A 57,671-nucleotide genomic window follows, 5' to 3' on the forward strand; every position below is an offset into this window, starting at 1 on the left:
CAGCAGCAGCGTGTGCGACACCCCGGCGAACAGATCGAACAACCGGAAGGAGAACGCGACGATGTCCCGACGCAACTCCCGAGCATCCGGAGCGCGTTCTCCCGGTTGCACCGCGGTCGACGCGTCGTCGACTGCCGACACGAGAGGACCCGGCGGGTAGGAGATCAACAACTGCGCTTGCCGACGCATCGCCGTCTCGAAGGAGTTCTCACCGGCGCCGATGCCCTCGCGGGCGCTGCGGACGGTCATCCCGACGACGTCCTCACCGACAGGCCTGCGCTCCGCGTCGTAGGTGTCCGTCAGGCCGTCCGCGGCGATGCCCCGCACCGAGAGGGCCACCTTCCACGCCAGATTGTGCGCGTCCTGAATGCCGGTGTTCATGCCCTGAGCGCCGGTCGGAGGGTGAATGTGCGCAGCGTCCCCGGCGACGAAGACGCGTCCCCTGCCGTACGCGTCGACGATGCGGTGGCTGATCTTGAACACGGAAGACCACCGCAGATTCCGTGCCGTCGTCGGTTCTGGTGACAACCGGTCCAACACCGCCTGGATGTGGTGGAGTTCGGGCGCCGGCCCACCGGTGAAGCCGTGCACGATGCCGTCGCCGGCACTGGGCGCGGCCGTGAGCTCCTCCGGCACGAACATCGACATCCGGTAACGACCGTGGCCGGGAAGTGGGATCGCCACCAGCAGATCGTCGACGGTTCCGTCCTCGGTCCGGTGTGAGCTCCTGACCCCGTAACCCGGTGGTAGCGACCAGTCGACCTCGATGTCGCCCAGCATGTAGCCCTCCGCGAACGCCCCACCCTCGAACGTCAGTCCCAGCTGCTTGCGCACCGCGCTGTGGGCCCCGTCGCAGCCGATCAAGTACTGCACGTCCGCCGTCGATCCGTCGGTCAGGATCGCAGCGACGCGCTGCCCGTCCTGCTCGAACGACGCCAGCCCGACGCCCCGCTCGACCACAGTCCCCAGCCCGGCGAGATGCTCGGCGAGAATGCGTTCGGTCTCGTACTGGGGGAGTCCGGCGAACCAGTACGGAACATCCGGCGGCAACGTCAGCTCGATTCGGCCGACCTCGACACCTCCGTCGAACGCGATCTGACCCCGCATCGGCACCGAAGCATCGAGGATCGCACCGGAGACGCCCATGTTCTCGAACACCTCCAGCGTGCGCGGCTGAATACCAACGGCTTTCGCGTACTGCGGCGGAGTCGACGCGGAATCGACGATGCGGCAGTCGATACCTCGCCTACGCAGCTCTATCGCCGCGGTCAGCCCGATGGGTCCCGCTCCGGCAATCAGCACATCTGCGCTCACGTGTACGCCACCTCCGTCGCATGATCGAACGAGGACGAGTATGGGCCGCAGCGACATGCTGCGGCCCATACTCGGATCGATCTCATGCTTGGCGGATGACTGCGACGATCATCCCTTCAGCTCGCGGGTGATTCGGTGGTAGATCCCGCCGGACGTCAAGCCACCGTCGACGACTATCTCGGTCCCGGTGATGTAACGAGCGGCGTCGGACAACAGGAATGCGACGGACTCGGCGATCTCCTCCGAGTCGGCGACACGACCTGCTGGAACGGACTTCAGGCTGGTGTCGACGAACTCCGAAGAGCCCGAGTGCAGCAGTGGGGTGTCGACAAGGCCGGGATGGATCGAATTGACGCGGACATCGTGCTCGGCGAATTCGAGTGCACCGACCTTCGACAGACCACGTACTCCCCACTTGCTGGCGCCGTATCCGGCCGCGAAGTAGCCGAGCATGCCGGCGATGGACGAGACGTTGACGATGGACCCACCTCCTCGCACGAGCAAGGACGCGCAGAACTTCATGCCGTAGAACACCGAACTCAGATTGATGTCCATGACGCGGTGCCAATCTTCGACGGTCGTCTCGACGATCCCCGCTCGGTGGCTGACGCCTGCATTGTTGACGAGTCCGTCCAAGCCGCCGTCCACGTCTTCGATGCGTTCCACGAGTTGCTGCCAGGAGTCCGGCGACGTCACATCGAGAGCGTGAAACTCTGCGAGGCCACCGTCGGCGACGATCTCTCCCGCCACCTGTTGGGCCGAGGTGGACGAGATGTCGGTGACCCACACCTTCGCGCCGCGCTGCGCGAGCAACTGCGATTCGACTTTGCCCATACCGCTGCCCGCGCCGGTCACGAGAACGACTTTTCCTTGAAAACTCATGTCTGCGCTCCCTATCCGGTCTTCAGCTCGGTGCCCTTGGTCTCGGCGACGAAGAAGACCGTGACGAACGTGAGGATGGCGCAGAACACGAAGTAACCGGCCGGAGCCAGTGCGTTGCCGGTCATCGAGATCAGCCACGTCGCGATGAACGGCGCGGTACCACCGAGGAGCATGTTGGTGGTGTTGTTTCCGAGTGCGAGACCGCTGTAGCGCACCGATGTCTTGAGCATCTCGACGTAGGTGACGTACGAAGCGCCGTTGACCACCGAGACCGCGATGAACAGGACGGACTGGCCGACGACGGCCTGCCACAAACTGCCGCCCGCCATCATCATGAACATCGGCACTCCGAGGACGATGGATGCGAAGCTGCCGCCGAACAGCACCGGCTTGCGACCGTACTTGTCGGCCATGAAGCCCGCGATCGGAAGGGTGATGACGCCCAGGACCAGGGCCAGGGAGGTGGAGAGGAATGCTGCCTGGGCAGTCTGGCCGCCTTCGGTCCTGAGGTACGTCGCCGCGTAGACCGAAGCGATGTAGTAGCCGCCGGTGATGAGTGCGCCGAGAAAAATGATCTTGACGACGCTTCCGCGGGAGGTGCTCAGGAGCTCCGAGATGGGTAGCTTCTTGGTCTCGCCCTTGTCCTCGAGCTCCTTGAACTCCGGTGTGTCGTCGAGCTTGCTACGGATCCAGATGCCGACTCCGCCGATGACGAGGCTGAGCAGGAATGGGATTCGCCACGCCCACGACAGGACCTGGTCCTCGGTGAAGACGGTGTTCAACGCCAGTGCGCACAGTGACGCCAACAACGAACCGATGTAGGTGCCGGTGTTGACCATCGAGGTCTGAGTCGCACGCCACCGAGTCGGTGCGGATTCCGAGACGAAGGCGTTCGCTCCGCCGAGTTCGCCGCCTGCGGCGAATCCTTGAAGGCATCGACACAGCACCAGGACCGAGGTCGCCCACACTCCGAGGGTGACGTACGTCGGCAGCAGTCCGATTCCGGCTGTCGCGATGACCATCAGCAGGATGGTCCAGGACAGCGCGTTCTTTCGTCCGTACTTGTCACCGATGTGTCCGAAGAAGATTCCACCGGGAACGCGAAGGAAGAAGGCAACAGCGAATGCCGCGAAGGTTCCGAGCAACGCGGCGGTGGGATCTTCCGATACGAAGAACAGGGCTGCAATGGTCGTGGCCATGTAGCCGTAGATGCCGAAATCGTAGTACTCGACGACGGTTCCGACGACGGCGGCGCGTATCACCGTCAAGGGGGATTGCTTCACCGTGGTCGACTCATCGGCCTCGCGGCCGGGCTCGGAGTGCACGGCGCTCTCGTTGGTAGTCATCATTGTTCCTCAGTGGTCAAGGGTAGGGGAGTGGAGAGGTCAGATCGCCAGCGCCTCGGCGCTCGCTGTTGCGTGCGCGGCGTTTCGGCCGGCGATGCGACCCATCGTCAACGCGTTGGCTACTGCGTTACCGCCGCCCACGTAGCGCAGGCCGAGAACACCGGCACCTGCCTCACCGGCGGCATAGAGTCCGGGAATCGGAACGCCGTCGGTGTTCAGTACGGCCGAGTTCCGGTCGATCTGCAGTCCTGCGTGTGTGCAGACCAGTTCCGCGGGGAGGATGCGTGCTGCGTAGAACGGGCCCTGGTCGACCGGGTCGGGATTCTCGGTGCTCCCCTTGTTCGACAACGTCCGATGACGCAGGAAGTCGGGGTCCTCGCCGCGCGGCAGGTTAGCATTCCATCGCGCGACGGTAGCGTTCAAGGCCGTCACGGGGACCTGCATCAGGTCGGCAAGCTGATCGAGGGTGTCGGCCCGCAGGGTGCGGCCGGCGTCGGCCTCCTCGGTGACACGATCGGCTGCCCAATCCGCATACCCCACGGGCAGATTCACCCGTGCGTTCTCGTCGAAGACGATCCACGCCGAACCGCCCTGGTGATCGATGATGCCGGTAGAGACGGCGTAGGAAGCGTCCTCGTCCATGAATCGTCGTCCTGCGGCGTTGACGTAGATGCGTGACTTCGGCGGGAATCCGGACTGCCAGTGGTGGTACCGCTGGAAGTAGACAGTGGGAAGCATCAGGCCCCATCCGTCACCGGCGATCGACGCGTCCACCGCCTCGGCGAAGCGAAGATGGTCACCGCGACTGCCTTCGGCGGCAACGACGAACAGCGAGTCGCCTGCCTTGTTCGCGACGGGATAGTGGCGATCGACGAACGTCGGGTCCTGAGCGAAGCCTCCCGACGCGACGACGACAGCGCCTGCACTGAGCTCGACGTCGTCGGCGACGACACCGACGACGCGTCCGTTCTCGGAGAGCAGGGACTGAACGCGGGTATCGAGGACGACGTCGATGCCGTGCTTACGGCGAGCGGCGTCGAGAACCTGCACCAGTCCGTATCCCTGATCCTTCGGTACGTGTCCGCGCCATACGTCTTCGACTCCCGCCTGACTCAGCCCCGGCTGATGAGCGTTGCCGGAGACCCTGACGGGAATCTCGACACCGAGCTCGATGAGCCATTCGAGTGTCGGTCCGGCGTTCTCGCAGAACGCGCGAACGAGTCCGGGCTCCAGCATCCACTGGTTCAGGTCCATGTAGTGCTGGAAGTACTTCTCGGCGCTGTCCTCGATACCGAGACCGCGCTGGACGGACGTCCCCGCCGCAGTGAACAGGCCGGCGGACAGAGCCGTCGAACCGCCGAGTTCCTTCAACGCCTCGAACAGAATCACCGAAGCGCCGTTCTCGGCTGCGGTTACAGCTGCCGCGAGTCCTGCACCGCCACCACCGATCACCACGACGTCGTAATCGTTGTCAGACATGGCGCGAGCCACCGTCGACGGCGATGCTGTGCCCGGTCACGTAGCGTGCGCTGTCCGACAACAGGAACAGGAGTGGACCGAAGACCTCCTCGGGTGCGCCGAGGCGGTGCAGCGGTACGGCGTCGAGCGCCTTTGCGAGGGCTTCGGGGTCTTCTTGGACCCAACGGGTCATCTCGGTGTCGATGTAGCCGGGTGCGATGGAGTTGACGCGAATGCCGATGTCGCCGAATTCCACAGCGAGGGACTCCGTCAGATGTGCGACGGCCGCCTTCGAGGTGCAGTAGGCGCCACGGCCCTTGCGGACACGCAGTGCGGACACCGAGGACATGTTGACGATGGCGCCGCCCTCGCTCATGTGCCTGCCTGCCGCCTGAGAACCGAACAGGACTCCCTCTACGTTGACGCTCAGCGTCGCATTGATCTGCTCCGGCGTGATGTCGGCAGCAAGGGCGAACGGGAAGATGCCCGCGTTGTTGATCCAGAAGTCGATTCGGCCGAACTCTGAAAGAGCGGTCTGCGCCAGGGCTTCGTGATCGTCGGCGACGGTGACGTCGATGCGCGCGCCGACGACCTTTCCGGGCTGGGCGACGAGCTTGTCGGTGGCCAGCTCGCGGTTCAGCTGCTCGGCTGTTTCCTTCATCTGCGCGTCGTTGATGTCGGCGCCTATGACGTTCACACCGCGAGCCGCAAGACCTTTGGCGAACACCGAGCCCATTCCGCGCGCGGCACCGGTGATGACGGCGACCTTGCCCGCGAGTTCCGGGTAGACCGCGGTCATCGTGCGGTCTACGACGCGTCCAGGATTGGTGGTGGTCATGAAATCTCTCCTTGCGAAAAAGTCTCTCGATCGGGCTGACCGGAGCAGAGCTTGCGGTGGCCCGGGAGATGTGCGATAATCGCACGCAGTGTGCGATACATATCGAACTGTAGGTGGTCCACCTCACAAACGTCAACAGGGGCGACAAGTGACTCATGGTTTCTCGGGTAAAGATGCTGTTCAGCTCGATTCGGGCATGTCGAAAACCCTTCATCACGGCCTGGTGGTTCTGGAGCTTCTGGCCGAGTATCCGAACGGACTGTCCATAACCGAGATCGCCGAAGGCATCGGCGTGCATCGCACTGTCGCGCACCGACTGGTGCGGACCCTGGAGGCGCATCACCTGTGCCGTCGGGACGACTTCAAACGAATTGCACTCGGGGCAGGACTCGTAGCGCTTGCCGAGCCCGTCGAGCAAGATCTCCGAACCGTGGCGCGTCCGGTGTTGGAGGAGCTCGCTGATCAGCTGGGTGCGACGGTGCATCTCGTCGTACGCGAGAACGACCGCGAGGTGCGAGCTTTGATGGTCGTCGAACCCCGCGGCGCGAAGGTACACGTCGCCTTTCGCGGCGGACAGGTGGATCCTATCGACCGCGGATCCGCCGGACTTGCAATGCTCGCCGCTCTGCCCGAGGTGGAAGGCGAGCGCGCAGAAGTGACCCGGGCCCGCGCCGTCGGCTATGCGGTCACCCAGGGTGAGGTCATTCCGTCTGTAGGTGGTGTGTCAGCGGTGATTCCAGGCCGCCGCGGTGATGCGCTGGCAAGTCTCGGCGCGTCCGTCTTCGAGATCGACGACGAAAAGCGCCTCGGCACAGCGGTGGTCGCCGCGGCGGCACAATTGGGTCGGCTGTTGCATTAGTCGTTCTTTGCCGGGACGATGCGGCCGCGGACGTCGCCGAAACCGATGCGGGTGCCGTTCGGTCCTGGTGCGTTGGCAGCGATGACTACCTCATCGCCGTCTTCGAGGAAAGTTCGAGTCTCGTCGCCCAGTATCGCGGGTTCCGCTCCGCCCCAGGTCAGTTCGATGAACGCCCCGCGCTGGTGCTTCTCCGGCCCGGAGATCGTTCCCGACGCGAACAGATCACCGGTGCGCGAGGTGGCTCCGTTGATGGTCTGGTGAGCGAGCATCTGAGCGGGTGACCAGTACATCTCGCGGTACGGCGGGTACGAGACGTCGTGGCCGTTCCAGGAGACGGTCAGGTCGATATCGAGTGCCCAGGACTGAGTTTCACGCAGATATTCGAGGGGTTGCGGCTCTTGGATCGGGGTGATGGTTCGCGCTGACTCGAGGGCGAGCAGCGGCACTACCCACGGCGAGATCGACGTCGCGAAGCTCTTGCCGAGATTGGGGCCGAGGGGCACGTATTCCCAGGCTTGGATGTCGCGGGCCGACCAGTCGTTGACGACTACGGCACCGAAAACGTGTTCTGCGAATCGGTCCGGTGTGATCGGGCCGTTCGACGGGATTCCGACGACGAAGCCCATCTCTGCCTCGATGTCGAGTCGAGTGCTCGGCCCGAAGGACGGCATCGCCTGATCGGGCGCCTTGCGTTGACCGTTCGGTCGCGCGATGTCCGTTCCGGAGACGACGACGGTACCTGAGCGACCGTGGTATCCGACCGGAAGGTGTTTCCAGTTGGGCAGCAACGGTTCTGCGTCGGGACGAAACAGGCGACCGAGATTGGTGGCGTGATGTTCCGAGGCGTAGAAGTCCACGTAATCGGCCACGTCGAACGGCATGTGCATCGTGACGGTGTCGAGCGGGTGAATTGCGTCGGTTGGGACGGAGTCTGTCGTGACGGCCTCGGTGAGCGTGGTGCGGACCTCGATCCAGCGCGCGCGGCCCTGAGCCATGAAGGGGTTGAGAGACGCGTGGTCGAACACGTCGTCGTGCAAAGCTTGCACGAGGTCGACGACGTTGTTGCCGAGCCGGACTCCGACGCGCTTGTCGGTCGTACCGGTCGAAAAGATGCCGTACGGGAGGTTGTCGATCCCGAACTCGGAGTTGAAAGGGACGTCGATATGTGTCACGTGGGGCTCCTTCGGAGCTGTGAGCAGAAATGTGCACCCTGGTGCACATTTCTACTCACAAGGGGTTGATGAGTCCTAGCGAAATCAGGTCGTCGAGCGGTTCACTGATACTGCAGGTCCCGAACGACAGGAATGCGCGGTCGGTGTCGATCGCGGCGACTTCTTTCGCCACGACATCGGGATCCCGGATCGCGAGGATGCGTTCGAGATCACGAACTGAACTACCGTCGGCCGCGGCCTGAGCTGCAAGCAGCACATTCAGATAGCCGTGCTGCTCGAAACCGTTGTCCGCGGCGGTGTTCCGGATCGCGTGATGAAGCCCTGCGGTGGCTTTGAACCGAACACCACGACGGGAGGCCTCGGCAATGCCCGCCGCCAGTTCCGCCTCGTCCGGATACAGGTCCGCTGTGACGCCTCCCGTGCGGAACTTCGCCCGGTAACCGCGCCGCTCGACGGCGTCGAAGATGTCGTGTCGGCGATCGTCGCGGGGGATCTCGACGTAGACGTCGACGTTGTCGGCGACGGCGCGCAGTGCAGTCAGGTCGGTGCCGTCCGGAATTGCGACCTCGACGGCTACGACCGAAACGCCTGGGATCGACTGCGCTGCTTCGAGTCCTGCAGCGACGCTCGACGGGCCTCCAGGAGCGGTCAACGACAGGTCGATCTTCGTGGGCGTCAGCTCATGTAGTCGCGGGATCGGGAAGACGAACGGCCCGACGAGATGTGCGTAGGCTGCGTCGCGGTAGCCGAGGTGCTGCGGCACCGCGTGGCCCAGAGGTGCGTTGCCGGGCGGGAACAGGGCTGCGTCGTCGCACAGTCCGTGGAAGAGCTCCGGTATCGAGGATGCGGTCACGACGCAGGTCCTCGCCCAGCCCAGCTCCAGGCATAAGCCGGGTCTTCGCAGGCGAGCGCGCCCTCGCCGAGTTCGAGGGGGCGGAACGTGTCGACCATGACGGCGAGTTCGTCGAAGAACTCGGCGCCGATACTACGTTCGTACGCGCCGGGCTGGGGACCATGAGCATGTCCGCCAGGATGGATGGAGATCGAGCCCTGCTCGATGCCCGAGCCCTTACGGGCTTCGTAGTCGCCGCCGACGTAGAACATGATCTCGTCGGAGTCGACATTGGAGTGGTAGTACGGCACCGGAATCGACAGCGGGTGGTAGTCGACCTTGCGCGGCACGAAGTTGCAGATGACGAAATTGTCGCCCTCGAACGCCTGATGCGCAGGCGGGGGCTGGTGCACACGACCGGTGATGGGTTCGTAGTCGGAGATGTTGAACGTGTACGGATACAGGCATCCGTCCCAGCCGACGACGTCGAACGGGTGGTTCGGATACACGTAGCGGGTGCCGACGATTCCAGTGGATCCACGGTGTTTGACGAGGACCTCGACATCTGTGCCCTCGGCAAGCAAAGGGGCGGCCGGACCGTGAAGGTCACGCTCGCAGAACGGTGCGTTCTCCAGGAGCTGGCCGAACTTCGACAGGTACCGCTTGGGCGGGACGATGTGGCTGTTCGCCTCCATCGCGTAAGCGCGTATCTCGCCGTCGGGGACCCAGCGATGCGTCGTCGCGCGGGGGATCAGTACGTAGTCGCCTTGGCGTGCCTGCAGTGCGCCGAACACGGTTTCGACTGTAGCGCTGCCGGATTCGACATAGACCATCTCGTCGCCGGTCGAATTACGGTACAGCGGCGACGGCTTCGTGGCGACGACGTACGAGATTCGGACGTCACCGTTTCCGAGGATCAGTCGGCGGCCGTCGACCACGTCGGTCTCTGCGACGACGTCCGGCGGGAACAGATCGTGCAGCTTCAGGTGTCGTGGTTTTAGTGGGTGATTCGGCGTCGTCGACTGGTCGGGTAACTCCCAGACGGTCGCGTCGACGATCGCCGATGGGATGTGGCGGTGATAGAGCAGCGACGAATCCGAGGAGAAGCCCTCCTCGCCCATCAACTCTTCGTAGTACAAGCCTCCGTCGGGTGTCCGGTGCTGAGTGTGACGCTTCGGCGGTACCGAGCCGAGTTGCCGGTAGTAGGCCACGAGATCTCCTAGATGTGTCCTGAGCTGATAGTAAACACATTAACTAGTTTGGAGTGATCTGTGCAACCCTGGCCGTCAATTGCGCCCGCGAACGTCGAACTGGCTGCGGTTGGTGATCAGCTTGTTCAGCAGCATGACGAGAATCCGCTGCTCGGGTTCGGTGAGGACGCTTGCCCACGCCTGTTCGCGCTCGTTCTGTTCGGCGAAGGACTCGACCATGCGGGTGTGTCCGTCGTCGGTGAGGGCGAGTCGGACCGATCGGCCGTCGACCTGGTCGGGTGTCCTGACGAGCAACCCGTCGGCAATGAGTGTCTTGGACAGGTTGGATACCGCGGCTCGGCTCATTCCGCTCAGTTCGGCCGCGCGCTTCGGTTCGATCGGTCCGGCGAGCCAGGTCACGAAGAGCAGGCGGAACGAGGACCACGACCAGCCGCGCGGCCGATGGATCGAGGATTCGAGGTCGTAGGTGACGATGTTCGACGCGCGGTTGAGCGTCAGGAGTACTTCGGTTGCCAGTTGATGTTCGAAGCCGTACTCGCCCGCGAGCTTGGAGTTGGCTGCGGCGATGAACGACCAGAAGTCGGGTTCGTCGGAATCGGTCACGTCAGTAACCCTAACGACCGTGCTAGAAAATAAATGTATGTATCAAATATCGTCGCGGGACACCGTTCGGCAGGCGACACGCCAACTGCCGTTCTCGTGGACTACTCGGTCGTGGACCACGGTGAAGCGTACGAGTCGAGTGGCGCCACCTCGAGGAGTCGCCATGATCTGCAGATAGCAGTCCACGTCCAGTGAGCCGTCCTGGCGATCGTCGACGGAGAGATTCGTGATCACATGGCGGCGCTTTTCCCGTGCGGCAGTGGCATCGGCGAAGAACTGCTCCGCAAACGCCGTCAGCGCGGCCGTGCCGACTGCGGGCTGCGGGTAGCTCGGTGAATCGAATACCCCGTCCTGGGTGAACGTGCGCGCCCATTCGTCCGCGCGTCCCGAGTCGATCGCATGACTTTGGCGGCCGTAGAGAAGTTGTATCGCAGTAGCAGTCTCCGCGTCGATCATGAAGCTCCCTCAGCCGTGCGATAAACGCACATAATGTGCGATTCGTAGTCGCGAGAGTATGTCGGTCGCTCGAGTAGGGTCAAGTCAGATTTCCGCCGCCGGCGACGAGCAAGGGGAGTGACGTTGACGCTGCTGATCCATCGTGCGACACGCACGAGTGTTCTCGCGTCCGCTCTGGCCGATGTTCTGGCCACGCCGTTGTCGGATCCGTTCGCGGCCGAGGTCGTCTCCGTCCCCGCACGTGGTGTCGAGCGGTGGTTGACGCAGCGGCTGTCGGTTTCCCTCGGCGGTGACGGGGGCGACGGCGTTGCCGCCAACATCGAGTTCCCCTCTCCGGCAAAGCTTGTCGACGAAGCCCTGGCAGATGCTGCGGGCTTCGACCCGGTGGACGACGCGTGGTCGACGGATCGAGTTCTCTGGGCGACCCTCGCGGTCCTCGACGAGTCGATGGACCAGCCGTGGTGCGCGGTGGTGGCGCACCACCTCGGGCACGGTGCCGACGACCATCGCGCCGGACGTCGGTGGTCCACGGCGGCCCATCTGGCGGGTCTGTTTCGCACCTACGGAGCGGACCGGCCGCTCATGCTCGTCGACTGGCAGCGCGGCGTCGACAGTGACGGACTCGGTGGCGACCTGCCGGAGGATCTGCGATGGCAAGCCGAGCTGTGGCGCGCGGTCCGTGAACGTATCGGCACGCCGAGTCCGGCGGAACGGCTCTCGGAAAGCTGTGACGTCGTGCGGAGCCGTCCCGATCTTCTCCGGCTTCCGGACCGATTGTCGATCTTCGGCGCTACTCGTCTGACGACCGATCAACTGCAGGTGGTCGCAGCCATTTCAGCGCATCGAGACGTGCACTTCTGGCTTCCGCATCCCAGTCGTGCGCTGTGGGACGAGAGGGCGCGGTCGAATTCCATCGTCAAGCGTGCGGACGACCGATCGATCCTGACGATCGATCACCCGCTGCTCGCCAGCCTGTCCCGGGACGTCCGAGAGCTCCAGTCGAGACTCCTTGCTCTGGACGCCAGGATCGTCGATCGCGCCGAGGAAGAATCCTTCGAAGTACCCACCCTGCTCGGACGTGTCCAAGCCGATATCGAAGCTGCACGCGCGCCGGTGCATTCGGCGACACCCGACGGAACCATCGCCGTGCACGCGTGCCATGGCGCGGCCAGGCAGGTGGAGGTCCTCCGCGAGGTGTTGCTCCACGCCTTCGAGGAGGATCCGACACTCGAACCGCGTGACGTGGTGGTGATGTGTCCGGACGTCGAGACCTACGCACCGTTGATCAGAGCGACGTTCGGACTGGGTTCGCTGGATCATCCCGGGCACTCGCTCAGGGTGCGCCTCGCCGACCGCAGTCTCCGTCAGACCAACCCGATGCTGTCCGTCGTGGCGACAGTGCTCGATCTCGCCGTCGGGCGGATCACCGCGAGCGAAGTTCTCGACTTGCTTGCCGCCGAACCCGTTCGACGGCAGTTCTCGCTCACCGACGACGATCTGGAACGACTCCGCGAGTGGACGCAGGTGGCTGGCGCACGTTGGGGCCTGAACTCCCGGCAGCGACGCGATGTCGGCTTGGACGACTTCACCGAGAACACGTTCTTCGCCGCCGTCGATCGACTGCTTCTGGGAGTATCGGCCGACGAAACCGCGCACCACTGGCTCGGACGTGCCCTGCCCGTCGACGACGTCGACGGCAGCGACATCGATCTGACCGGGCGTCTGGCGGAATTCATCGACCGCCTTGCCAGCGTCGTACGCGACATGCAGGGAACCTCCACCACGTCCGAGTGGCGTCGTGCCCTGGTTCGAGCACTCGACCTCCTCGCCGACGTGGCACCGGCCGACGCGTGGCAGCGAGCGCAGGCACTGCGTGAGATCGCGGCCGCCACACGTCACGGCGATGCGGCACCGCTCCGGCTCGCCGACGTCCGGGCCATGCTCGCCCGAGCGCTCGCAGGCCGCCCGTCTCGAACGAATTTCAGGACGGGCGAGCTGACGGTGTGCACCATGGTTCCGATGCGTTCGGTTCCGCATCGGGTGGTAGTACTTCTCGGCCTCGACGACGAAGTGTTCCCCCGCACGGGCGGCATGGACGGGGACGACGTGCTCGCCAGGGATCCAGCACCTGGTGAACGGGACGTCCGCAGCGAGGACCGTCAGTTGCTGCTCGACGCGGTGATGTCCGCCGGGCAGAAATTGTTGCTGTTCTACACCGGCGCCGACCCCGTGAACGGATCCACCAAACCTCCGGCGATACCGCTGAGCGAGCTGCTCGACGTCGTACGCACCACCGCAGGCGCCGACGTGGTCCGCCGACATCCGTTGCAGCCGTTCGATGCGCGAAACTTCGATGCCGAGAATCCGTTCAGCTTCGACGCCGTGTCGTTGAAGGGTGCGCTCGCCGCCCAGAAGGACAGCGTCCCCGCCGACGAGTTCCTGCCGAGTCGCCTGCCGGCCCGCACGCCGACCGATGTCGCGCTCGCCGACCTGGTGTCGTTCTTCGAGAACCCGATTGCGGGTTTCCTGAAGCAACGCCTCGGTGTGCGGATTCCCGAGACCGACGACGACATCGCCGATTCGCTCGACATCACCCTCGACGGCCTTCAGCGGTGGGAAGTCGGGGACCGGATGTTGAACGAGATGCTCTCCGGTACCGAGCTGGACGACTTCCGTGCGGCGGAAATGCGTCGTGGAACGTTGCCGCCCTTCGAATTCGGAGCCCGGTCCCTGAGAGACATCGTCACCGGCGTCGACACTCTCTACGAGGCCTCGCGAGAGATACACCTCGTTCCTCCCCGCGTGGTGGACATCTCGGTGGACCTCGGCGGTGGACGCAGGCTCACCGGGACGGTCACCGGAATTCACGGTGACGTCATCGCGCGCACGTCGTACTCCAAGCTCGCTCCCAAGCACCGGATCGCTGCGTGGATCAGACTTCTGGCCGTTGCTGCGCAGGACGGTTCGCGTCCCTGGCTGGCCGTGACGACAGGCCGCGGGATGGGATATCACCCGATGCGATCGACGATGAACGCGCCGACCGACGCTCTCGCGGTGTTGGCGGAGTTGGTTGCGCTGCGCGACACGGGCCTCGACGCACCACTGGCGATCGGGCCCATCGCGTCGTCGGTCTATGCGGAGAGGAGAACGGCGGGACTGCCTGCCGAGGACGCGTGGAAGGACGCGAGCGACAAATGGTCCGACAGGTTCGGTGACCACTCCGACCGCAGTATCGCGTACGTACTGGGCCCCTCCGCGCCCCTCGCGGCTCTGACCCGAGGCCACTGGAACGAGTTCCCCTCCGGAGCAGGTGCCGAGAAGACGGTGTTCGAATCGCTCGCCGGGGTGGTCTGGCGCCCACTGCTGGCGAACGAGGAGGTACGGCGACCATGACGGACTTCGACCTCTACGGTCCGCTCCCCACCGGCACCACAGTGCTGGAAGCCAGTGCGGGCACCGGAAAGACCTACGCGATAGTCGGATTGGCCACGCGCTACGTCGCCGAGGGCTTGTGCGACATCTCGCAACTGCTACTCGTCACGTTCTCCCGAGCCGCCACGCGGGAACTGCGTGATCGAACCCGCGCGCGGTTCGCCTCGGTGGCAGCACAACTCGCGTTGCCCGGTCCGCACGACGACGGCCTGGTGGCCTTTCTGGCCGAGACCACCGACGAGGAAGTTCTGGCGAGACGGCAGCGTCTGCTGCAGGCACTGTCCGAGTTCGACTCCGGCACCATTGCGACGACGCACAGCTTCTGCCAGCGGATGCTCGACAGTCTGGGCATCGCGGGGGAGAACGAGCCGGACGCCGTGCTGGTGGAGAACGTCGAGGACCTGACGATGGAGGTCGTCGACGACACCTTTCTTCGTCGCTACGCCAAGGTCGCGGACCGGGATCCGCCGATGACGCTCACGGAGGCACGCGAGCTTGCGCGAAAGGCCATCGCCGACAGGCAGTCTGTCCTGGCACCCGAGATGGATGTCGATCCTGCCGTCGGACATCGAGTGTCGTTCGCCGAGGAGGTACGCACCGAGGTCGGCCGACGCAAGCGGATCGCAGGAATCCGAGACTTCGACGATCTGCTGGAGCTACTGCACGGGGTCTTGGCGGATCCTGAGCTCGGTGAATTCGCGTGCGCACGTGTTCGTGAACAATTTCAGGTCGTCCTCGTGGACGAATTCCAGGACACCGACCCGTGGCAGTGGGGAATCCTGGCCCGCGCCTTCCACGGAAACTCGACGCTGCTTCTCGTCGGAGACCCGAAACAAGCGATCTACGCGTTCCGCGGCGCCGAGGTGTTCAGTTACCTGGACGCGGTGTCCGTTGCCGATCACCGGCTCGAGCTCACCACCAACTGGCGAAGCGACGCGGGCCTGCTCGCGGGACTGGAACACGTGTACGGCGGCGCTGCGCTGGGCCACGAGGGCATCGTCGCTCACCGGGTCGGCGCCACGCACGAGTACTCCAGGCTCAGCCACGGCGAGCCGCTCCAGGTGAGGTACCTCCCACGCACGGGTGCGGGCCCGTTGAACCGGTCCGGATTCCCTGCTGTCGACAGAGTGCGAGGCATCGTCGCCGCCGATCTCGCCGCGGACATCGCCGAGTTGATCGCCGGCGGCACGACCATTCGACTGAACGGCGTGGAACGGCAGGTCGAACCAGGAGACATCGCGGTCCTCGTCCGATACAACGCGCAAGTTCCGCTCGTTCGTGACGCTCTCGATCGGGTAGGCGTTCCGTCGGTGCTGACCGGGGGATCCTCGGTGTTCGAAACGCCCGCGGCAACGCAGTGGCTGTGGCTGCTTCAAGCGATGGAACAACCTCACCGAGCCGATCGCGTCCGGATGGCTGCGCTCACACCGTTGCTGGGTCGTACGGCAGAGCAGCTCGACGCCGGTGCCGACGACATCGTCGCCGGGCTGAGCAGCAGCTTGCGAGAATACGGAAACCTCTTCGGTCGAGCGGGATTCGCGGCCATGTTCGAGAAGCTGAGCGGAGACACGGCATTGGAGGCGCGCCTCCTGGCACTCGATTCGGGGGAGCGCGCGCTGACCGACATTCGCCACGTCGCACAGCTGTTGAACAAGGCGGCCGTCGAAGACCTGCTCGGCGCAACCGAACTCGTCCGGTGGCTGACCGAGCGCATCAGCCATCCGCATGCGGTGAACACCGGAGAACGCAGCCGCCGACTGGACAGCGAGGCTGCAGCAGTGCAGATCGCAACGATCCACGCGACCAAGGGACTGGAGTTTCCGGTCGTGTACCTGCCGTTCGCGTGGCACGCGACATCGCCGCAGAAGCCCGCGACGCTGGTCTACCACGACGACGAACACCGACGAATCCTCGACGTCGGTGGTGGGCGCGGTCAGGGGTGGGGTGCGAGAAAAGCACTGTCCGACAAGGAACAGGCAGGCGAGGAGCTACGCCTGCTGTACGTGGCGCTCACGAGAGCCCAGTGCCGAGTCGTCCTGTGGTGGGCGCCTGCGATCACGACGGCCGGGTCACCGCTGCACCGAGTGCTGTTCGGCCGGATGCCGGGTACGGCGGAACTGGAGCCGAGACCGAAGGTGCTCGACGACGCTGCCTCCGTGAACAGGCTGGAATCATGGGCAGGGGCCGCGAACGGGACAGTCGCGGTCGAACCGGCCGAACGCCGCGATGCGCGTGCGCCGGTCGACTCGACGCCCCGTGTGCAGCCGGCGCTCGGCGCGGCGGTCTTCGGACGCTCGCTCGACATGCTCTGGCGTCGTACGTCCTACTCCGCCATGACCGCGGCGGCCCACGAGGGGCCAGGAGTGCGCAGCGAGCCCGAGCAACCGGGGATCGAAGACGAACCCGACGAGCCTGCGTCGGGTCCGGTGGTCGGACCCGACGACGACATGCAGAGCATCCCGTCCCCGATGAACGGTTTGCCCGCCGGAGCGGCGTTCGGAACCCTGGTGCACGAGATTCTCGAGCACCTGGACACGTCCGCCGACGACGTGGAGGCCGAGCTGCTGAGCCGATGCACCGACGCGATCGAGGAGAACGTTGCGGACATCGAGCCGCAGGCGCTGGCCGGCGCGTTGCTACCGGTGCTGCGCACGCCCCTGGGGTTCGGAACGCTGGAGGACATCGCACCGTCGGATCACTTGGCGGAGCTGAACTTCGAACTTCCTCTCGCGGGCGGTGACAACCCGACCGCGCAGGTCGTGACCATCCGGGGCATCGCTCGGCTCCTTCGCAGCCATCTGCCCGCGGACGAAGTCCTGGCCTCGTATGCCGACCGTCTCGAAGCCCTCGAATCACCGCCGCTGCGGGGGTATCTGACCGGAAGCATCGACTCGGTCCTGCGTGTTCACGAAGCAGGCCGGACGCGCTACGTCGTCGTCGACTACAAGACAAACAGAATCACCAGTGGTGACCTCACCGTCGAACACTTCACTCGCGAGCGCATGGCCCAGGAGATGATGCGCTCGCACTACCCGCTGCAGGCATTGTTGTATGCCGTTGCGCTGCACCGGTATTTGCGCTGGCGTCAACCGAACTACGACCCCCGCACCCACCTCGGCGGTGTGCAGTATCTTTTCGTGCGCGGCATGGCAGGCCCCCACACACCGGCCGGCTGCGGAGTCTTCGACTGGTACCCGCCACCGGCACTGGTCACCGACGTGTCCGATCTTCTCGCGGGACACGATCCGAGATCCGGTCGACCAGGTGGGGCAGGAGCGGAGCCGGCGGAGCGACCAGGTGGGGCAGGAGCGGAGCCGGCGGAGCGACCAGGTGGGGCAGGAGCGGAGCCGGCGGAGCGACCAGGTCGAACAGGAGGTTCGTCGTGACCGATGCGTCGTTGGTGAAGCGAGCGGACGGGCTGCTGAAGACGTTCAACGAGGTCGGCGTTCTGGCTCCGGCCGATGTTCACGTCGCCCTCCGGCTCGGTGCGCTCGGCGGAGAATCCGATCCGAATGTTCTGTTCGCCGCTGCTCTTGCGGTCCGGGCTGTGCGTTCGGGGTCGGTGTGTCTGGATCTGCGGAGGTTGAGGGACGTGACCGTCGACGAGGAGTCCGACGTCGACCTCGGTTCGTTGCCGTGGCCGGAGCTCGGGGATGTGTTGGCTGCGTTGCGGGCCAGTCCGTTGGTGACGGGAGGAGATCGCGGGCCGTTGGTCCCACTGCGTCTCGTCGACACCGACGACGGTGAACTGCTGTACCTGGATCGGTATCACCTGCAGGAGCGCACGATTCGGACGGTTCTGGAGACACGCGAATCGTCGAGGCCCGATGTGGACGTCGACGAGGTGAGGTCGCTGCTGCACGAGCTGTTCCTCGACGAGAACGGGCAGCCGACGATGGCCCCGGATCGGCAGAGGATCGCGGCGGCACTGGCTGCCACACAGTGGACAACAGTCATCGCGGGTGGCCCCGGCACGGGCAAGACGCACACGGTGGCCCGGGTGCTGGCGATGTTCTCTCGACAGTTCGGTCCGGGGATTCGGATCGGCCTCGCTGCTCCCACCGGCAAAGCGGCGGCGCGGCTCCAGGAATCGGTGACCGAACAGTCTGCAGCCCTCGGGCTTCCGCCGGGAATCACTGCCATGACGGTGCACCGGTTGCTGGGTTGGCAGCGGGGGAGCAAGAGCAGGTTTCGTCACAACGCAACCAATCGCCTGCCGTACGACGTCATCGTCGTCGACGAGACGTCGATGGTGTCGCTGACCATGATGTGCAGGCTGCTCGAAGCCGTTCGTCCGGAGACCCGGCTCGTGCTCGTCGGTGACCCGGATCAGCTGACGTCCGTCGACGCCGGTGCCGTCCTCGCGGACCTGGTGGCGCGTCCGATCCGAAGCATTGCTGCTGACGACGGCGGACATTCGGACGGACGACACGCCTCGCCGCTGACCGCGTTGATCGAGGACGACCTCGACGCCGTCAGCGATCCGCACGAGGCCGCGTTGTCGGCGAAGGAACGGGCCCGTCTGGCAGGCGGGGTCGTGCGGTTGAGCCGAGGCCGACGGTTCGGCGGTGCCATCGCGGAACTTGCCGTCGCTGTGCGCGACGGGCGAGCGGACGACGCAATCGCATTGCTGAAGGACAGACCGGACGAGCTCTCCTTTCATTCACCGTCGGAGCTGGACGAACTTCAGGCGGATGTTCTGTCCACCGCCGCGTCGGTGACGGACGCAGCCCGCGCCGGTGACGCATCCACGGCCTTGGCGGAGCTGGAATCGCACCGACTTCTGTGCGCACACCGTCAGGGCCCGTACGGGGTGCAGACGTGGGCGCGCCGAGCAATGGACTGGGTGGGCGAGTCGTCCGGCACCTTTCTCGATCCTTCGCGCTGGTACCCGGGCCAGCCGTTGCTCGTCACCGCGAACGACCACGACGCACGCATCTACAACGGCGACACAGGAGTGGTGATCGATACCGGAGGGGGCGCGTTGATGGCCGCGTTCCAGCGGGGACGCACGCCTCTGTTGGTGCATCCGAATGTGCTGTCGTCGGTGCAGACGGTGTACGCGATGACCATTCACCGCAGCCAGGGCAGCCAGTACGACACCGTGTCCGTGCTGTTGCCCGCGGAAGCCTCGTCACTGCTGACGCGTGAACTGCTGTACACGGCCATCACGCGAGCACGGAAACATGTGCGGATCATCGGTACCGAGGACGCATTGCGCGCCGGCGTGGAACGTCAGGTGCTACGAGCCAGCGGACTTCGCCGGACGATCGTCGAGTGACGACGCGGAGCCGAGGTGGCGACGCAGACTGACTGCGGTGTCCGACCACGACCGCGCCTGTTGTTCCCAGACGCGCGCCCGAGCCGGCGTACCCCGGCGACGGAGCTCGAACGCCCGAGCGGTTGCCCGGTCGGCGTGCACGCCCGCAGTGGCAGCCAGTTCGTCCAACCGGTCGGCGCCGCAGAGGGACGCCACCGTCACGCTGTCCAACGGACCGCCGGCGAGCTCGCAGAACGTGTGCAGTGATCGGAGGCCCTCTGGCACTTCGGCGGACGCCTGCCGTTCGGTGGATGCTGCCGCGACGGGGTGTGGCTCGTGAGCAAGCGCTACCGGTCCGCCGGCGCCGTCGGCCAGACCGACCGTCCACGCACTGAGGAACGACGGATGGGGCACGTCCCACACTTCGCGGAACGTGGCAACCGCGACCGTGGCGAGCAGATCCGCCTCGTCCCGCGGTCCGTCGACGGTGAAGTCCATCACCGTGCCGTCGAGCATCGGCTTCCCGGCCTCCGACCAGCCGAGACCGTGCAGGCGCCGATCGGCGGCCGTCATGTCGACGTCGTCGGGGTACAGGTAGGACGGCAACGACGCGACGCCGACGATGACGTCTCCGTCGATCGCCACGAGATCCACATACGGCCGCTGGCCTCGTTGTCCATGAGATGCCTGGGCCGAGGTGATGGTGACGTAGCTTCCCGTGGGCATCGCCGCGACATGAGCGGTGAGGTTCTTCTCGAACCGCTGCCACGCACCCGCGACATCGGCATCGAACACCCCGGCATCGAACGGACCGTGCTCGATACCACCCTGCTCGGTAGACACATGCGCTCCTTCGTCGAACCGGATTCTCGAAGTTTCACCCGGCTGTAGCCGCCGCCCTCGAAAGATATCGGCTGGGTCCGACAAAGTTGGTGAGGCACGAGTCAGAGAGAGTGAACGATCTCCTCCCACACGCCTGCTACCACGGAGTCCGTCGCGCCGGTCTGGGTGAACAGCACGGGGCAGTGGCCTCGTCGGTCGTAGAGTTCGATGGACGCTGTCGGGCCGCGTACGCCGGAGGTGACGGTGGCCCAGCATTCGGTGACGTGGGTCAGGTCCACCATCATCCGGCACAGTCCGGACGCAAGTGTCAGATTGCCGCCGGTCATGCGTGCGGCGATGAGATGATCGTGATGTATCTGCATGCATCCCGCGCCCGCGGTGACCATCGTCATGGGAAGTTCGAGGTAGGCGAGGTGCTCGAGCGCGCCCGCGATTGCCGTCGGATCGATCTGCCGCGTGCCGAGCGAGGCCAACGCCGGAAGCGCAGCCTGCCGGGCCACGCCGCCGTCGGCGAGGATCGAGTCGAACTGTTGAATCTGGTCGGCGCCCTCCCACTCGGTGAGAGCCTCCGCGTCGGAGACGGGGGTGCGGGGTCGTGGCACCACCGCGTACGACGGCCGCGTGCGCACCGATCTCAGTGCCTCGAACGCCAACCTGTCCGATCGGGGCGTCAGATAGCTTGCGTGCGCCGCGAACCCGGTGGTGTCGAACATCCTCAAGGTCGGAGGGAGGTACTGATCGGGGTCGGTGGCAACCGCGGCGTGGAGGCGAGACATGTTCATACGCAGCGAGATTCGATTTTTCGCAGTACGGATCGGTCCGCCGATCTCGGTGGGGACGTCGTAATGACCGACGTCGTTCATCACCGCCGGTCCCGAGACCGTGATGGCCACGGTCTCGTCGAGCAGGGGCAAGAACTCGGCAACTCCTGCGGCGCCGCCGCCGATCTGCTCGCCCGAGAAGTCCGGCTTGGTCAGCAGTGCGTCAAGGTCACTGATGGCGGCCGAGTCGCCCGCGTCGGTGGGTGCTGCAGCCGCGCAACGGCATTCACTGTGGCGGCCGCAGGGTCTGCGTGAGCCGCTGGGCAGAGCCGGCGGGCCGGGGGTGGATGTGGGATCGTCGGACCGATCCCCATCCGAACTGGATGGAGCGGACATGGTGATACTCCTGAGGAAGTACTGCTGTGACGATTTTTTCGGCCCGCGAGGGGTCAGTAGACGTCGCGCAGGTAGCGCTTGGCGCGCTTGAGCTCGGACACGTAGTCCTCGGCCTGATCCGCGGAGCGTCCCCCGTGTTCGGCAATGACGTCGTGCAGCGCGGCGTCGACGTCCTTGGCCATACGAGTGGCGTCACCGCACACGTAGAAGTGACCGCCCTCCTCCAGCCACGCGTACAGCTCCTTGCCGTTCTCTCGCATGCGGTTCTGCACGTAGACCTTCTCGGCCTGATCGCGCGAGAAAGCCAGGTCGAGACGGGACAACACGCCGTCGCGAGACAGCGCGTTCAATTCGTCCTCGTAGATGAAATCCGACGCGCGGTGCTGATCACCGAAGAAGAGCCAGTTGCGGCCCGATGCGTTGCGCGCGCGCCGTTCGTGAAGGAACGCACGGAACGGCGCGATACCGGTACCGGGTCCGACCATGATGACCGGCGCGTCGTCGTCCGACGGCAGCCGGAACGATTTGTTCGCGGAGAGAAACACCCCCGCGCCGTCGCCCTCTCCGACACGGTCCGCGAGGAACGTCGAGCACACACCGCCGCGGTCACGTTCTGCGGAGCGATACCGAACGCTGGCGACCGTCAGGTGGACGGTGCCCTCGTGGGCCAGCGGCGACGACGAGATCGAGTAGACACGATGCTGCAACGGGCGGAGCAGTTCGAGCAGCTCGGCGGGCTCGATCGTCAGCGCCGGATCGAGCGCGAGAACGTCGAGGACGTCCTTGCCCCAGGTCCAGGCGTCGAGAGACTCGCGGTCACCCGTCTGGAGGACGTGCTGGAGTTCGTCGTCGCCCGATCGTTCGGCGATGGCCTCGATAAGGTCCATCGACGGCACGCCGATCTCGTAGGAATGCGTCAAGAGTTCGTCGAGACGCTGCTCGGAGCCCTTGACCGTGACCGTCGTGTCCGGGTCCACGCTGAGCCGCCCGATCAGTGCGTCGACGAGTTCCGGGTGGTTGACCGGCTTGACGCCCAGTCCGTCGCCTGCCTCGTACGTCAGGCCGCTGTCACCCAACGAGAACGCGTAGTGACGGACTTCCTTCGACGACTGCGGCCCGGAGAGAACGCGATTGGCGAGGACGGTGGCGCGGTACGGGTTCTTCCGGTTCCACGGTGACCGCTTGGAGGCACTTTTCGCGGGCTTCGCTGCAGGTGCTTCGGGCTGTGCAGACGCAGGACCCCCGCCGTCGACCGATGCGATGGAGGGGACTGCGCCGGCCAGCCATGCTGCGGCCGCGTCCTCGTAGTCGACGTCGCAATCCAGACGGTCGGCCGTCCGGGTCGCCCCGAGTGCTTCCAGTCGTGAGTCGATGTCTCGTCCCGCCTTACAGTATCCGTCGTAGCTCGTGTCGCCCAGTGCGAGGACCGCGAAGTACAGCCCTTCCAGTCTAGGTGCACTGTCGGCGGCAACAGCATCCCAGAATAGCTGGGCGTTGTCCGGCATCTCGCCTTCGCCGTATGTAGATGTCACAACGATCAGGCGACGCATGGCCGCCAACGCGTTCATGTCCACCGCGTCCAGTGACGCGACATGAGGGTCGAGCCCGTGCTGTCGGGCCAGGTCGGCGGTGTCCTGAGCAAGCGCTTCGGCGTTTCCGGTCTGGCTGCCGTACAGAATCTGCAGCGGGACCGCAGCGGCTACCGAGGCAGTGTCCGGCTGCGCGGCGGAACCGGTGGGGATCGCCAGCCGTGAATGGAGTCCCGCCAGGAAACCGGACAACCAGGCGCGCTGATCTCCGGTGAACGGCGCGTCCTCGGGAATGTAGGGAATGAGCACTGAACTTTCCGTCTCTCTCGTCAGGACACCAGGTCGGGGACGGATCGCACGGCGAACAATTCGTCGAAGTTCGGTAGCGATCCGAGCTTGGCGCGGTTCTTGGCGTCCTGGTAGATGATCCAGCCGTAGGTGGCCGGGCTGTCGGAACCGCGCACGTTTCTCGCGGTCAGGGCCTGCTTGTAGTCGTCGACGCGCTTGTGACCGACGAGGGCAGCCAACTGCTCGTCCTCGTACCCACCCAGCACGTCCTTCGCGTAGGCGGTCAGCCGGTGAACGAGCGCGAAGTCCTCGGTCAGCACGAGGTTTCGTGCTGCCTTGTGCACGGCCGGGTCGTCGATCGCGCTGGAACCGGGCACTCGGGTGAGCGCGACCTCGTGCGCGTAGTGCATCACCGTGTACTGGTTCAACAGCGCGTACACGGTGTCGGTATCGGTTTCGCCGTATCCCGGCACCGATCCGCCGAGCACCGGAGTGCCCTCTCGCAGGCTGAGCTTGTAGGACCGGACCTGCTGGGTTGCCAGCGAGCCCGCGAGCTCGTCGAGCAGCTCCTTCCGGGTTTTCGCGGCAAGGATCGCGTCGCTGTCCTGGTAGAGCAACAGCGCCCGCGGCATCGCGTAAACGAAGCGATGCTGCTCCACCTCCCAGTTCTGCAGCAACCGTGTCGCGGAAGCCGACCCGGTGGCCTCGACGTGCCACTCGAGCAGCATTCGAACGGCGACGGTGTGAATGGCTGCCTGCTCGTCGTCCGCCGTGATGGATCCGAGGATCACCGAGTCGGCACTCGCACGGAGAGGCAACAGACGGTTCGGGTCGTACTGATAGAAGAATCCGCCGCTCATGCCGTTGCAGACACCCTTGCCGAACCCGCCGAGATTCAGAATGGCGCCGCCGGTCATGTACTCGGCCGCGAAGTCACCCACGCCTTCGACGACGGCGGTGGCTCCGGAGTTCCGCACGCCGAAGCGGTCGCCCGATTCACCTTCCACGAATGCGCGTCCACCGGTCGCGCCGAAGAGCGCGAAGTTTCCGATGAGAACGTTGCCGCCCGCTTCGGGTGATCCGCCGCCGGGCGAGCGGACGATCACCGTGCCGCCGTTCATGGACTTGCCGACTCCGTCGTTGCAGGTGCCGGTGTGATCCATGACGACTCCGTCGTTGCAGAAGGCGGCGAACGAGAGGCCCGCCGCGCCGTACGTGGACACCAGGGCCGTGCCCGGCGCCAGGTATCGCCGGCCGCGGTCGTCGACGAGCACCGAGGGCATGGCGTCGGTCACCGACGTCGGGAGTTCGTGGTTGAGAAGGCGTTCGATGTCGATGGACAGTTGCCCGCCGACGCTCTTGTTCAGGTTGCCCAGGTGCGTTCGGCCGCCGGGCGCGACCGTGCGTGCGCGGTCGTCGATCAGGGCGGTGCGGACTTCGGCCATCAGCATGTCGTCGATGCCGTATTCGCGTTCGAGGTAGACGGGGTCGGTGACGACGGATTCGGGAACGACGGTCAGCATCGAGTGCAGGTCCAGCGCACCCACCGTTGCCGCATGGTCGACGAGGTGCAGAAGATCGGTGCGGCCGCGGGCGTGCCGCAACGACGGCATACCCAGCTCGGCGAGCAACTCTCGGACTTCGTGCGCGATGTTGAGCAGGTACTGCGCCATCGATCGAGGGTCACCGTCGAACACCTCGGGATTGGTCGTCAATCCTGCTGGGCACTTGACGTTGCAATTCTTCGCCATGACGCAGCCCATCATCATCAGCGCCGTGGTGCCGAACTCGAAGCTGTCGCCACCGAGCAGCGCCGAGGTGACGACGTCACGACCGGTCTGGTGGGCTCCCGAACATCGGAGGATCACTTTCTGGCGAAGTCCGTTGGCGCACAGAGCCTGGTGCACTTCCGCGAGGCCGATCTCCGCGGCGCGTCCGGCGTACTTCAGGCTCGTGACGGACGCCGCCCCGGTTCCGCCGGTGTTGCCGGCGATGTTGATGACGTCCGCACCTGCTTTCGCCACGCCGACGGCGATGGTGCCGATCCCCTCGGACGAGACGAGCTTCACGATCACGCGTACGCGCGCGGCCTTGCAGTCGTGGATCAACTGCGCGAGGTCCTCGATCGAATACGTGTCGTGATGCGGTGGGGGAGACACAAGTTCGACGCCGGGTGTGCCGCTGCGGGCCGCGGCGATGTCGACGGTGACCTTGGGGGCAGGCAGCTGTCCGCCCTCGCCGGGTTTGGCGCCCTGACCGATCTTGATCTCGATTTCCTCGAGCATCGGATCGGCCAGATAGCCGGCCCAGATGCCGAAGCGTCCCGAGGCGAATTGTTTGATGCGAGAGGCGCGGACGGTCCCGTAGCGCGACAGATGCTCTCCGCCTTCGCCGCTGTTGGACATCGCGCCGACCATGTTGGTTCCGTGCGCGACGGCTTCGTGCGCATTGGCGTTGAGAGCCCCGTGACTCATCGCGCCCGACGCGAGCAACGGTGTGATCGCACTTGCCTTCTGCACCTCGGACAAGGGGATCGACGCAGGCGCCGCACCCAGTTTTCCGAGGAACAGCGACGCTCGGCCGCGGGAGGTCACGATCACCGTGTCCCCGTCGATGCGACTCGTGGCCTCGTCGCCGAAGAGAAGACCGAGACCATCACCGAGCAGATGCGCACGCGCCGGGTTGGTACGCGCAGGGTCGGTACGCAGCGTCAGTGCGAACTCGGTGTCCGACACGGCGTCGACCTGCAGGCCGCGGACGACAATGCCCGTGTTGCCCTCGATGTCGAAGCGGCCGAGCTCGAGCGCGAACTCCTGCGCCGACGAACAGTCCGACACGTCGGCCGGCGTGGCCAACACGTCGCGCAGTGCTGCCGGTCGACGCGAGCGCTCGTCGTGCATCGACCGTACGAACGACCGGTAGTCGCCCGTCACCTCGAACGCGTCGATCTGTTCGTCGGTCAACCGGTCGAAACTCGTCGACGCGTACGCCTCGGCGCCGAGACCGAACGCGTCACCCAGCCTGGTGATGGTCAGCAGCCGCAGTGCATCGGTCTGCGTCGCATCGGCTTCGGTACCGGCGAAGGCGATCTTCTCCTTGGTCATGTCGACGAATCCACGAACCGACGTGGCCCCGAACGAATGGCCTGCGCCGTCGGCGCGTTCCTTGAACAACCCCAGGTTCGGCAGGTCGCTCTCGCTCGCCGCGCTACGGGCGTGGGCATGCCAGTGCGCGACACCCGCGGCGATCGCGCGGAACCCGACGCCGCCCACCGGGGACTTCATGTTCGGGAACCACTGCGACAGAACGGGATCCGATGTGTCGAGGAAGTTCGGTTCGAAGAACTCACCGCCGATGTAGCTCTCCACGGTGCACAGTCCGACGCGTCCCATCGTCTTCATCAACGACTTCTCGGCCGCCTTCACGAACTTGGCGAACGCCACGTCCGGGTCGGCACCGAACTTGTCCTCGGCTCGCAACCGCACCGTCAGTGGATGAACCGCGGCAGCGCCGAACCCCAGCACGAGTGCGACATGGTGAGACGAGGAGATCTGGCCGCTCTCCACCACCAGCGACACCCGTAATCGGACACCCGCTGCGATCAACCGTTCGTTGACGAACGCCACGACGGCAATCACCGGGAGTGCAGCGTTGTCCCGAGTGATGTCTCGGTCGCTGAGCACGGCGATACCGCCGTCACGGGCGAACCGAACGACCGAATCGGCCAGCGAATTCACGGCCTCCACGAGCGCGCGTTCGTTGGCCTCGCTGTCGGTGTCGATCGACCGGTACGTCATGTCGAACCGTGCGACCGGGGTATGCGGCTGTTCGGTGATCCGGCGCAGATCCGTGTGCGAGAGCAGGGGACTGGGCACGACGACCTGGCGGGAAACGGGGCCGCCGACATTGGGTTTCGGCCCCAGCGACACCCGAAGCGTCATTCCGTCGGCCTCGCGAATGCTGTCGAGCGGAGGGTTGGTCACCTGCGCGAATCGCTGCGAGAAGTACTTCGCCATCCCGCCTTCGCGGTCGGTGAGAGCGTTGATCGCGTTGCCGTATCCCATCGCCGAGACGCGTTCGACGCCGCTCGCCAGCATCGGATCCATCAGGAACTTGAAGCTCTCCTGATCCAGCGAATACGCGACGTAACGCTGATGACGTTCCAGATCGCCCGCATAGGCGTCGGCGACGGAGTCGGCGGCGTCCAGATCGTCGATGCCGACGCGCGCGGCTGCGAGCAGAGCGGTGTAATCGCGATCGGCAGCGAGCTTTTCGAAGGCTTCGCGGGTGTAGTAGGTGTGCTTGTCGCGGTGATCGAAGTAGATCATTCCGCCGGCTTCGACGCGACCACGATGCGTGATGGTCTCGGGTGGGAACCGAACCTGGCCGGCTTCGGAGAAGGCGCACAGGTAGTCGTTCGTTTCCACCGTCCGGAGGGGACGAAGTCCCAAGCGGTCCAGACGTGCGCCGATCACCGTGCCGTCGCCGAACACCACCGCAGCCGGTCCGTCGTTCTTCTCCTCGTACAGCGAGAAGTACTCGAACATCGCTCGGACCCGAGGCGAGAGCGTGTAGTCGTTCTCCCACGCCGGAGGCATCATCGACACGACGGCCGTGACCAGTTCCACGTTGTCCTCGACGACGCGGGCCTGCACGGTCTGGTCCAGGCGGCAACTGTCGGACTGGCCGGGCGGGCGCACGATGGCGCGACGCTTGGCGCTTGCCACCGCTGCTTCCGCGAGGCGATTCTTCTTGTCGGTGTTCAACTCTCCGTTGTGCGCCATGAACCGGAACGGCTGCGCCATGGTCGGATGTGGATCGGTGTTGGTGGAGAACCGGGTGTGGAAGAAGATCGTGTGGACCGAATGCTCCGGGTCGACGAGGTCGCAGAAATAAGGAATGACCTCGTCGGAGTTCAGCCGACCTTTGAGTACCTGCGTCCGGGCGCTGAGCGACAGCGGATACAGCCCGGCCAGTGTCGGGGTGGTGTACGCGATCGATTCGATGTGCAGCAGTGCCTCGTGAATCAGCCGATCGATGGCTGCGGGTTCGGGCCGGGGCCGAGATACCTCCCAGATCCACTGACGAACGGGGCGTTGATATTTCACGGCCGCGGGACGAATGGCGTCGTTGTTCACCGGAACATCGCGGACAGTGAGCGGGGTGAATCCGCGATCGATCATGGCGCGGTGGATCAGTTCGACCGCTCGTGCATGCTGCGACTCGTCGTCGGGGAGAAAGAAGTTGCCCACAGCGAATCGGCCGAGTTCGAGAGTCGGACGGTCGGTGACGCGTCGAAAGAAGTCGACGGACAAGTCGAGGGACACACCGCCACCGTCGCCGACACCCTCGGCGGACATGCCACCTCGGTGCGGCACCGAGCACAGCGCCTCACGGGCCTTGATCAGCACGTCGTGGGACTGAACGCCGTCCTTGCGCGTGATGAAGCCGACCCCGCAGCTGTCGGAATCCAGCGACGGATCGTACAGACCGATGGACTTCTCGTGCATCTATCGACCCTCTCCCTGTCCGGGCGCAGGCGGGCGAAGAGTCGGATCCGCCGTGCGCAGAATCGACGGCGTGACGCCGTCAGGGCAGGGCGTCGCTGCTTCGATGAAGCGGCACCCGGAGAGGTCAGACTACTAAGATAAGGCTAGCCTTTGTCAATTCGCCTGGACAGCTCGATCATCACGGCCGCTCGAACGCTTCGATTCCGGCGTCGACGAATCGAAGCACGTAGCCCGACGCCACCGCGTCGGCGACCGCCTTGTCGTCGCCCGCACCGTCCGTCGGCCATCCGGCAGGATCGCTGCGGTTGACGACGATCCAGTCCGGTGCCTCGGTGTTCGTCGCGCGTTGCGGAAACACGGAGACGTCGTGCGTGGCGACGAACTGTGGAACCAGATTGTTCGACGCCGCGATCGTCCGATCTGCGGGAATGGCGTCGGAGATGGCGTGGGACGCGGTCACCTGTGGATCGGTCGACCACCCGTCGGCTGTCGCCAGGCGAGCCATGGGAAGAAACGGAAGGGCGACGATCGCGAACGCAGCCACGGCCGTGAAGATCGTGCGTTGCCCGCGCTCGGTGAGTTGCTCGTGCCTGCGGCACCGCACGACGGCGTCGATCAGGGCCGCGAAGACGACGACCATCAGGATCGCGTTGTAATGGAATATCGGCTTCCAGAAGTTGGTGTTGTCGCTGAGGAATCGCCACGCGACGGTGGGGACCGCGACCAGCAGGAGCGGCGAGCGCAGTGCAACGAACGCGGTCACGGCAAGGAGGAGGAAGGCAGTCGCTGCGCGTGAGTCACCTGCGACGACACCGTGGGCGGTATCGGCAATGCCCGACCCGAGGGGAGGCAACTTCGATCCCTGACCGTACGAGTCGTCGGCACTGAGCAGCGGGATGATCACCTTGACGGCGAGGACGACCCAGCCGAGGCCCCAGACGGCTGTGAGAGCGCCGAGCGCGCGGGTGCGTCCGGTGGTCCAGAATGCGACCAGACTGCCGATGACGGCAACCGTCAGACCCATGTCCTCCTTGACGAACACCAGCGGGAGCGCCCACGCCAAGGCCGGTTGCCATCGACGATTGCCCAGGGCGACGAGAGACATGGCCATCAGTGGCACGGCGAACGCGATTTCGTGGAAGTCGAAGTTCAGGGCGGCCTGCACACCCCAGGACAGGCCGTAGGCGAACGCCACCGCGATGCCTGTCGCCGTGCCGAACTCACGGACCGCCCACCTGGACAGCGGAACGACTGCCAGCGCGAACAGAACCGCCTGCGCGATCAGCAACGTCTCCGGCGACGGGAACAGGCGATAGACCGGTGCCAGCAGTGCGGTGATCGGGGAGAAGTGGTCGCCCAGGGTGTTGTAACCGGTGCCCAGGAGATCGGACGTCGGCGCCCGAAACTCGGCGTACGACGAGATCTGTTGCACGAAGATTCCGAGATCGAATCCGGACGTGCGGAGCTGTCGGTGGCCGAGCACGGACAACAGCGAGTACAGCGTCGCGAGTACCGCGAACGCCGTCACCGGGACGACGACGTCGGCTGTGGGCCGTGCACGCCGGATTCGCGTGTCCCGGGGTTCCTCGACCGATTCGGCCGCAGTGGGCGGGGAGATCTCGGTTGCAGTCACAGGAAATGCTGTCTACCCGACATTTCTTGGATCAACCTGAGAAGTGCAGGTGACAGCGCTCGGGCACGGTCGTTCGGTCACACTCGCCGTTTGCGCGGACGATTCGACGGGGGTTGCGAGGACAAGTGGTAGTACAGAGCGTCGGCGGTGTCCTCCACGACGACCTCCACGACGTCACCGACTTCGAGATAGTCGTCGACGGCAATGCGGTCCTTGGCGCCGATCACCGCCTTGACCGAACGCGCGGGGATGAGTCCCCGGCGACCGTCCGGTCCGACGGCCAACGCATACCTCGGACCGGTACGGGTGACTCGAGCAGAGATGATGGCCGAGTCCCTCGGGACCGGTTCGACGACGGCGCCCTTCGCGACGGCCGTCTGTGAATCGAGCTGCGCCGCGAGGTCGTCCGCCATCAAGTCGACCTGGAGGAGAAGCTCTGCCATCTGCCGGGCGTACTCGGTGTGCGCCTCCGTCGGCTTGAGAGCCTCACCTGGCTTGTACATGTCCTCGTGGGTGAGTTCACCCCAGGCGTCCTGCAGCCTCGTCTTGACCTGGACTTCGACGTTCACGATCAGATCACCCTGGTGGGTGGCGACGCGGATGACCAGAATCGCGTGGTAGGCGCGGTATCCACTCGGTTTGGGGAACGCGACGTAGTCGGTCGGGTTCCGGGCGAAGCGCACCGAGCATTCCGGGTCGGTGCACGCGCGTTCCAACGCGTCCACGAAGGCGTGAAGATCCCGCGGGCTCTTGCACAGAACCTTGATGCCGATCAGATCCGGCAGGGATTCCACGACCTCGTCGATGGTCCTCGGCTCGACGATCCGGCCTTCCGTGATCTTCCGCCGCAGTTTGTCGGCTGCCCGCACCGGATCCTTGATTCGGGCGGTCTGCGCATTGAGCCGATCTCGGTCGACGTTGTCGAGGATCTCGTCCGCGATGGTCTCCAGAAAATTCTGGGCCGTCACCAGCGCGGCCTGCCATGCCCGACGACGTTCGGCGTAGGCCTCGTCGACCAGGTCGTCGATGTTCGTCGACGCTGTCACCGTCCGCGCCTCCGATCATGCCCCACGGGCTTTCCACACTTTATCTGCTTCGACAGGGGAACGAGCCGACCGACGCCGTCGTCGGCGCGCCCTGCGTGATCGGCCGCGTCGGCACAACTATTCGTCCGATCGGTCGGGCGTTCGTCGGACTGTGGGATTAGTCTCTTCACTCATGACGGCCACGGTCGCAGAGGGCGACGCATTCGTAGCGCAGTTCGATCCGTATCGTCGTGAGCTGCTCGCTCATTGCTACCGCATGACGGGCTCGATTCACGACGCCGAGGATCTCGTGCAGGAAACGTACATCCGCGCGTGGAAGGGCTACTCCAAGTTCGAGGGGCGCTCGTCGATGCGGACCTGGCTGTATCGCATCGCCACCAACACCTGCCTCACGGCGCTCGACGGCAAGACCAAGCGTCCGCTGCCGACGGGGCTCGGTGCACCGAGTTCGGACCCCACCGACGACCTGGTGGCGACGCACGAAATTGCGTGGCTCGAGCCCATCGCGGATTCCGAGCTCGCGGATTCGGACGATCCCGCATCGATCGTCGTCGGCAGGGACACCATCAGACTGGCGTTCATCGCTGCCCTGCAGCACCTCTCGGCACGTCAACGAGCAGCATTGCTGATGCGTGAGGTGCTGCAGTGGAAGGCGTCCGAAGTAGCGGAAGCCCTGGCGACCACCACGACCGCGGTGAACAGTCTGCTTCAACGCGCACGAGCGCAACTCGACGAGGTCATGCCGTCGGAAAACGATGTCGTCGAGCCGGCAGCCGCCGAGACCAGGGAATTGCTGGCCAAGTACGTCGACAGTTTCGAACGCTACGACATCGACCAGCTCGTGACTCTGTTCACCCAGGACGCAGTGTGGGAGATGCCGCCGTTCGAAGGGTGGTACCAAGGGGCCGAGAACATCGGCACCCTCATCCGTGGAAACTGTCCGGCGCAGCGAGCGGGCGACATGCGGATGGTCGCGACGTCGGCCAACGGTCAGCCCGCCTACGGGCTGTACATGCGGAACGAGGACGGAATCCACCTGCCGTTCCAACTCCACGTCGTCGACATCGAGGCGGGCAGAGTGGGCCACGTGGCGTGCTTCTTCGACCTGACTCTGTTCGAGAAATTCGGTCTACCCGAGCGCCTCTGACAGGGAGGTCGAGATAGCCCCACCTGGCCCGTCCCCGACTATTCGGACGGCACGGCGCTGGGGTCCATCCACATGACTTCCCACACGTGGTTGTCGAGATCACGGAACGCACGCCCGTACATGAACCCGTGATCCTGAGGCTCCATCCAACTCGACCCTCCGGCGGTGATCGCCGCGTCGACGAGTGAGTCGACCTCGTTCCGACTGTCGGCGCTGATACACATCAGAACCTCTCGCGACTGCGTCGTGTCGGTGATCGCGTCGGAGATGAAGTCCTTGAAGCGAGGTTCCGCCAGGAACATCACCGTCGCCTGCTCGCTCACGACCATCGATACACAGTTCTCGTCACTGAACACGTCGTTGAACTCGAAGCCCAGTCCGCCGAAGAAAGCGCGGGTGGCAGTGACGTCCTTGACGGGCATGTTGGCGAACAGCATTCGGGACATTGGGGTCTCCATTCATTCGGCGTGGAAGTCTCGTGTGTATCGACAACGGACGAATCGTGAATTCATCGCGGATCCGACATCGACTTTCTACCGCATTCGGGGGGACGACTCGCCTGTAGCAAGATGGGAACACGTCATGCAGCCGGAAGCGGCGCGTCGACGCTGTTCGAACAAGAGGAGAGTTCATGGATTTGGGTCTGTCGGGTAAAGCGTTCGTCGTCACCGGAGGAACCGAAGGGCTGGGATTCGCGTCCGCGCGTGAGCTGCTTCGTGAGGGAGCGAAGGTGACGGTGGCCTCTCGGTCACAGACCAAGGTCGACGAGGCAGTGACCGAACTGGGCGCGCACCGACCCAACGCGGTGCACGGAATGGTCGCCGACAACGGCCATCCCGCGAGCGCACAGTTGCTCGTCGAGTCGGCCATCGCGCACTGGGGCAAGCTGGACGGTCTCGTCGTGAGTGTCGGTGGACCTCCGCCGAGCACCGCCCTCGATGCCGCCGACGAGGATTGGACTGCGTCGTTCGAGTCCGTGTTCCTCGGGGCGGTGCGACTGGCCCGCGAAGCGGCGAAGGTCATGACCGACGGAAGCGCCATCGTGTTCGTGCTGTCGACATCGGTGAAGTCGCCGTTGACGGGCCTCGGCGTGTCCAACGGACTGCGCCCCGGCTTGGCGATGGTGGCCAAGGACATCGCCGACGAGCTCGGGCCACGAGGAATCAGGGTCGTGAGCGTCCTTCCCGGGCGATTCGACACGTCCCGGGGCGGCGCCGTGTCCGACGACGCGTTGGCTCGGATCCCGCTCGGTCGTATCGGCGATCCGGAGGAGTTCGGACGTACCGTCGCGTTCCTGGCGTCGCCGGCCGCGTCGTACATCACCGGCTCGACGGTCACTGTCGACGGCGGTGCCGTGCGCGCGCTCTAGTCGGTCCGGTCACCCTGACCGCACAGACGACGAGGCCCCGAGCAGCAGTGCTGCTCGGGGCCTCGTGGCAAACAAGGAGGGGGATGTAACGGTTCTAGCGGGTCACCGAGGCGATGCGGGCGAGCATCCGCGACAGGGCCGAACCGTCGGAACCCAGCTCGTCGAAAGTCGACGTGGTGGTCGATACGGCTGCGTCGCTTGTGGCTGCAGCCAGTTTGCGCACCAGTTCGGTGCGGAGCTCGATAGCGCCCAGGATATCGGCGTCGAGCGTCTCGACCTGCTCGTGGAGCTGGTCGATCTGTACGTCGTGCGTTGGTGCTTCGTCGGCGCTGATAGCGAGCGAATCGATCTGCAAAGTCACATCGTCTCCTTTTGTTCGCGTCCTGAGGAATGATTCGTTTCGCTCCTCGGAACTGTTACACGGTCGCTCTATGTGTCAACGATGTTTCGTGGCCCCTACCAAGATGCCCAGTCTTGTGGGCTGGGCCAACCATCTGAAGCTGTGATGCTGCCAACAATCCGCAGCCACCCGGTGCCTGCCATCCGTCGGAGCAACACCGCGAGCGAGCGCGGTGTTCCTGACTGCGGCGGTCGATGTTCGTCCCACATTGAGTCTTCGTAGCCGTGAGCATTGCGTACTGGATGCATTTTGCGATGAGCGCCGATTTCCACGTCCACGGCTGGTCACACACGAACGCCCCCGATGCCACGAAGTTGTGTCACCGGGGGCGAAGCGCCATGTCATGTGGTCGGTCAGCGGCGTGCTCGGTCAGCCGCGGGCGGCCTTCAGATGATCGGCGGACACAGCTTTCAGATGTGTCAGGTCCGACGCGACGGTCGCCAGTGTGTACCCCTCGTCCAAGCGCTTGGCTGCCACAGCGCCGGACGGTGTGTGGATGCCGGCCGTGATGCCTGCTGCGGCCGCGGCTCGGCACACCCGAACGAGCGCAGCCTCGAACTGCTCGTCCACGGAGGCGTCGGTCGGTGACGATCCACCCACCGCGAGTCGCAGATCGGACGGGCCGACGTAGACACCGTCGAGACCTGGAACGGCACAGATCTCCTCGACGTTGGCCAGGCCCTGAGGCGTCTCGATCATCGCCAGCACAACGGTGTCACGGTCGGCATCGGCAGGGTTGGGTCCGATTCGAAGCTGCGAGCGCATCGGACCGTAGGACCGAATGCCGGTGGGGGGATACGTTGCCGCCGAGACCGCCGCCGCTGCGTCTGCTGCCGTGTCGACGAGCGGAACGATGACGCCCGCCGCACCTGCGTCCAGCGCACGCCCGATGACCGTCGCGTTGTTCGCTTCGACCCTGATCAGTCCGGCGGGGCCGTTGGCTGCATCGATGGCGGTGAGCCCGGCGAGCATTCCGGAGTATCCGATCAATCCGTGCTGCAGGTCGAGTGCGATGTAGTCCCAGCCGACATGGGCGAGCCACTCCGTGGAGACCGGGCTGTCGATGACGGACCAGTAGCCGAGGATGCGCTCCCGGTTTCTGACGCGAGCGGCGAATTCCTGTGCAGACATGTGTAGGGGGCCTTTCAGCGGTTGTAGTTCGGCATCGGTCCACGCAGCGCGGAGCCGACGTCGTCACACGCATCCACGACGTCGGAGCCGAGTGGGCCTTTCGCGATCGCGGCGATGTTGGACTGCAGGTGCTCGACCTTGGATCCACCCAGCAGGATGGGACCGGCGGCAGGCTTGGACACCAGCCACCGCAGGGCAAGTTCGGTCAGCGGCACGCCCGCGTCGTCGGCGATCGTGGTGAGCTGCGCGACAGCGTCGAAAATCGCTGTGTTCCAGTACCGTTCGCGATACATGGCAGCCAGGCGTGAATCGCCGAATCGTCCGTCGGTCGGTGTCGCGTCCAAGGAATGCTTGCCGGTGAGCAACCCGCCACCGAGTGGGTTGTACACCATCGTGATCAATCCGGTCACGTCGGCGAACTCGACGTATTCCTCTTCGATCCTCCGGGCGAGGAGGTTGTACAGCTGCTGCGCAACCATCGGTCGCGGCGCGCCGACCTCGTCGGCTACCCGATTTGCCTCGGCGATCTGCCACGCCGCGAAGTTCGAGACGCCCAGAGCACGAATCTTGCCCTCCTGCACCAGTTCGGCGACGGTTGCCAAGGTGTCGGCGATCGATGTCGCGCGATCCGGCTGGTGCAGATAGAACAGGTCGACGTAGTCCGTCTTCAGGCGAGCCAGGCTTGCCTCCACGCTCAGACGAAGACCCTTCGGTGACAACGGGCTGTTGTCCCCGGCGTCGGGGTTGGGCATTCCCGCTTTCGTCGCGAGGGTCACCCGATCGCGACGAGTTGCGAGCAGGTCCGCGAGTATCCGCTCGGATTCACCGCCCGCGTACCCGTTCGCGGTGTCGATGTGGGTGATGCCTGCGTCGACTGCAGCGTCGAACATCTTCGCAGACCCGGCGGCGTCGACGGTGTCGCCGAACGTCATGGTGCCCAGTACGAGTGGGGAAATGTCGAGCGAGGTCATGCAGGAGCTCCTACGGAAGAGGTGGACAGGCGAGACACGATGTGACGAGGCTTGATTCCGACCATTGTCGCCGGGTCGAGGGCAGCTGCGCGCAGCGCCCGGGTGTAGGGCTCCTTGGGGCGTGCGAGCACCTCCTCGGTGTCGCCTCCTTCGACGATGCGGCCCTTGCTCATCACGACGACGGTTTCACTGATCTCGCGGACGACACCCAGGTTGTGCGAGATGAAGACGTAGGTGAGTCCGGTGTCCTGCTGAATCTCCCGCAACAAAGTCAAAACCTGCGCCTGCACGGACACGTCGAGGGCGCTCGTCGCTTCGTCGCACACCAGAATTTCCGGCCCGGACGCGAGTGCGCGGGCGATGCCGATGCGTTGACGTTGGCCACCCGAGAATTCGACCGGTCGGCGGTTCAGTGCAGTGCTCGGCAGGCCGACCTGATCGATGAGTCTCGCTGCCTTCTTGGCTCGCTCGGACTTGCTGCGAATTCCCTTCAGTCGCAGTGGTTCGCCGACGATGTCCACTGCGGTCAGGTGAGGATCGAGTGATCCGTACGGATCCTGGAACACCATCTGTACGCGAGATCGGAACGGGCGTAGGGACTTCTCGGACAGTCCGGCGATGTCCGTTCCGTCCACGACGATGCGGCCCGAGGTGGGGGTGAGCAGACGAACGATGGATTTCGCGATCGTCGACTTTCCGCAGCCCGACTCACCGACAACGGCCAGCGTCTTGCCTTTGTCGACCGAGAAGCTCACCGAATCGACAGCTCGGAACACGCCGTCGGCGACGGGGTACTCGACGACGAGATTCTCCACCGACAGCAATGGGGTGGTCATACCGTTACCTCGACTCGTTCTGGTTGGCCGGCACTCTGGTTCCAGGTCCCGAGGTGCGGGATCGCGTCCAGCAGCTTCTTGGTATACGGATTCCGGGGCGCTCCGACGAGTTCTTCCGCACCACCGTCCTCGACGAAGACACCGCTCTTCATGACGTAGATGCGGTCCGACACCAACCGTGCGACACCGAGATCGTGGGTGATGACCAGCATCCCGATGCCGGTTCGTTCCTGCAGCTCCATCAGCAGATCGAGAATGCTGGCCTGCACCGTGACATCGAGGGCACTGGTGGGCTCGTCGGCAACGATCAATTCCGGGCTCGAGGCAAGAGCACTGGCGATCAGCACACGCTGAAGCATGCCGCCCGACATCTGATGGGGATACTTGCCCAACTGGATTTTCGGGTCGGGGATGCGAACCTGTTCGAGGAGCTCGATGCAGCGCGCCGTCTGCTTGGACTTTCCCGTCACGCCGCTGTGCCGGACAGCTTCCTTCAATTGGTTGCCGATGGTGTGAACCGGGGACAGCGCCGTCATCGGATCCTGCGGAATCAATGCAATGTGCTTCCCGCGAATCTTGCTCAGCTGCTTGTCCTTACCGAGGATCTCGGTGTCCTTGAAGGTCACCGATCCTGACATCACCGCGAGATCCGACGGCAACAGCCCCAGCAGGCCCATTGCCGTCGTCGACTTGCCGGAGCCGGATTCACCGATGATCGTGACCGTTTCACCGGCGTCGATGCAGAACGACACACCGTCGACGGCCCGGATGACGCCCTTGTCGGTAACGAGTTCGATCTGGAGTTCGTCGACCTTCAATAGGTTTCCCATGACTTATGCGCCTTTCTTGAAGCGAGGGAAAATGCCGAATCTGCCGGATCCCGCGGGGCGGTCGCGGAGACCGTCGCCGAGGAGGTTCACCCCGACCACGAGGATCACGATCATCAGTCCCGTGAAGGTGACGATCCACCACGAGGTGGTGATGTAGTCCTGCCCGTCGGAGATGATGCGGCCCCACGTGGCGAACGGTCGCTGCGGGCCTGCGCCGAGGTAGGACAACGAGCTCTCGAGCAGGACCGCCTGGGCGAGGAGCAGCAATACGACGAGCGAGGCCTGCTTGATGATGTTGGGGACCACGTGGCGGAGCAGGATCGCGGTGCGGCTCAGCCCGAGGACGCGAGCTGCGGCGACGTAGGGCTTCTCGCGTTCGACCAGAACGAGCGATCGCGTGAGCCTGGCGACCTCGGGCCACTGTGCGATCGCGATCACGAAGGTGATGACCGGGATCGAGGGGCCGAAGAGTGCAACGACGAGGAGCAGCATCATCAGAAGGGGCAGCGAGAGCTGCGCTTCGAGCAACCGGGAGATGACGGCGTCGACCCAGCCGCCGAAGTACCCGGCTGCGCTGCCGGCCACGACGCCGATGATCCCGGAGACGACGACGGCGAGGATGCCGATCGTCAGCGACACCTGGCCTCCGAAGAGAATGCGCGACAGTAGATCTCGACCGAGCTGATCAGTACCCAGAAGGTGACCGTCGGTCAACGGTGGGAGCCGACGCTGGACCAGATTGGTCTGATTGGGGTCGTCGAGGGGGAGTAGGCCGGCGAGTGCGACGGGCAGAATGACCAGCAACGACAAGGCCGTGCCGGCCCAGATCTTGACGCGGCTGTCGCGTCGGCGTCGAGTTGCGCCCGCGCGGGCGAAGTCGGCTGCGGTGACAGCGCTCGGGCGCTTGTTCACCGGAGGTTCCAGCACTGCGGTCATTTGCTTACGCCCTTTCCGAGGCGGACCCGAGGATCGAGGAGTGGGTAGCAGAGGTCGACGAGCAACTGCACCAGAACGGCGAGGATCGCAGTGACGAGTACGGTCGCCTGGATGAGCGGATAGTCACGTGTTTCGAGCGCGCGGACGACGAGGGAACCGACACCGGGCCACGCGAAGACGACTTCCACGACGACGACACCGTTGAGCATGCCTGCGAACCGAGTCCCCAGAGCGGTGACGACGGGGATCGCCGAGTTGCGCATCGCGTAGCGCCACGTGAGTTCGCGTTCGGAGATGCCGCGCGATCGCGCGACCGTGATGTACGGCGACGCATAGGCATTGACCATCTCTCGTCGAACCATCCGCGAGATCAACGCGATCTGCAGGATGGAGATCGTCACCGTGGGCAGGATGAGCGACCACCATGTGGTGAAACCGGCTGCCGGAAGAACAGGAACGAGAACGGCGAACAACGTCACGAGCATCAGCCCGCTCCAGAATTCCGGCATCGACTGGCCTGCAACGGTGACGGCATTGGCTCCGAGCTCGCGGCGGGTGTCGGCGTGCTTGGCCATCCACACACCGAGTGGAATCGACAGCACTGCGGTCAGCAGGATCGCAGCGACGGCCAGAGTGATCGTGTACGGCAGGCGGTCGAAGACGACCTCGAGAGCAGGAGCCTGGAACGAGTACGACGTGCCGAACTGCAAGTGCAGCAGATCCCACAGGTAGATGAGGTACTGCTGGAACACGGACTTGTCGAGTCCCATGTCCGAGCGGATCTGTGCGAGATCCTCGGTGGAAGCAAGAGGGCCGGCGAGTGCGTAGGCGGGGTCGCCTGGTGCCATCCGGATGAGAACGAAGACGGTGGTGAGCGTCAGGAAGATAGTGAGAACGCTCTGCGCGAGGCGCTTGAGAACGTAGCGAGCCGTCGCATTCTTCGCCGCTCGGCCGATCACCGGGGCCTGCTTCTTCTTGTCGAGTGTCAGGGTCATGACTCAGGCCTCCAGTCGGACTGAGCCGAGGTCGTAGGAGTTGATGGGCGTCAGCGCTACGTTCTGCACGCGGGTCCGCTTGGCCAGCAGCGCGTTCGGAACGAAGCTCCACAGGCACGGCCACGTGTTCCAGATGTCCTGCTGGGCATCGGCGAGCAGTGATGCGCGACGCACTGGATCGGGTTCGCTCGACGCAAGTTCGATCTTCTCGGTGATCTCGGGAAATACGTACCCGTGGTAGGTGTCGCGGGTTGCTTCCTTCTCCGCCGTGCCGGCGTACATGCCCTGGATGGTGGTCAGTGCAAGCCCGGTCTGGTTGCCGTACCCGTTGCCGAGCACGTCCCAGTCGCCGACCTTGCCCTGACGCCACGAGCTGATGTCGCCCCCGGGTTCGAATTGCTGAAGCTTCACTCGCACGCCGATGTCGGTCATCATCTGCGTGACCGACTCCATGAGGGAAACGTCGTTGGTGAATTCTCCTGTCTCCCAGATGAACGTCAATTCGAGGTCGGTGACCCCCTCGGCGTCGAGTATCTGCCGTGCCTTCGCCGGATCGAACGTGTACTGGCCTGTCTCGACTGCACCGGACAATGTGCTGGGCGCTGCACCTGTTGCTTGAACGGCGGAGCCGATCAGAACGTCGCGAGCGAGCGATTCCCCGTCGATCGCGTAGGTCAGAGCCTCGCGTACCCGCGCGTTCGCGAGTGGGTGATCTGCGGGCTTTCGGAAATTGAAGAACAGCTGATTGATACGCGTGCTCGGCACCGTCTCGATCTGGACACCGGGGAGGGATGCGAGCTGTTCGGCCGAATCGGGGCTGATCGAGTCGATGACGTCGACCTCACCGCTACGCAGTGCGACGACGCGGGCTGCCTCTTCTGGAATGAATCGCACGCGAACCTGTTGCACGCTGGGCGCCTCGCCCCAGTAGAACTCGTTTGCCACGAGGGTGTATTCACCGGTGCCGCGGTTCGATTCGGTCACCACGAACGGTCCGGTGCCGATTCCGGACTGCAGTTCGTTGGGCTCGTTGGCGGATGCGGGCGTGATGAGGATATTGGACATGAGGCTGTCCAGGACGGGCAGAGGAGCGGTGGTCCTGAGGATGAACGTGCGGTCGTCGACAGGTACGACCGTCGGCCACTCGGGGAACTGAGGTGCCACGAACGAGCCGCTGACCTGTTGGTACATCTCCATGGCGACGGAGATGTCCTCGATTCTCACCGGAGTCCCGTCCGAGTACTTGACGCCTTCACGAAGGCGAACCGTCCACTCGGTGGGGGACGTGGCGTCGAATCGGTCGGCGAGAACGAGCTGTGGCGTCAAGTCGTCGCCGATACGGGTCAGTCCTTGGCGGACGCCGCGCTGTGCTGTGACCGCGGCGTCGAACTGGTTGAGTTTGTTGTCCAGGCTCACCAGTGAGCGGTTGAGCCCGAGGACGAGGGTGTCCTGCGACGGTTTCCCGGTCGGGCCTGCGCACGCGACGGTTGAACCGAGCAGCGTCACGCCTCCGGCCATGCCGGCGTACTGCAGAAAGTTCCGCCGCGACACGGACGGCATCCGCAAACGAGATGGGGTCATCGGTGACCTTGACCTTTCGAACTGGCAAAAACGCGAGGAAGCGTGCACGCGGTGAGGTGTTCTTACCGCAGGCGACGCTTGTAACTCAGCTCACAATGGCACTCTTGCGCGTTTCGCGCAAGACCCGTAGCTTTTGTTGCGTAGTTCGCGCATGTTTTCACGAAAGCGTGCATACTCGGAACATCGACGAAAGGACGGATCGTGGGGATCGACTCGCTGGTGATACTCGCCGACGACCTGTCCGGCGCAGCCGAGTCGGCAGCCGGCTTCCTGGCCTCGGACGTGTCTCTCGGCTTGGGTGTTCCCTCGCCGAACGAGGTGACCTCTCGAATCACCGTCGTCGACCTGCACACTCGCAAGCTCGACCGCGCCGACGCCGCGCGAGCCGTCGAAGACTCGCTCGCCTGCTTTCCTGGGGCGCGCGTGGTCAAGAAGATCGACTCCCTGCTGAGAGGCAACATCGAGGCCGAGGTCGGCGCACTCGCAGCCGACGGATCTGCGGTCGTCGTCGTGGCAGCATTCCCAGCAATCGGGCGGACCGTCGTCGACGGCGTCGTACACGTTCAGGACGTCCCGCTGCATCGGACTGCACTGTGGCATGCCGAACGGGATTCGCCTCCTACGTCCGTGGCCGCTGCCCTGGGGAACATCTCTCCGACGGGTGTCTCTCTCGAGCAGGTTCGTGGGGCCGGACTGGCGGACGTGCTCTCCGACCTCGTGGCGCTGGGCCGCGTACCTGTGTGCGATGCAGAAACCGATGCGGACATCGACGCCGTTGTCGCCGCGTCGCAGTCGATCACCGGTGTCCGGCTGGTGGGAACGGCGGCGCTCATGGCGTCGGTGGCACGCGCCACCTCGGTGAGTGCACACACGCACCCCACCGCGGATCACGATTTCGCCGGGAGGAGCGTGCTCGTCGTCGTCGGAACCGCCGATCTCGTTGCAGTCGAACAGGTTCGTGCCCTGGAGAATGCCGGAGTCCCGCACGTTCACCTGGATGCGAGGGCGTTGGTCGCAGGCACGATCGACGTGGAACCGATCTTCGACGCGCTGGATTCAGGCACCGCGATAGTGACGGTCTCGGGCCCCGTCACACCGGCCGATTCAGCTGCAGTGGTCGCCGGTCTCGCGCAGTTGGTTGCCCGGGTCGAGCGCGATCGGAAATCCGACCTCGTTCTCACCGGAGGCGAAACCGCTCGAACCGTTCTCGACCGGCTGGGAGTGCGCAGGTTGACCCCGGTCTGCGAAATCGAGACCGGCGCAGTACTTTCCCTGACACCTGCCGGCCGCCGGGTCATCACACGGCCGGGCAGTTTCGGAGGCGTCGACAGCCTCCGTGTTCTCGCAGACTCGTTACGTTCTTCCAGCACCGACAGCAAGGAATCTTTCATGTCAGAATCGACCCCACTTCCACTCGTCGCCGTCACGATGGGCGACGGCGCAGGCGTCGGACCCGAAGTGATCGTGCCGGCGCTCCTCGACGCCAAGACGATCTCGTGGTGCCGACCGGTTGTCATCGGTGACGCCAAGCGCCTGTTGTCGGCCGCGGAGGTACTGGGTCTCGATGTCGACATCGCTGTAGTCGAGACCATTGCGGATGCGGAGTTCACCCCCGGGCGCATCAACGTGATCGACCTCGACCTGTTGCCCGACGACCTGGCTTGGGGCGAGCTCTCCGCAATCGCCGGTGACGCCGCATACCAATACATTCGGGTTGCCAGCGAGTTGGCGGTGCGCGGAGAGGTCCAGGCTATCTGCACCGCCCCACTCAACAAGGAGGCGTTGCACGCGGCCGGACACATCTACCCGGGCCACACCGAACTGCTTGCACATCTGACCGGCACCGACGAGGTGTCGATGATGCTGTCGACCCCGAAGCTCAAGGTCATCCACGTCACCACGCATATCGGTCTGCTCGACGCCGTGGCGAAAATCGAGCCGGGACTCGTGGAACGCACTATTCGTCGCGGGTACGAAGCGCTCGTTCGGACGGGGAACGCCAGCCCCAAGATCGGTGTGTGCGGCATCAATCCGCACGCGGGTGAGAACGGTCTGTTCGGCTACGGCGAAGAAGACCTGAAGATCGTTCCCGCGGTCGAGAAGCTCAAGGTAGACGGTATCGATGCAGTCGGTCCGCTACCCGCCGACACGGCATTCTTCCTGGCCGGACGCGGCGACTACGACCTCATTGTCGCGATGTACCACGACCAAGGGCACGGGCCGGTCAAGGTTCTGGGAATCGAGGCGGGAGTGAACATCACCGTCGGGCTCCCGGTGATCCGTACGTCCGTCGATCACGGGACCGCTTTCGACATTGCGGGCAAGGGGATCGCGGAGGCCGGTAGTATGGTCGAAGCTTTGCGGCAGGCTGCCGAACTCGCAACCAGCACAACTGTTCTGAAGTAAGGGGAGCGCGTGGCGGTACGGGAGTCGGAGGCACGGCGCTCGGAGATCGTGCGTATGGCCCAGACGTCGGGGCTGGCAAGCGTCGAGGAATTGTCCGCGCAGTTCGGCGTGACGGCGTCGACCATACGGCGTGATCTGAGTCAGCTCACCGCGCAGGGGCTCATGGCGAGAACCTACGGCGGCGCGATCGCACTGAATCCACATCCCGAGTCATCGCTTCGCCAGCGATCTCTCGAAGGATTCGAAGCCAAGCGCGCGATCGCAGAGTGGGCAGCCGGACAGATATGCCCGGGCGAAACTGTCCTGCTCGACGCCGGTACGACGGTGGGCACCATGGGTGAGTTCCTTCGTGACGCGGAAGATCTGACAGTGATCGCGGCAGGACTCACTGCCCTCGAGGCCTTGGCCGACGCCGATTCCGTACGGGTCGAATGCCTCGGAGGCACGTTGCGGCATCTGAGCCAGGGATTCGTCGGACCGATCGCAGAGGCGTCGTTGCAGCGAGTCTCCTTCGACCGAGCGTTTCTCGGCGCGGACGCGGTGACGGCAGAGTTCGGAATCTGTGAGGCCGAACTGGTCCAGACACGGCTGAAGGAACTGATGATGGAGCGCGCCGGACGTACGTATGTACTTGCGCACTCGGCCAAGCTGGGGCAGAAGCCGTTCCACGCCTGGGCGCCCATTCCTCCCGGTACGACGCTCGTCACGGATTCGGCCGCGACTCGGGAGCAGATCGAGACGTTCGAGAGGGCATCGATCGACGTCGTGATTGTCTGACGAGCATCCGGGGTAGACGACCCGACAGTTGTCTACTGCAAGGAGTGCATTGTGCGCTACGACTATCTGATCGTCGGCGGCGGAATGGTCGCCGACAACGCTGCACGTGGAATTCGAGAGCTGGACAAGACGGGTTCCATCGGAATTCTGGGCGCCGACAGCGACGAGCCCTACACCAGGCCCGCGCTGTCGAAAAAACTGTGGACCGACAAGGATTTCGGACGTGACCAGGTCCCGCTGAACACGGCGTCGGAGACCGGCGCGGAGATACATACCACCACTCGGGTGGTGTCCGTCGACCGTGCGAAGCGGACCGTCGCCACCGATTCGGGTGACGAATTCGAGTACGGCGAACTGCTGCTGGCCACGGGAGGCTCGCCCCGACAGATCGACCTCGCGCCGAGTCCTCGGGTGATCTACTTCCGGACGTTCGCCGATTACCGGGCGCTCCGTGAGCAGTTGCAGACGGCGACACACATCGCCGTGGTCGGCGGTGGGTACATCGGCGCCGAGATCGCGTCGGCCCTGGTTCAGAACGGCGTCGAGGTCACGTTGGTCACGTCCGACGCCAAGGTCGGTGCGCACATGTTCCCGGACGCCCTGGCGACGGCGTTCGATCAGGGCTTCGTCGACCACGGTGTGACGGTGCGCCGAGGAGTGAAGGTGACGTCGGGCGCCGAGGCGTCGGCGCGGGTTCAGCTACAACTCGACGACGGGTCCGCTCTCGAAGCCGATGCAGTGGTGTTCGGGCTCGGAGTCACCCCGAACTCCGACCTCGCCGAGGCAGCGGGGCTGAAAACCGACAACGGCATCGTCGTCGACGAGTTCTTGCGGACCGACGACGAGCACATCCACGCGGCGGGAGACGTTGCGAACTACCCCGACGCGATCCTGGGTCGTCGACGCATCGAGCACGTCGACAACGCCAACGAGATGGGTAAGGCGGTCGGTCGAATCATGGCGGGCGGCACCGACCCGTACACCTACACCCCGTACTTCTACTCCGACGTGTTCGACGACGGATATCAGGCCGTCGGCACGGTGTCGACGTCGTTGAAGACGGTGGAGGACTGGAAGACGAAGCCCAGCGAGGGCATCGTCTATTACGTCGACGAGTCCGATGCAGTGAAAGGTGTGCTGTTCTGGAACGTCTGGGAAGGCCTGGACGACGGGAAACAGCTCATCGCCGACGCGTCGGCCCCGCCCGTGTGAATCAGGACTTGTTCGCCGCGCTCGCTGCCGTCGCCAGCTGAGTCAACAGTGGAGGCACGTCCATCCGCGGTACGACGGCCTCGATCACGACCATCCGGTCTCGTTGTGCCGCTGCGTCGTTCAGTGCATCGCGGAGTTCGCCGACTGTCGTGACCCGCCGAACGATGGGCTCGGTACCGACGCCGAGCGCGGCGGGGATCGCTGTCCAATCCCAGGACACGATGTCGTTGTACTCGGCCGTCTCACCGTGGAATGGCTCGAGAAACTGGACCGACGGTCCCGGTGTGACGGGGCTCCCGCCGCGTCGATCGAAGAATTCTGGAACAGTGGATATCGACACACGGCAGAGGAGTCCAGAATGCCCGCACACCCGGAGATCGGAACCGAGCGCGAACGCGTCGAGGAACGAGTGCGGCGCTGGTGCGAGAACGCACGGCTCGAGGGCCGCCGTCCGTTGTTGTCCGACGCCTCCGCCCTGGCGATAGCGTCCGGAAGGCTCGACGAGGCGACGCGCGAGGTGCTGTCGGCCAGGCGTCGAGCAGGTAGGTCGATGCCGAGCGTCGGCGGGTTCGGTGCGGTGCGTGTGCTGGCGGACGAGCGTGATCGCTGGTTGTCGAAGGACACGAAGAACAAGCCTGGGTCGGCGATGGTGTACCGCCTGCGCGCCGCAGAACTGGCGAAACGACTGGACCACCTGCGGGCGGAGTTCACGCTCTCCAGCACGCACTACGCGCACGGCGTGCGGGCGGTCCGTCGGGATCGACGTGACGGTCTGCACCTCGATCTCGACCAGCGTGACCTGCTGTTCAACGCGACGATGCACACCCCTGTTCCTCGACGCGAACAGGGAACGACGCTGGAACGCACCGGGTTGGCTTTGCTCGAGACCGCGGCGGAACGAATGTCCGAGGCGGCCAGGAACACGCGGTTCGCCGAGCTCGGGGACAAGGCAGCGAGCGTGGTCGTCGACTACGCGGATCGACGGGACGACGCGTTCCTGGACAAATTCGAAGCCCTGTTGTTCCTCGCCGGTCACTCGGTGGACCGAATCCACACCTCACCGGCGTGGCGGTCCGATCATTTTCTCGTCCAGCGCACGCAACTCGACCTGATCGACGAGCTGACCCAGATTTCCGTCGACGTGCATTCGTTGCGGGGGATCGGCGACGAACTCGACGGCATCGCCGCGATGATGTTCGACGACGCCACCCGCGCCCAAGTGTCGACCAGGCGTACTGCCCTCGGCACCGTGTGGTCTCAGCTCATCGACCGTGTCGCAGCGCTGGTGCGCGTCGCGGATCTCGTGACCCACGCGGAGGGCGACCTGCGGACCATGGACGTGATGCAGAAAGCGCAGAGCCTCGACAGCAGAATCGATGCACTCGTGGCTCGCGCGGGCCAGCGCGAACTGTCCGCCGACAACACTCACTTCGTCGGCGACCAGTTCTAGCGCCGCGACGGGTCAGGCGATGATGGCGAAGAGCACTGCCGCCACCGCGAAACTGACCACCGACAGAATCGTTTCCAACACTGTCCATGTCTGCAGTGTCTGCTTGACCGTCATGTTGAAGAACTTCGCGATGATCCAGAAGCCACCGTCGTTGACGTGACTGAGAATGATGGAGCCCGCTGCGATCGACATCGCGACGAGCGCGGTGGCCATCGGTGAGTAGTCCTGCGCCGCAACGAGAGGTCCGACGATTCCGCCGGTCGTCACGATCGCGACGGTGGCCGAGCCCTGAGCGATACGCAGCGCGCAGCTGATGACGTACGCGAGGACGATGATCGGCAACCCGGCGGCGGCCATGGCGTCGGCGAGGGCGGTGCCGATTCCCGTGGCCGAGATGACCTTTCCGAAGAAGGCGCCTGCACCGACCACCAGAAGCAACATGCCGACCGGACGCAGGGATTCTCCGGTCAACGTGCTCAGTTCCTGAACCGTCGAACCGCGTCGGATCCCCAGAACGTAGAACGCGATCAACACGGCGATGAGCAGTGCGACGGCCGGTGTGCCGAGGAAAGTCAGCACCTCGAGCAGATTGCCCGGGTCGAGGAGGATGCTGCCGAACGTGGCGCCGAGGATGAGGACGAGCGGGACCGCGATGATCGCACCGATGAGTCCGACCGACGGGGGAGTGGTGACGACGGGACGCTTGGTCGCGACGCCGCTGCCGCCCGTCGGCTCGGCGTCGTCGCCTTCGTTCACGAAGTCCTCGGGCACATCGACGATGACGCGTTTGCCGATCCAGTTGCCCCAGACGAGGCCTGCAGCGATGAATCCCGGTATACCGCAGACGAATCCCATGAGGATGAGCCAGCCGAGGTTGACCTCGAGCAGTCCGCCGAGAGCGACCGGTCCGGGGTGAGGCGGTAGGAATGCGTGGGTCATCGAGAGGCCGGCGAGCATCGGAAGTGCATACAGCACCAACGATTTACCGCCCTGGCGAGCTGCCACGTAGACCAACGGCGCGAGAACGAAGATGCCGATGTCGAAGAACACCGGGATGCCGAAGATGAGACCCAGTAGGCCCATCGCGATCGGCGCACCGCGGTCCCCGAACACCCCGAGGAGCTTGGAGGTCAAAGCCTGTGCTCCACCGGATCGTTCGAGGATGGCGCCCAGTACGGTGCCGAGTCCGATGATGACCGCGATGTGCCCGAGAATGCCACCGAACCCGGTTTCCAGCAGTGACTCGTTGCTCTTGATCGCTGTACCCACGATCTCCGACACCGGCAGGCCTGCCGCCAGCGCGAGACCGAGTCCGACGATCAGCAGGGCAACGAACGGTTCGAGCTTGACCCTGATGATGACGAAGAGAAGTACGGCGATGGCCAGGCCACACAGTACGAGAAGGCCAGGGGTGGATGTCCTGAGCCAGTCGACGGCGGTACTCATGAAGTGCCTTTCGGTGAAAGAGAAGTGACGAAACGTTGTGCGCGTTCGGCGATACCGTCCCAGTCGTCGGATGCGACGGCGGCGGGCGAGACGACGTCGGTTCCCGCGGTGACGGCGACTGCGCCGACGGCGAGGAAGTCCGCGGCATTGGAGGCGTTGACGCCGCCGGACGGGACGAGCTTGGCGTCCGGCAACGGCCCGAGCAGGTCTTTGAAGTGCGCGGGACCGAGGGCTCGTGCCGGGAAGATCTTCACGGCCGCAGCACCCATGTCGATCGCGTCCATCACCTCGCTGGGAGTCAGAGCACCCATCATCAGCGGAACACCGCGTGCCGAAGCGACTTCGGCGACGGCCGGTCGGAGCCCGGGGGTGACGAGGAATTGCGCGCCGGAGTCGATCGCTGCCCGGGTCTGTTCGGACGTCAGAACCGTGCCGGCCCCGATCACCGCACCCGCGTCGGCGGCCACACGCAGCAGGTCGAGCACGCCAGGCGTCGTGAACGTCAGCTCGACGGCGCGGATACCGCCCCTGGCCAATGCCTCGGCGAGTGCCTGCGGATCGGAGATCGAGGGTGCTCGCACCACGGCGAGGGCACGGTCGTCGAGAATGGTCTGCAGTGCGTTCATCGTTCCGCTCTCAGAGAATGTCCGGCAAGAATGCCAGTGGGTTGTCCGTCGTCGATGGCGAGGCGGCCGTTCACGATCACATGGCCGATACCGACGGCCTGTTGCTTCGGTTGCTCGAAAGTCGCAGTGTCGCGGACTGTATCGGGATCGAAGAGGACCAGGTCCGCAGCGTTGCCGACTGCGATGGTTCCTCGGTCGGTGAGTCCGAGCCGCTCCGCCGGTCGTCCGGTCAAGTGGTTGACGCAGTCCTCCAGGTCGAGGAGCTTCTCCTCGCGCACGTAGTGGCCCAGGTAGCGCGGAAATGTTCCCCACGCCCGTGGATGCGGGCGTTCGCCGACGAGAATGGCGTCGCTTCCGCCCATGTGCCGAGGATGCGCCATGATCGCGCGCACGTTCTCCTCGTGCCCGACATGCTGCAGAATCGTCGTCGCCAGTTGGTCGCGTACAAGGATGTCGAAGAACGAGTCCACCGGCGATTCGCCCCGTTCGGCGGCGATGTCCACCATCGTCTTGCCCACCAGCGAGTCCAGTTCCGAATTCGCGACACCACTGATCTGAATGGTCTCCCACTCGACCGTCACACCGTGGCAGCCGTCGGATCCGTTCACGTTCACGTCCTCGGTGATGCGAGCGCGCATCTCCGGGTCGCCGAAACGGGCAAGCGCCTGATCCGGCCCACCGGACATGGCCCAGCTCGGAAGCAATGCGGACAGCGTCGTGGCTCCGGGCAGGTACGGGTAGGTGTCCAGCGTGACGTCGCAGCCGTCGGCGATGGCAGAATCCACCTTGTCGAGGAATTCGCCCGCCCGGCCGCGGTTCACGCCGAAGTTCATGGTCGCGTGGGTGAGGTGCAGCGCGCATCCGGTCGCCCGCGCAAGATCCAGCATCTCCTGATACGCCTCCAGCGCACCTGCGCCGTACGATCGCGTGTGCGGAGCGTAGAAGCCTCCGAAATCGGCGACGACCTCGCACAATGCGCGGAGTTCGCTTGTACCGGCGTACATCCCGGGTGTGTACGTCAACCCGCTCGACATCCCGACGGCACCCTCGCTCAGGCCCTGGGCAAGCAGTTCCTGCATGTGGGAGATCTCGCGAGGCGTCGCCGGACGCTGATCGCCGCCGACGGCCAGATACCGGAGCGTGCCCTGAGGTACGAGGTACGCCGCGTTCGGTGTGATGCCCTGATCGAGCCGCGTCAGGTACTCGGCCACCGACCGCCAGGAAAAATCGAGGTCCGACGGGTTGCCGTTCCAGCCGGCGATCTGACGACGTACGACGTCGAGGGTGGCGTCGTCGATCGGGGCGTAGGCGATACCGTCCTGGCCGATGACCTCGGTGGTCACGCCCTGACTGATTTTCGGGAAATGCCCTGGATCGGTCAGCAACCGAAGATCGGAATGTGCGTGCATGTCGATGAAGCCGGGGGAGAGCACATGCCCTGCCTCGGCCTCGATGACCCTGTCCGCGCCGGTCGTGACGCCGGGTTCGGTGATGGCCGCGATGATGCCCCCGTCGACGAGGACGTCACGACGCACGCGCGGTGATCCGGTTCCGTCGACGACGTCGGCTCCGCGAATCAGCAATGTCATTCGTGGCTCCTAGAAGAAGGTGTGGACTAGGTCGACGACGCGCGGATCGTCGCTGCCTGCATCGTCGACGAGAGGGATCAGCCGCCATTTGTCGAAGGCTGTGCACGGATGCGAAAGACCCAGGCGAACAACGCTTCCGATCGGAGCCGCGCTGGCGTCCGGGTCGAACCGAAGGAAGGCGTGCTGATCGTTGAGGGCGGTGATCTCGCCGTCGACCGACTGCGGAGTGGGCAAACCCTCGTCGTAGGGGAGGTCCCGCTTGCCGGCATCGAGCAGCGCGAGGCCCGGCTCCGGGCGCGACACGACGCGCGCCCAGCCGTGCATCGCAGCTTCGAGTGGATGGTCCGAACGGCTCGGGATCATCGGTGAGATCTGTGAGTAGAACCCGTCGTCGTGGATGATGTATGCCCCCGACCGGAGCACCACCGTGGTCGCGACGCCGCGTGCGCCGTCCTCGTCGGCCAGTGGCGCGAGGTGCGCGGCCACGATGTCCTGATACGCGCTTCCGCCCGCGGTGACCACGGCGTGCTCGGCGTAGAGACCTGCTGCGTCGAGTTCTCGATGGAGAGTTGCGACGGCATCGAGGTAGTCGGCGACGGCCTTCAGGCCGGCCTCGGACCGATCGTGGCTGAGTGCGCCCTCGTATCCTCCGACACCCGCGAGTGCCAGACGAGGCGACGTGGCGACGGCGTCGGCGACCGCACGAGCTTCGTCGATCGTGCGCGCACCGGTTCTGCCGTGCTCGCCGCCCAGCTCGACGACGACGTGGACCGGCCTGGTTGCGCCTGCGTCGGACAGGGCTGCGTTCATTGCCTCGACGGTGCCGAGTCCGTCTGCCCAGCAGTAGAATTCGAACTCGGGATGTTCGACGAGTTCCCGTGCCAGCCAGGCGAGACCGACGGGGTCGACGAGGGCGTTGGCCAGCATGATGCGTTGGACGCCGAACGTCCTCGCCAACTGCACCTGCCAGATGGTCGCCAATGTGATTGCCCACGAACCGGAATCGAGCTGGCGTTTCCAGAGAGCCGGAGCCATCGTCGTCTTGCCGTGCGGCGCGAGTTTCACACCCGCCTCGGCAGCCCAGGCGGCCATGACCTCGATGTTGTGAGTGATTCGTTTGTCGTCGAGCGTCAACAGCGGCGTCTGGAAGGACGTCGCCGATGGTGCTTCCCGGACGAACTCCTCGATCGAACGTCCCCAGGCGTGGGGTGGAACCGATTTGTGTTCGGGTCCGATCTTTCGCGCTCGTAGGGCGTTGACGGCGTGCGTGTCGATCAAGGTGGAGACCTCCAAGCCGGTGCTGTTGCGTAATGTGCAACGACTGTTGCGCAAAATGTTTGTGATTAGTAGTGTGCATCCAACAGGGGCCGGCCCGCAAGCATTCGAAGGAGATCTCTTGCTTTCATCGCCTCGCGCGGTATGCGTCGGAGAAGGACTCGTGGTTCTCGTTGCCGAGCCCGGTGCCCTCGAAGACTCGGATTCGTTTCGACGCTCGGCAGGTGGGGCCGAAGCCAACGTGGCACGCGTCCTCGTCCAGCTGGGTGTGTCTACGTCCTGGTTGTCACGGGTCGGAGACGATGGATTCGGCCGATACCTGCTACGCCAACTCGGCGAATCAGGTGTCGACGTATCTGCCGTGTCGGTCGACCCTGCACGTCCGACGGGGATCTACGTCAAGGAACGCGGAGCCGGCACCGGCGTCGGACACGATCTGCCGCGCGGCGAGAGTCGCATGACGTACTTCCGGACAGGATCGGCTGCCAGCGCTCTGTCTGCCGAAGACCTGGTTCCCACCGTGATCGAGGGGGCCGCCATCGTCCACCTCTCCGGAATCACCGTCGCGTTGTCGGCCTCGGCTGAGTCGATGTCGAGGGCACTGCTGGCGTCCGCGGCGACCGTCAGCTTCGACCTGAACTTTCGGCCCGCGCTGTGGGGCTCGAGAATCTCCGACGCATCCTCCGTGCTGGCTGACCATGTCCGCGGCAGCGACGTGGTGCTGATGGGTGCCGACGAGGCTCACGAGGTCTTCGGGATCGACGATCCCGCAGCGTTGCGCGCGGAGTTCCCGGAACCGCGGCACCTGGTGGTCAAGAACGACGCGCACGTCGTGACCGCGTTCGACGGATCGTCGCGCGTCGACGTTCCTGCCCTCACACTCGACGTCGTGGAAAAAATCGGCGCGGGCGACGCGTTCGCAGGCGGATTTCTTGCCGGTTTGCTGACCGGGCGCTCGGCTGTGGACAGGGTCCGGCTCGGCCACCTCTGCGCGGCAGGAGCCTTGACCGCACACGGTGACGCGGCCGAAGTCGCTGATCCCTCTCGGCTCGCCGCGGCGCTGGCCCTCCCCGACGCGGAGTGGAACTCGGCACGATTCGCTGATCTGGTGGCGCAATGAGCCAAAGCCTGTCCCGAGCATTGACCATCCTCGGCCTCCTGGGGGAGGAGACGAGGTCGCTCGACCAACTAGCCCGAGAACTGGACGTGCACAAGACAACCGTGCTGCGACTGCTGCGCACGATGGAGTCGGACCGCTTCGTCCAGCACGACGCCGACCACCGATACGTGCTCGGGTCACGATTCTTCGAACTCGCCAACCGCGCACTCGAACAGAGGGATGTGCGCACGGTAGCGAGGCCGCACCTCGCTGCGCTCAACGCCGCAACCGGACAGACGATCCACCTGGCAACCCTCGAGGGTGGCGAGGCGGTGTACATCGACAAATTCGATGCGACGCAGAGCGTCCGGATGTACTCGCGTATCGGAAGACCCGCCCCGTTGCACTGCACGGCCGTGGGAAAGGTGCTGGTCTCCGCACTCCCACGTGCCGAGCAGCGGCAGATCGCGCAACGCATCGAATACGCGCGGTTCACCGACCGGACCATAGATTCCGCCGAGCGGTACCTCGCTGAACTGGACCTCGTAGCCGAGCAGGGCTACGCCGAGGACCACGAGGAACACGAGACGTTCGTCAACTGCGTGGGTGTACCGATCCTCGACGGCACCGGACGAACCGTTGCGGCAGTGTCGATGTCGGTACCGGACATGCTCCTCGACCACGGACAAGTCCTCGGGAAACTACCCGAAATTCTGGCTGTCGCCGAAGCCATTTCGGCCGATCTCGGCTGGAAGCCGACCGAGAAGACCTCGTAAGAAAGGAAAGTAATGAGCGAGAAGATCGCAGTTCGAACCGATGGGGCACCGGCACCCGCACACACGTTCTCCCAAGGGGTGCGCAAGGGCCCGTTCGTGCAGGTCTCCGGGCAGGGACCGGTCGATCCGAAGACCAGCGAGTACCTGTACCCGGGCGACGTCGCCGCCCAGACCACGAGAACGCTCGAGAACGTGCGCGCGATCGTCGAAGCGAGCGGCGCAACGTTCGACGACGTCGTCATGCTTCGCGTCTACCTCACCAAGCGCGAGGACTTCGCCATCATGAACGACGCATACGGCGAGTTCGTCCAGAAGTACACCACCGGAGATGTCCTGCCCAGTCGGACAACGGTATTCACCGGTTTACCTCGCGAAGAGATGCTCGTCGAGATCGACGCCGTCGCGATCGTCTGACGCCGGGTCCGACAACCGGCCGGGCTCCTCTCGTGTCATGGCGGCATTCGCCGTGGGGAGCACGGCCGGGCGACGGATGCACGCCAACCGGCGAGCTCAGACGTTGTCGAGATTCTTGATCGCCACCAGCGCGCTGCGCAGTGCTCGGACAACTCGGTCCCACGGAACCGCCTCCAGCGCACACTCCTCGGCCGCCGCGGATTCTCCACGGAGCATGGCTTCCTGCGCGTACTCGCGCCAAGACTCTGCCTGTTCGGTGCAGAACGCCTCGAAACGTCCGATCTTCGCGCGGTCAGGTCCGCAGACCGACACGATGTCGTCGGCGTCGACCTTCCCACCGGACTCCGCATCCATCTCCAGCAACGTCATCAGTTGCGGCGGAAGCTCCTCGTCGCTGGGGTCCGCGGACCCGTCGACCTGTTCGGTCGCGTCGTGGGTGGGAACAACACCCCCGACGTGATCGGCGAACTCCTCGTCGACCGTCGCCGCGAACTTCGCCAGGCGGCCTGCGGCATTCACCACGTGCTGTGGGACGAACGGATCGGCGTCGATCGTGCACGCGACATGGACACGGTCCTCGACCAACAAGAACTTCAGCCGCGGATGCCGGCGATTGAGATCCGCGACGACCTCCGCAGCCCGTGTTCGCCCGGCAATACGCTCGACGACGAGCGCATGAATGCGGATCTCGTCTACGCCCGCAGCAGTGACGTATGCGATGACCGGCCCGATGGCGATGCTGACGACTCCGTCGGGCGTGACCGACACCCGATCCCCGAAGGTCTCCAGCAACGGACCCGCCACATCCGGGGGACAAGCCGACTCGTCGGGTGTCGGTGCGGTCGGTGCCTTCGCCCCAGGCCGGAAGAGGAACGAGGGATGCGGGATGTTCCACGCGCATCGGATCTGCTCGACGACCGTCGAACACAACCGGTCGACCCACGCGGCGCCGTCCTCGACGACGAAAATTCCGTCGGCCTCGGCCGGTTGCCAGGGAGGCGGGGGAGAACCGAGCCCCGACGATGCACACACGAGCGTCCCCTCCGCTGTCAGGCGAAGAAGCATTGCTCGCCGCGGTGAGCCCTCGGGCTCGAAGTCGGGAGATATCGACAGCTCCGCACCTGGTTCCAGCGACGCCAGATGATCAGCCAGTTCGGTCGTGAACCTCGTCCAGTCGGACTGCGTTGCAGCGTCAAGGTCTGGACAGTTGTGCTTCGGCATGTTTCTCCCCGTTCCACCAAACTTCGAACATTCGATCGAACAGAAGCTATCGCGGGGTACCGACAAGAACCGGTCAGCGGCGGCTGTCCGCTCGGACGACCGTCGCTGGAACGAGTAGCTCGGCAGGCGTCAGCGACCCGTGGTGCCCCTCGAGTGCCGACGCGTTCGCTTCCGCCTGCGTTCTCACCACGGCCGATTCGTCCTGCGCGAGGGCCAGCAGGTCTCCGATTCGTTCGGCGGACGCAGTGGACACCGCCGGGCCGAACCACCCTCGCGACAGTGCGTCCTCGCGGGTGACGACGAGGAAGTGCTCCCCGAGTGACTCCTGCCAGGTCACCTGCACGTCACTACTACTTCCGGTCCGTGTGTAGAGGTAGCGCATCCGGGGTTCTCCGCCCAGGAGCCTGACGCCGTCCCTCAGCTCCGGGGTCGAGTCGTAGTCGAACCTCCGGTCGATGCCAACCATTCCGTGGTCGGCGACGACGATCAGCGCGCCGTCGGGTGGAAGACCGTCGGCGATCGACTCGGCGAGTAGGTCGACATGGCGAAGATGCAGGCGCCATGCGTGCGACTTCGGTCCTCGGACGTGGCCCACCAGGTCGAGGTCACCGTGATAGGCGTAGACCAGCGTCGGGCCGGGAGCATCGAGTGCGTCGAGTGTTCCGGCCGCGAGATCGGCAAGGGAAACCGAGTTGCGGAACTGCGCGCCGCGAAGAGAAGCACGAGTCAGTCCTGAGCTCGCCTGCATCGACGGACCGACGTGAACGACGCGGACACCGTCGTCACGCGCACGTTCGAACGCGGTCGGTAGCGGTTGGAAGTGCTCCGGAACCACATCGGCCGGTAGCCCCTCGGACGCGGACGTCCCGTGGAGTTTCCACTGAAGACTGTTCATGAGGCGTTTGTGGCCCGGAAGCGCGACGAGATATCCGACGACACCGTGCTCTCCGGGAGTGAGCCCCGTGCCAAGTGAGCTGAGGCTCGTCGCCGTCGTGCTCGGAAATCCTGCGGTGATCGATCGGGTGGTGTGTGCAGTGAGGAAGGGCGCGTCGTCCGAATGATCGGCAAGTTGTTCGCTGCCGAGTCCATCGACCATCAGGACACACGCTCGTCGGACACCGTGGAGATCGAGACCGAGTCTGTCGGCAGACGAACTGCCCGTCAGATGCGCGACCACGGACGGCACTACATCGGACAGGGACCCCGTTCCATAGCGCGGTGAAAGCAGCATGACGCAACCGTATGCGCCGCGCCGGCACCGCGCAGCCTCTGTTGTTAACTCGTACAAGCGCCTGACCAGGCGATTTGCGAAGGAGTTCTTCTTGGCGTAACTTTTGTCCAGTCAGAGCGACACGGACACCGACCCGGACCGAAAGGTGCGGGACACGAGGTTGGACGCAGATCGAACTGGCAGCCCCTTACGAGGTAAGAGTTTACATCGTGAGGGACATGAGCGTGTAAGCCCCGAAGTCGAAGCGAAAGCTGACGCAACGGTGTGTGCGTGTTCTTTGAGAA

Annotated in this window: 45 protein-coding genes; 13 read left to right on the forward strand and 32 right to left on the reverse strand. The window is 64.8% G+C overall.

Features of this window, described 5'->3' with window-relative positions:
- From CH289_RS18510 to CH289_RS18530, 5 genes are all read right to left on the reverse strand, one after another.
- Window positions 1-1,371: FAD-dependent monooxygenase (locus tag CH289_RS18510; protein WP_462052405.1), on the reverse strand; the 1,371-nt coding region annotated here is incomplete at its 3' end.
- A 51-nt stretch (window positions 1,372-1,422) separates the two neighbouring features.
- Window positions 1,423-2,196: an SDR family NAD(P)-dependent oxidoreductase gene (locus CH289_RS18515; protein WP_033187819.1), complete on the reverse strand. Its 774-nt coding sequence runs from the start codon at window positions 2,194-2,196 to the stop codon at window positions 1,423-1,425.
- Between the two features lie 11 nt (window positions 2,197-2,207).
- Window positions 2,208-3,542: an MFS transporter gene (locus tag CH289_RS18520; protein WP_371828557.1), complete on the reverse strand. Its 1,335-nt coding sequence runs from the start codon at window positions 3,540-3,542 to the stop codon at window positions 2,208-2,210.
- 39 nt (window positions 3,543-3,581) lie between these two features.
- Complete coding sequence (locus tag CH289_RS18525) at window positions 3,582-5,021, reverse strand: FAD-dependent oxidoreductase (protein ID WP_033187993.1); 1,440 nt, start codon at window positions 5,019-5,021, stop codon at window positions 3,582-3,584.
- Window positions 5,014-5,838: an SDR family NAD(P)-dependent oxidoreductase gene (locus CH289_RS18530; protein ID WP_020113019.1), complete on the reverse strand. Its 825-nt coding sequence runs from the start codon at window positions 5,836-5,838 to the stop codon at window positions 5,014-5,016. Before CH289_RS18530 ends, CH289_RS18525 begins: the two co-directional genes overlap by 8 nt.
- Window positions 5,839-6,034: 196 nt before the next feature.
- On the opposite strand from CH289_RS18530, the gene CH289_RS18535 reads away from it, so the two are divergent.
- Window positions 6,035-6,697, forward strand: coding sequence for an IclR family transcriptional regulator (locus CH289_RS18535; protein ID WP_179276833.1), 663 nt, complete (start codon window positions 6,035-6,037; stop codon window positions 6,695-6,697).
- Here the strand turns inward: CH289_RS18535 and fahA are convergent.
- The 5 genes from fahA to CH289_RS18560 form a co-directional block, all read right to left on the reverse strand.
- Window positions 6,694-7,869, reverse strand: coding sequence for a fumarylacetoacetase (gene fahA / locus CH289_RS18540; RefSeq protein WP_037182316.1), 1,176 nt, complete (start codon window positions 7,867-7,869; stop codon window positions 6,694-6,696). The genes CH289_RS18535 and fahA overlap by 4 nt on opposite strands.
- 55 nt (window positions 7,870-7,924) lie before the next feature.
- Window positions 7,925-8,722 carry a hypothetical protein gene (locus CH289_RS18545; RefSeq protein ID WP_094725135.1) on the reverse strand — a complete coding sequence of 266 codons (798 nt, stop codon included), beginning with the start codon at window positions 8,720-8,722 and terminating at the stop codon, window positions 7,925-7,927.
- Entirely contained in the window at window positions 8,719-9,912 is a 1,194-nt protein-coding gene (locus CH289_RS18550) for a homogentisate 1,2-dioxygenase (protein ID WP_037161184.1), read from the reverse strand. The genes CH289_RS18545 and CH289_RS18550 overlap by 4 nt, the downstream gene beginning before the upstream one ends.
- 75 nt (window positions 9,913-9,987) lie before the next feature.
- A complete protein-coding gene (locus CH289_RS18555) occupies window positions 9,988-10,515 on the reverse strand; it encodes a MarR family winged helix-turn-helix transcriptional regulator (protein ID WP_020113024.1) in 528 nt (175 codons plus the stop codon).
- A 42-nt stretch (window positions 10,516-10,557) separates the two neighbouring features.
- Entirely contained in the window at window positions 10,558-10,971 is a 414-nt protein-coding gene (locus CH289_RS18560) for a nuclear transport factor 2 family protein (protein WP_020113025.1), read from the reverse strand.
- Between the two features lie 117 nt (window positions 10,972-11,088).
- On the opposite strand from CH289_RS18560, the gene recC reads away from it, so the two are divergent.
- Genes recC through recD form a run of 3 tightly spaced genes read left to right on the forward strand, consistent with a single transcriptional unit; the run spans window position 11,089 to window position 19,684 of the window.
- Entirely contained in the window at window positions 11,089-14,364 is a 3,276-nt protein-coding gene (gene recC, locus CH289_RS18565; RefSeq protein WP_080738289.1) for an exodeoxyribonuclease V subunit gamma, read from the forward strand.
- Window positions 14,361-17,789 carry a UvrD-helicase domain-containing protein gene (locus CH289_RS18570; protein WP_094728361.1) on the forward strand — a complete coding sequence of 1,143 codons (3,429 nt, stop codon included), beginning with the start codon at window positions 14,361-14,363 and terminating at the stop codon, window positions 17,787-17,789. The genes recC and CH289_RS18570 overlap by 4 nt, the downstream gene beginning before the upstream one ends.
- Entirely contained in the window at window positions 17,786-19,684 is a 1,899-nt protein-coding gene (gene recD / locus CH289_RS18575) for an exodeoxyribonuclease V subunit alpha (protein ID WP_037161177.1), read from the forward strand. Before CH289_RS18570 ends, recD begins: the two co-directional genes overlap by 4 nt.
- Here the strand turns inward: recD and CH289_RS18580 are convergent.
- From CH289_RS18580 to CH289_RS18605, 6 genes are all read right to left on the reverse strand, one after another.
- Window positions 19,646-20,506 carry a TY-Chap domain-containing protein gene (locus tag CH289_RS18580; RefSeq protein WP_094713501.1) on the reverse strand — a complete coding sequence of 287 codons (861 nt, stop codon included), beginning with the start codon at window positions 20,504-20,506 and terminating at the stop codon, window positions 19,646-19,648. The genes recD and CH289_RS18580 overlap by 39 nt on opposite strands.
- Before the next feature lie 101 nt (window positions 20,507-20,607).
- Window positions 20,608-21,663: a ChuX/HutX family heme-like substrate-binding protein gene (locus CH289_RS18585; protein WP_094728362.1), complete on the reverse strand. Its 1,056-nt coding sequence runs from the start codon at window positions 21,661-21,663 to the stop codon at window positions 20,608-20,610.
- Window positions 21,664-21,716: 53 nt separating this feature from the next.
- On the reverse strand, window positions 21,717-23,501 hold the full coding sequence (locus tag CH289_RS18590; RefSeq protein ID WP_094713503.1) for a sulfite reductase subunit alpha: 1,785 nt from the start codon (window positions 23,499-23,501) through the stop codon (window positions 21,717-21,719).
- Between the two features lie 20 nt (window positions 23,502-23,521).
- Entirely contained in the window at window positions 23,522-28,990 is a 5,469-nt protein-coding gene (locus CH289_RS18595; RefSeq protein ID WP_094728363.1) for a glutamate synthase-related protein, read from the reverse strand.
- Between the two features lie 178 nt (window positions 28,991-29,168).
- Entirely contained in the window at window positions 29,169-30,623 is a 1,455-nt protein-coding gene (locus CH289_RS18600; protein ID WP_094728364.1) for a DUF2079 domain-containing protein, read from the reverse strand.
- Window positions 30,624-30,700: 77 nt separating this feature from the next.
- A complete protein-coding gene (locus CH289_RS18605) occupies window positions 30,701-31,669 on the reverse strand; it encodes a GTP pyrophosphokinase (RefSeq protein WP_019666676.1) in 969 nt (322 codons plus the stop codon).
- 172 nt (window positions 31,670-31,841) lie between these two features.
- On the opposite strand from CH289_RS18605, the gene CH289_RS18610 reads away from it, so the two are divergent.
- On the forward strand, window positions 31,842-32,816 hold the full coding sequence (locus tag CH289_RS18610) for a sigma-70 family RNA polymerase sigma factor (protein WP_094728365.1): 975 nt from the start codon (window positions 31,842-31,844) through the stop codon (window positions 32,814-32,816).
- A gap of 38 nt (window positions 32,817-32,854) precedes the next feature.
- Here the strand turns inward: CH289_RS18610 and CH289_RS18615 are convergent, their stop codons facing one another.
- Window positions 32,855-33,262 (reverse strand): VOC family protein, encoded by a 408-nt coding sequence (locus tag CH289_RS18615; RefSeq protein WP_027499038.1) that lies wholly within the window; start codon window positions 33,260-33,262, stop codon window positions 32,855-32,857.
- Window positions 33,263-33,447: 185 nt separating this feature from the next.
- On the opposite strand from CH289_RS18615, the gene CH289_RS18620 reads away from it, so the two are divergent.
- Window positions 33,448-34,185, forward strand: a complete 738-nt coding sequence (locus CH289_RS18620) for an SDR family oxidoreductase (RefSeq protein WP_019666672.1) — start codon at window positions 33,448-33,450, stop codon at window positions 34,183-34,185.
- Between the two features lie 94 nt (window positions 34,186-34,279).
- Here CH289_RS18620 and CH289_RS18625 read toward each other — a convergent pair whose 3' ends face one another.
- From CH289_RS18625 to CH289_RS18660, 8 genes are all read right to left on the reverse strand, one after another.
- The gene (locus CH289_RS18625; protein ID WP_019666671.1) at window positions 34,280-34,546 is read right to left on the reverse strand and encodes a hypothetical protein; all 267 of its coding nucleotides are present in this window, start codon (window positions 34,544-34,546) and stop codon (window positions 34,280-34,282) included.
- Window positions 34,547-34,954: 408 nt separating this feature from the next.
- Window positions 34,955-35,716: an HpcH/HpaI aldolase family protein gene (locus CH289_RS18630; protein WP_020113036.1), complete on the reverse strand. Its 762-nt coding sequence runs from the start codon at window positions 35,714-35,716 to the stop codon at window positions 34,955-34,957.
- A 14-nt stretch (window positions 35,717-35,730) separates the two neighbouring features.
- Complete coding sequence (locus tag CH289_RS18635; protein ID WP_094728366.1) at window positions 35,731-36,687, reverse strand: aldo/keto reductase; 957 nt, start codon at window positions 36,685-36,687, stop codon at window positions 35,731-35,733.
- Complete coding sequence (locus CH289_RS18640; RefSeq protein ID WP_094728367.1) at window positions 36,684-37,523, reverse strand: ATP-binding cassette domain-containing protein; 840 nt, start codon at window positions 37,521-37,523, stop codon at window positions 36,684-36,686. The genes CH289_RS18635 and CH289_RS18640 overlap by 4 nt, the downstream gene beginning before the upstream one ends.
- On the reverse strand, window positions 37,520-38,353 hold the full coding sequence (locus tag CH289_RS18645; RefSeq protein WP_020113039.1) for an ABC transporter ATP-binding protein: 834 nt from the start codon (window positions 38,351-38,353) through the stop codon (window positions 37,520-37,522). Before CH289_RS18645 ends, CH289_RS18640 begins: the two co-directional genes overlap by 4 nt.
- A gap of 3 nt (window positions 38,354-38,356) precedes the next feature.
- On the reverse strand, window positions 38,357-39,289 hold the full coding sequence (locus CH289_RS18650) for an ABC transporter permease (RefSeq protein WP_037105360.1): 933 nt from the start codon (window positions 39,287-39,289) through the stop codon (window positions 38,357-38,359).
- Window positions 39,286-40,284 (reverse strand): ABC transporter permease, encoded by a 999-nt coding sequence (locus tag CH289_RS18655; RefSeq protein ID WP_080732858.1) that lies wholly within the window; start codon window positions 40,282-40,284, stop codon window positions 39,286-39,288. Before CH289_RS18655 ends, CH289_RS18650 begins: the two co-directional genes overlap by 4 nt.
- Before the next feature lie 3 nt (window positions 40,285-40,287).
- Window positions 40,288-41,865, reverse strand: a complete 1,578-nt coding sequence (locus CH289_RS18660; RefSeq protein WP_094728368.1) for an ABC transporter substrate-binding protein — start codon at window positions 41,863-41,865, stop codon at window positions 40,288-40,290.
- A gap of 201 nt (window positions 41,866-42,066) precedes the next feature.
- Between CH289_RS18660 and pdxA the strand changes: the two genes are divergently transcribed.
- The 3 genes from pdxA to CH289_RS18675 are packed head-to-tail and all read left to right on the forward strand — an operon-like array spanning window position 42,067 to window position 46,260.
- Window positions 42,067-44,271 carry a 4-hydroxythreonine-4-phosphate dehydrogenase PdxA gene (gene pdxA / locus CH289_RS18665; RefSeq protein WP_256977343.1) on the forward strand — a complete coding sequence of 735 codons (2,205 nt, stop codon included), beginning with the start codon at window positions 42,067-42,069 and terminating at the stop codon, window positions 44,269-44,271.
- A gap of 9 nt (window positions 44,272-44,280) precedes the next feature.
- On the forward strand, window positions 44,281-45,048 hold the full coding sequence (locus tag CH289_RS18670) for a DeoR/GlpR family DNA-binding transcription regulator (RefSeq protein WP_094728369.1): 768 nt from the start codon (window positions 44,281-44,283) through the stop codon (window positions 45,046-45,048).
- A gap of 51 nt (window positions 45,049-45,099) precedes the next feature.
- Window positions 45,100-46,260 carry an NAD(P)/FAD-dependent oxidoreductase gene (locus CH289_RS18675; protein ID WP_020113046.1) on the forward strand — a complete coding sequence of 387 codons (1,161 nt, stop codon included), beginning with the start codon at window positions 45,100-45,102 and terminating at the stop codon, window positions 46,258-46,260.
- Between the two features lies 1 nt (window position 46,261).
- Here the strand turns inward: CH289_RS18675 and CH289_RS18680 are convergent, their stop codons facing one another.
- Complete coding sequence (locus CH289_RS18680; protein WP_462052406.1) at window positions 46,262-46,600, reverse strand: thiamine pyrophosphate-dependent enzyme; 339 nt, start codon at window positions 46,598-46,600, stop codon at window positions 46,262-46,264.
- Window positions 46,601-46,618: 18 nt separating this feature from the next.
- Between CH289_RS18680 and CH289_RS18685 the strand changes: the two genes are divergently transcribed.
- Window positions 46,619-47,710 carry a hypothetical protein gene (locus tag CH289_RS18685; RefSeq protein ID WP_094728370.1) on the forward strand — a complete coding sequence of 364 codons (1,092 nt, stop codon included), beginning with the start codon at window positions 46,619-46,621 and terminating at the stop codon, window positions 47,708-47,710.
- A 12-nt stretch (window positions 47,711-47,722) separates the two neighbouring features.
- Here CH289_RS18685 and CH289_RS18690 read toward each other — a convergent pair whose 3' ends face one another.
- The 4 genes from CH289_RS18690 to CH289_RS18705 are packed head-to-tail and all read right to left on the reverse strand — an operon-like array spanning window position 47,723 to window position 52,664.
- Entirely contained in the window at window positions 47,723-49,156 is a 1,434-nt protein-coding gene (locus CH289_RS18690; RefSeq protein ID WP_037105375.1) for a GntP family permease, read from the reverse strand.
- Window positions 49,153-49,782 (reverse strand): bifunctional 4-hydroxy-2-oxoglutarate aldolase/2-dehydro-3-deoxy-phosphogluconate aldolase, encoded by a 630-nt coding sequence (locus tag CH289_RS18695; protein WP_019666663.1) that lies wholly within the window; start codon window positions 49,780-49,782, stop codon window positions 49,153-49,155. The genes CH289_RS18690 and CH289_RS18695 overlap by 4 nt, the downstream gene beginning before the upstream one ends.
- Window positions 49,779-51,371, reverse strand: a complete 1,593-nt coding sequence (locus CH289_RS18700) for an N-acyl-D-amino-acid deacylase family protein (protein ID WP_094728371.1) — start codon at window positions 51,369-51,371, stop codon at window positions 49,779-49,781. The genes CH289_RS18695 and CH289_RS18700 overlap by 4 nt, the downstream gene beginning before the upstream one ends.
- A gap of 9 nt (window positions 51,372-51,380) precedes the next feature.
- Window positions 51,381-52,664 (reverse strand): alanine racemase, encoded by a 1,284-nt coding sequence (locus CH289_RS18705; protein ID WP_094728372.1) that lies wholly within the window; start codon window positions 52,662-52,664, stop codon window positions 51,381-51,383.
- A 103-nt stretch (window positions 52,665-52,767) separates the two neighbouring features.
- Between CH289_RS18705 and CH289_RS18710 the strand changes: the two genes are divergently transcribed.
- Genes CH289_RS18710 through CH289_RS18720 form a run of 3 tightly spaced genes read left to right on the forward strand, consistent with a single transcriptional unit; the run spans window position 52,768 to window position 54,935 of the window.
- The gene (locus tag CH289_RS18710) at window positions 52,768-53,766 is read left to right on the forward strand and encodes a sugar kinase (protein ID WP_094725118.1); all 999 of its coding nucleotides are present in this window, start codon (window positions 52,768-52,770) and stop codon (window positions 53,764-53,766) included.
- Window positions 53,763-54,521 carry an IclR family transcriptional regulator gene (locus CH289_RS18715; RefSeq protein WP_019666659.1) on the forward strand — a complete coding sequence of 253 codons (759 nt, stop codon included), beginning with the start codon at window positions 53,763-53,765 and terminating at the stop codon, window positions 54,519-54,521. Before CH289_RS18710 ends, CH289_RS18715 begins: the two co-directional genes overlap by 4 nt.
- Window positions 54,522-54,533: 12 nt before the next feature.
- Window positions 54,534-54,935 carry a RidA family protein gene (locus CH289_RS18720; RefSeq protein ID WP_019666658.1) on the forward strand — a complete coding sequence of 134 codons (402 nt, stop codon included), beginning with the start codon at window positions 54,534-54,536 and terminating at the stop codon, window positions 54,933-54,935.
- 96 nt (window positions 54,936-55,031) lie between these two features.
- Here CH289_RS18720 and CH289_RS18725 read toward each other — a convergent pair whose 3' ends face one another.
- Both CH289_RS18725 and CH289_RS18730 read right to left on the reverse strand, forming a co-directional pair.
- Window positions 55,032-56,156: a T3SS (YopN, CesT) and YbjN peptide-binding chaperone 1 gene (locus tag CH289_RS18725; RefSeq protein ID WP_033187804.1), complete on the reverse strand. Its 1,125-nt coding sequence runs from the start codon at window positions 56,154-56,156 to the stop codon at window positions 55,032-55,034.
- Window positions 56,157-56,229: 73 nt separating this feature from the next.
- On the reverse strand, window positions 56,230-57,387 hold the full coding sequence (locus CH289_RS18730) for an alkaline phosphatase family protein (protein WP_026348068.1): 1,158 nt from the start codon (window positions 57,385-57,387) through the stop codon (window positions 56,230-56,232).
- Window positions 57,388-57,671 lie beyond the last annotated feature (284 nt).

This window comes from Rhodococcus sp. RS1C4 (assembly GCF_002258225.1).
GTDB lineage: Bacteria > Actinomycetota > Actinomycetes > Mycobacteriales > Mycobacteriaceae > Rhodococcoides > Rhodococcoides fascians_E.

Coding starts and splice junctions, on each gene's coding strand:
- CH289_RS18570 (WP_094728361.1), top strand. CDS start 14,361: ATGACGGACTTCGACCTCTACGGTCCGCTCCCCACCGGCACCACAGTG.
- CH289_RS18720 (WP_019666658.1), top strand. CDS start 54,534: ATGAGCGAGAAGATCGCAGTTCGAACCGATGGGGCACCGGCACCCGCA.
- CH289_RS18515 (WP_033187819.1), bottom strand. CDS start 2,196: ATGAGTTTTCAAGGAAAAGTCGTTCTCGTGACCGGCGCGGGCAGCGGT.
- CH289_RS18620 (WP_019666672.1), top strand. CDS start 33,448: ATGGATTTGGGTCTGTCGGGTAAAGCGTTCGTCGTCACCGGAGGAACC.
- CH289_RS18520 (WP_371828557.1), bottom strand. CDS start 3,542: ATGACTACCAACGAGAGCGCCGTGCACTCCGAGCCCGGCCGCGAGGCC.
- CH289_RS18585 (WP_094728362.1), bottom strand. CDS start 21,663: ATGTCCGCTCCATCCAGTTCGGATGGGGATCGGTCCGACGATCCCACA.
- CH289_RS18630 (WP_020113036.1), bottom strand. CDS start 35,716: ATGTCTGCACAGGAATTCGCCGCTCGCGTCAGAAACCGGGAGCGCATC.
- CH289_RS18655 (WP_080732858.1), bottom strand. CDS start 40,284: ATGACCCTGACACTCGACAAGAAGAAGCAGGCCCCGGTGATCGGCCGA.
- CH289_RS18530 (WP_020113019.1), bottom strand. CDS start 5,838: ATGACCACCACCAATCCTGGACGCGTCGTAGACCGCACGATGACCGCG.
- CH289_RS18535 (WP_179276833.1), top strand. CDS start 6,035: ATGTCGAAAACCCTTCATCACGGCCTGGTGGTTCTGGAGCTTCTGGCC.
- CH289_RS18695 (WP_019666663.1), bottom strand. CDS start 49,782: ATGAACGCACTGCAGACCATTCTCGACGACCGTGCCCTCGCCGTGGTG.
- CH289_RS18635 (WP_094728366.1), bottom strand. CDS start 36,687: ATGACCTCGCTCGACATTTCCCCACTCGTACTGGGCACCATGACGTTC.
- CH289_RS18660 (WP_094728368.1), bottom strand. CDS start 41,865: ATGACCCCATCTCGTTTGCGGATGCCGTCCGTGTCGCGGCGGAACTTT.
- CH289_RS18560 (WP_020113025.1), bottom strand. CDS start 10,971: ATGATCGACGCGGAGACTGCTACTGCGATACAACTTCTCTACGGCCGC.
- CH289_RS18690 (WP_037105375.1), bottom strand. CDS start 49,156: ATGAGTACCGCCGTCGACTGGCTCAGGACATCCACCCCTGGCCTTCTC.
- CH289_RS18615 (WP_027499038.1), bottom strand. CDS start 33,262: ATGTCCCGAATGCTGTTCGCCAACATGCCCGTCAAGGACGTCACTGCC.
- CH289_RS18725 (WP_033187804.1), bottom strand. CDS start 56,156: ATGCCGAAGCACAACTGTCCAGACCTTGACGCTGCAACGCAGTCCGAC.
- CH289_RS18700 (WP_094728371.1), bottom strand. CDS start 51,371: ATGACATTGCTGATTCGCGGAGCCGACGTCGTCGACGGAACCGGATCA.
- CH289_RS18610 (WP_094728365.1), top strand. CDS start 31,842: ATGACGGCCACGGTCGCAGAGGGCGACGCATTCGTAGCGCAGTTCGAT.
- CH289_RS18715 (WP_019666659.1), top strand. CDS start 53,763: ATGAGCCAAAGCCTGTCCCGAGCATTGACCATCCTCGGCCTCCTGGGG.
- CH289_RS18595 (WP_094728363.1), bottom strand. CDS start 28,990: ATGCACGAGAAGTCCATCGGTCTGTACGATCCGTCGCTGGATTCCGAC.
- CH289_RS18685 (WP_094728370.1), top strand. CDS start 46,619: ATGCCCGCACACCCGGAGATCGGAACCGAGCGCGAACGCGTCGAGGAA.
- CH289_RS18650 (WP_037105360.1), bottom strand. CDS start 39,289: ATGACCGCAGTGCTGGAACCTCCGGTGAACAAGCGCCCGAGCGCTGTC.
- CH289_RS18525 (WP_033187993.1), bottom strand. CDS start 5,021: ATGTCTGACAACGATTACGACGTCGTGGTGATCGGTGGTGGCGGTGCA.
- CH289_RS18640 (WP_094728367.1), bottom strand. CDS start 37,523: ATGACCACCCCATTGCTGTCGGTGGAGAATCTCGTCGTCGAGTACCCC.
- CH289_RS18730 (WP_026348068.1), bottom strand. CDS start 57,387: ATGCTGCTTTCACCGCGCTATGGAACGGGGTCCCTGTCCGATGTAGTG.
- CH289_RS18645 (WP_020113039.1), bottom strand. CDS start 38,353: ATGGGAAACCTATTGAAGGTCGACGAACTCCAGATCGAACTCGTTACC.